Origin of the sequence: Yinghuangia seranimata (assembly GCF_029953285.1) — a bacterium.
GTDB classification, from domain to species: domain Bacteria; phylum Actinomycetota; class Actinomycetes; order Streptomycetales; family Streptomycetaceae; genus Yinghuangia; species Yinghuangia seranimata.
The window spans coordinates 1-56,869 of record NZ_JASAOI010000049.1; the positions used below are offsets into that span (position 1 = coordinate 1).

Annotated in this window: 53 protein-coding genes; 23 read left to right on the forward strand and 30 right to left on the reverse strand. The window is 71.7% G+C overall.

Annotated features, from left to right (window positions below; all coding sequences use genetic code 11):
- Positions 1 to 151: 151 nt before the first annotated feature.
- Positions 152 to 976, reverse strand: coding sequence for an MBL fold metallo-hydrolase (locus QI554_RS29620; RefSeq protein ID WP_281474126.1), 825 nt, complete (start codon positions 974 to 976; stop codon positions 152 to 154).
- Between the two features lie 141 nt (positions 977 to 1,117).
- Between QI554_RS29620 and QI554_RS29625 the strand changes: the two genes are divergently transcribed.
- A complete protein-coding gene (locus QI554_RS29625) occupies positions 1,118 to 1,762 on the forward strand; it encodes a TetR/AcrR family transcriptional regulator (RefSeq protein WP_281474128.1) in 645 nt (214 codons plus the stop codon).
- Between the two features lie 29 nt (positions 1,763 to 1,791).
- Positions 1,792 to 2,607, forward strand: coding sequence for an MBL fold metallo-hydrolase (locus QI554_RS29630; protein ID WP_281474130.1), 816 nt, complete (start codon positions 1,792 to 1,794; stop codon positions 2,605 to 2,607).
- 16 nt (positions 2,608 to 2,623) lie between these two features.
- Here the strand turns inward: QI554_RS29630 and QI554_RS29635 are convergent, their stop codons facing one another.
- From QI554_RS29635 to QI554_RS29650, 4 genes are all read right to left on the reverse strand, one after another.
- Positions 2,624 to 4,357 carry a caspase, EACC1-associated type gene (locus QI554_RS29635; RefSeq protein WP_281474132.1) on the reverse strand — a complete coding sequence of 578 codons (1,734 nt, stop codon included), beginning with the start codon at positions 4,355 to 4,357 and terminating at the stop codon, positions 2,624 to 2,626.
- Entirely contained in the window at positions 4,345 to 6,141 is a 1,797-nt protein-coding gene (locus QI554_RS29640) for a caspase, EACC1-associated type (protein ID WP_281474134.1), read from the reverse strand. Before QI554_RS29640 ends, QI554_RS29635 begins: the two co-directional genes overlap by 13 nt.
- Positions 6,138 to 7,922 carry a caspase, EACC1-associated type gene (locus QI554_RS29645; protein WP_281474136.1) on the reverse strand — a complete coding sequence of 595 codons (1,785 nt, stop codon included), beginning with the start codon at positions 7,920 to 7,922 and terminating at the stop codon, positions 6,138 to 6,140. The genes QI554_RS29640 and QI554_RS29645 overlap by 4 nt, the downstream gene beginning before the upstream one ends.
- Positions 7,923 to 8,017: 95 nt before the next feature.
- The gene (locus QI554_RS29650; protein ID WP_281474137.1) at positions 8,018 to 9,175 is read right to left on the reverse strand and encodes an acyl-CoA dehydrogenase family protein; all 1,158 of its coding nucleotides are present in this window, start codon (positions 9,173 to 9,175) and stop codon (positions 8,018 to 8,020) included.
- Between the two features lie 192 nt (positions 9,176 to 9,367).
- On the opposite strand from QI554_RS29650, the gene QI554_RS29655 reads away from it, so the two are divergent.
- The 5 genes from QI554_RS29655 to QI554_RS29675 all read left to right on the forward strand — a co-directional run bounded on the left by QI554_RS29655 (position 9,368) and on the right by QI554_RS29675 (position 16,140).
- Entirely contained in the window at positions 9,368 to 10,900 is a 1,533-nt protein-coding gene (locus tag QI554_RS29655) for a class I adenylate-forming enzyme family protein (RefSeq protein ID WP_281474139.1), read from the forward strand.
- 297 nt (positions 10,901 to 11,197) lie between these two features.
- Complete coding sequence (locus QI554_RS29660; protein WP_281474141.1) at positions 11,198 to 13,348, forward strand: acetate--CoA ligase family protein; 2,151 nt, start codon at positions 11,198 to 11,200, stop codon at positions 13,346 to 13,348.
- A gap of 75 nt (positions 13,349 to 13,423) precedes the next feature.
- A complete protein-coding gene (locus QI554_RS29665; RefSeq protein ID WP_281474144.1) occupies positions 13,424 to 14,296 on the forward strand; it encodes an enoyl-CoA hydratase/isomerase family protein in 873 nt (290 codons plus the stop codon).
- Positions 14,297 to 14,596: 300 nt separating this feature from the next.
- Positions 14,597 to 15,106, forward strand: coding sequence for a flavin reductase family protein (locus QI554_RS29670; RefSeq protein ID WP_281474145.1), 510 nt, complete (start codon positions 14,597 to 14,599; stop codon positions 15,104 to 15,106).
- Positions 15,107 to 15,219: 113 nt separating this feature from the next.
- Complete coding sequence (locus QI554_RS29675) at positions 15,220 to 16,140, forward strand: SCO4651 family lipoprotein (protein WP_281474147.1); 921 nt, start codon at positions 15,220 to 15,222, stop codon at positions 16,138 to 16,140.
- Between the two features lie 60 nt (positions 16,141 to 16,200).
- On the opposite strand, the gene QI554_RS29680 is transcribed toward QI554_RS29675, so the two are convergent.
- On the reverse strand, positions 16,201 to 17,235 hold the full coding sequence (locus QI554_RS29680) for an SPFH domain-containing protein (protein ID WP_281474148.1): 1,035 nt from the start codon (positions 17,233 to 17,235) through the stop codon (positions 16,201 to 16,203).
- Between the two features lie 272 nt (positions 17,236 to 17,507).
- On the opposite strand from QI554_RS29680, the gene QI554_RS29685 reads away from it, so the two are divergent.
- Positions 17,508 to 18,437: an SCO4651 family lipoprotein gene (locus QI554_RS29685; protein WP_281474150.1), complete on the forward strand. Its 930-nt coding sequence runs from the start codon at positions 17,508 to 17,510 to the stop codon at positions 18,435 to 18,437.
- Between the two features lie 37 nt (positions 18,438 to 18,474).
- Here the strand turns inward: QI554_RS29685 and QI554_RS29690 are convergent, their stop codons facing one another.
- The 7 genes from QI554_RS29690 to QI554_RS29720 form a co-directional block, all read right to left on the reverse strand.
- Positions 18,475 to 18,930 (reverse strand): VOC family protein, encoded by a 456-nt coding sequence (locus QI554_RS29690; RefSeq protein WP_281474151.1) that lies wholly within the window; start codon positions 18,928 to 18,930, stop codon positions 18,475 to 18,477.
- Positions 18,931 to 19,032: 102 nt separating this feature from the next.
- Positions 19,033 to 20,100 (reverse strand): Zn-dependent alcohol dehydrogenase, encoded by a 1,068-nt coding sequence (locus tag QI554_RS29695; RefSeq protein ID WP_281474153.1) that lies wholly within the window; start codon positions 20,098 to 20,100, stop codon positions 19,033 to 19,035.
- A 121-nt stretch (positions 20,101 to 20,221) separates the two neighbouring features.
- Positions 20,222 to 20,740, reverse strand: coding sequence for a hypothetical protein (locus tag QI554_RS29700; RefSeq protein ID WP_281474154.1), 519 nt, complete (start codon positions 20,738 to 20,740; stop codon positions 20,222 to 20,224).
- Entirely contained in the window at positions 20,737 to 21,243 is a 507-nt protein-coding gene (locus tag QI554_RS29705; protein ID WP_281474155.1) for a hypothetical protein, read from the reverse strand. The genes QI554_RS29700 and QI554_RS29705 overlap by 4 nt, the downstream gene beginning before the upstream one ends.
- Before the next feature lie 90 nt (positions 21,244 to 21,333).
- Entirely contained in the window at positions 21,334 to 22,110 is a 777-nt protein-coding gene (locus QI554_RS29710) for an SDR family oxidoreductase (RefSeq protein WP_281474156.1), read from the reverse strand.
- Positions 22,107 to 23,291, reverse strand: coding sequence for an acyl-CoA dehydrogenase family protein (locus QI554_RS29715; protein WP_281474157.1), 1,185 nt, complete (start codon positions 23,289 to 23,291; stop codon positions 22,107 to 22,109). Before QI554_RS29715 ends, QI554_RS29710 begins: the two co-directional genes overlap by 4 nt.
- Before the next feature lie 147 nt (positions 23,292 to 23,438).
- Positions 23,439 to 24,362 carry an SDR family oxidoreductase gene (locus tag QI554_RS29720; RefSeq protein ID WP_281474159.1) on the reverse strand — a complete coding sequence of 308 codons (924 nt, stop codon included), beginning with the start codon at positions 24,360 to 24,362 and terminating at the stop codon, positions 23,439 to 23,441.
- Between the two features lie 251 nt (positions 24,363 to 24,613).
- On the opposite strand from QI554_RS29720, the gene QI554_RS29725 reads away from it, so the two are divergent.
- Positions 24,614 to 25,540 (forward strand): cyclase family protein, encoded by a 927-nt coding sequence (locus tag QI554_RS29725; RefSeq protein WP_281474160.1) that lies wholly within the window; start codon positions 24,614 to 24,616, stop codon positions 25,538 to 25,540.
- 203 nt (positions 25,541 to 25,743) lie between these two features.
- On the opposite strand, the gene QI554_RS29730 is transcribed toward QI554_RS29725, so the two are convergent.
- Both QI554_RS29730 and QI554_RS29735 read right to left on the reverse strand, forming a co-directional pair.
- The gene (locus QI554_RS29730) at positions 25,744 to 26,427 is read right to left on the reverse strand and encodes a PDDEXK nuclease domain-containing protein (RefSeq protein WP_281474162.1); all 684 of its coding nucleotides are present in this window, start codon (positions 26,425 to 26,427) and stop codon (positions 25,744 to 25,746) included.
- Positions 26,424 to 27,029: a DUF1016 N-terminal domain-containing protein gene (locus QI554_RS29735; protein ID WP_343230823.1), complete on the reverse strand. Its 606-nt coding sequence runs from the start codon at positions 27,027 to 27,029 to the stop codon at positions 26,424 to 26,426. Before QI554_RS29735 ends, QI554_RS29730 begins: the two co-directional genes overlap by 4 nt.
- Positions 27,030 to 27,295: 266 nt before the next feature.
- On the opposite strand from QI554_RS29735, the gene QI554_RS29740 reads away from it, so the two are divergent.
- From QI554_RS29740 to QI554_RS29760, 5 genes are read left to right on the forward strand one after another with little or no spacing between them, the layout of a single operon-like run.
- The gene (locus QI554_RS29740) at positions 27,296 to 28,483 is read left to right on the forward strand and encodes an acyl-CoA dehydrogenase family protein (protein WP_281474165.1); all 1,188 of its coding nucleotides are present in this window, start codon (positions 27,296 to 27,298) and stop codon (positions 28,481 to 28,483) included.
- A gap of 36 nt (positions 28,484 to 28,519) precedes the next feature.
- Positions 28,520 to 29,692: a CaiB/BaiF CoA transferase family protein gene (locus tag QI554_RS29745; protein ID WP_281474166.1), complete on the forward strand. Its 1,173-nt coding sequence runs from the start codon at positions 28,520 to 28,522 to the stop codon at positions 29,690 to 29,692.
- Entirely contained in the window at positions 29,689 to 30,225 is a 537-nt protein-coding gene (locus QI554_RS29750) for an FAS1-like dehydratase domain-containing protein (protein ID WP_281474168.1), read from the forward strand. Before QI554_RS29745 ends, QI554_RS29750 begins: the two co-directional genes overlap by 4 nt.
- Positions 30,222 to 30,707 carry a hotdog family protein gene (locus QI554_RS29755; RefSeq protein WP_281474170.1) on the forward strand — a complete coding sequence of 162 codons (486 nt, stop codon included), beginning with the start codon at positions 30,222 to 30,224 and terminating at the stop codon, positions 30,705 to 30,707. The genes QI554_RS29750 and QI554_RS29755 overlap by 4 nt, the downstream gene beginning before the upstream one ends.
- A 16-nt stretch (positions 30,708 to 30,723) precedes the next feature.
- Positions 30,724 to 31,851 carry an acyl-CoA dehydrogenase family protein gene (locus tag QI554_RS29760; RefSeq protein ID WP_281474172.1) on the forward strand — a complete coding sequence of 376 codons (1,128 nt, stop codon included), beginning with the start codon at positions 30,724 to 30,726 and terminating at the stop codon, positions 31,849 to 31,851.
- A 103-nt stretch (positions 31,852 to 31,954) separates the two neighbouring features.
- Here the strand turns inward: QI554_RS29760 and QI554_RS29765 are convergent, their stop codons facing one another.
- From QI554_RS29765 to QI554_RS29795, 7 genes are all read right to left on the reverse strand, one after another.
- Complete coding sequence (locus tag QI554_RS29765; RefSeq protein ID WP_425528076.1) at positions 31,955 to 33,163, reverse strand: nitric oxide synthase oxygenase; 1,209 nt, start codon at positions 33,161 to 33,163, stop codon at positions 31,955 to 31,957.
- 55 nt (positions 33,164 to 33,218) lie between these two features.
- Entirely contained in the window at positions 33,219 to 34,406 is a 1,188-nt protein-coding gene (locus tag QI554_RS29770) for a globin domain-containing protein (protein WP_281474173.1), read from the reverse strand.
- A gap of 236 nt (positions 34,407 to 34,642) precedes the next feature.
- On the reverse strand, positions 34,643 to 35,281 hold the full coding sequence (locus tag QI554_RS29775; protein WP_281474175.1) for a Pr6Pr family membrane protein: 639 nt from the start codon (positions 35,279 to 35,281) through the stop codon (positions 34,643 to 34,645).
- A 178-nt stretch (positions 35,282 to 35,459) separates the two neighbouring features.
- Positions 35,460 to 36,446: an acyl-CoA dehydrogenase family protein gene (locus QI554_RS29780; RefSeq protein WP_281474176.1), complete on the reverse strand. Its 987-nt coding sequence runs from the start codon at positions 36,444 to 36,446 to the stop codon at positions 35,460 to 35,462.
- Positions 36,446 to 37,633: an acyl-CoA dehydrogenase gene (locus QI554_RS29785; RefSeq protein WP_281474178.1), complete on the reverse strand. Its 1,188-nt coding sequence runs from the start codon at positions 37,631 to 37,633 to the stop codon at positions 36,446 to 36,448. Before QI554_RS29785 ends, QI554_RS29780 begins: the two co-directional genes overlap by 1 nt.
- Positions 37,634 to 37,664: 31 nt before the next feature.
- Positions 37,665 to 38,570, reverse strand: a complete 906-nt coding sequence (locus QI554_RS29790) for an SDR family oxidoreductase (protein ID WP_281474180.1) — start codon at positions 38,568 to 38,570, stop codon at positions 37,665 to 37,667.
- A gap of 147 nt (positions 38,571 to 38,717) precedes the next feature.
- Positions 38,718 to 39,959, reverse strand: a complete 1,242-nt coding sequence (locus tag QI554_RS29795) for an amidohydrolase family protein (protein WP_281474182.1) — start codon at positions 39,957 to 39,959, stop codon at positions 38,718 to 38,720.
- 96 nt (positions 39,960 to 40,055) lie between these two features.
- Here QI554_RS29795 and QI554_RS29800 point away from each other — a divergent pair, with 96 nt between their 5' ends.
- A complete protein-coding gene (locus QI554_RS29800) occupies positions 40,056 to 40,673 on the forward strand; it encodes an isochorismatase family protein (protein ID WP_281474184.1) in 618 nt (205 codons plus the stop codon).
- An 81-nt stretch (positions 40,674 to 40,754) separates the two neighbouring features.
- Here the strand turns inward: QI554_RS29800 and QI554_RS29805 are convergent, their stop codons facing one another.
- Entirely contained in the window at positions 40,755 to 42,317 is a 1,563-nt protein-coding gene (locus QI554_RS29805) for a class I adenylate-forming enzyme family protein (RefSeq protein ID WP_281474185.1), read from the reverse strand.
- A gap of 222 nt (positions 42,318 to 42,539) precedes the next feature.
- Between QI554_RS29805 and QI554_RS29810 the strand changes: the two genes are divergently transcribed.
- From QI554_RS29810 to QI554_RS29830, 5 genes are all read left to right on the forward strand, one after another.
- Complete coding sequence (locus QI554_RS29810; RefSeq protein WP_281474187.1) at positions 42,540 to 42,947, forward strand: Rieske (2Fe-2S) protein; 408 nt, start codon at positions 42,540 to 42,542, stop codon at positions 42,945 to 42,947.
- A 181-nt stretch (positions 42,948 to 43,128) separates the two neighbouring features.
- Entirely contained in the window at positions 43,129 to 43,413 is a 285-nt protein-coding gene (locus QI554_RS29815) for a type II toxin-antitoxin system Phd/YefM family antitoxin (RefSeq protein ID WP_281474189.1), read from the forward strand.
- Positions 43,414 to 43,492: 79 nt separating this feature from the next.
- The gene (locus QI554_RS29820; RefSeq protein ID WP_281474191.1) at positions 43,493 to 43,693 is read left to right on the forward strand and encodes a type II toxin-antitoxin system RelE family toxin; all 201 of its coding nucleotides are present in this window, start codon (positions 43,493 to 43,495) and stop codon (positions 43,691 to 43,693) included.
- A 101-nt stretch (positions 43,694 to 43,794) separates the two neighbouring features.
- Positions 43,795 to 45,021, forward strand: a complete 1,227-nt coding sequence (locus QI554_RS29825) for a DUF2786 domain-containing protein (RefSeq protein ID WP_281474193.1) — start codon at positions 43,795 to 43,797, stop codon at positions 45,019 to 45,021.
- Positions 45,022 to 45,094: 73 nt separating this feature from the next.
- On the forward strand, positions 45,095 to 45,760 hold the full coding sequence (locus QI554_RS29830) for a hypothetical protein (RefSeq protein WP_281474195.1): 666 nt from the start codon (positions 45,095 to 45,097) through the stop codon (positions 45,758 to 45,760).
- 12 nt (positions 45,761 to 45,772) lie between these two features.
- Here QI554_RS29830 and hemB read toward each other — a convergent pair whose 3' ends face one another.
- The 6 genes from hemB to QI554_RS29860 form a co-directional block, all read right to left on the reverse strand.
- The gene (gene hemB / locus QI554_RS29835; RefSeq protein ID WP_281474197.1) at positions 45,773 to 46,768 is read right to left on the reverse strand and encodes a porphobilinogen synthase; all 996 of its coding nucleotides are present in this window, start codon (positions 46,766 to 46,768) and stop codon (positions 45,773 to 45,775) included.
- Positions 46,769 to 46,770: 2 nt separating this feature from the next.
- Positions 46,771 to 48,381, reverse strand: coding sequence for a bifunctional uroporphyrinogen-III C-methyltransferase/uroporphyrinogen-III synthase (locus tag QI554_RS29840; protein WP_281474199.1), 1,611 nt, complete (start codon positions 48,379 to 48,381; stop codon positions 46,771 to 46,773).
- A complete protein-coding gene (hemC, locus tag QI554_RS29845; protein WP_281474201.1) occupies positions 48,378 to 49,340 on the reverse strand; it encodes a hydroxymethylbilane synthase in 963 nt (320 codons plus the stop codon). The genes QI554_RS29840 and hemC overlap by 4 nt, the downstream gene beginning before the upstream one ends.
- A complete protein-coding gene (locus QI554_RS29850) occupies positions 49,333 to 50,685 on the reverse strand; it encodes a glutamyl-tRNA reductase (protein ID WP_281474202.1) in 1,353 nt (450 codons plus the stop codon). The genes hemC and QI554_RS29850 overlap by 8 nt, the downstream gene beginning before the upstream one ends.
- A 46-nt stretch (positions 50,686 to 50,731) precedes the next feature.
- On the reverse strand, positions 50,732 to 51,493 hold the full coding sequence (locus tag QI554_RS29855) for a redox-sensing transcriptional repressor Rex (RefSeq protein ID WP_281474203.1): 762 nt from the start codon (positions 51,491 to 51,493) through the stop codon (positions 50,732 to 50,734).
- A gap of 222 nt (positions 51,494 to 51,715) precedes the next feature.
- Positions 51,716 to 51,988 (reverse strand): glutaredoxin family protein, encoded by a 273-nt coding sequence (locus tag QI554_RS29860; protein WP_281474205.1) that lies wholly within the window; start codon positions 51,986 to 51,988, stop codon positions 51,716 to 51,718.
- A gap of 181 nt (positions 51,989 to 52,169) precedes the next feature.
- On the opposite strand from QI554_RS29860, the gene QI554_RS29865 reads away from it, so the two are divergent.
- The 3 genes from QI554_RS29865 to QI554_RS29875 all read left to right on the forward strand — a co-directional run bounded on the left by QI554_RS29865 (position 52,170) and on the right by QI554_RS29875 (position 55,629).
- Positions 52,170 to 53,117, forward strand: coding sequence for an HAD family hydrolase (locus QI554_RS29865; RefSeq protein ID WP_281474207.1), 948 nt, complete (start codon positions 52,170 to 52,172; stop codon positions 53,115 to 53,117).
- A gap of 318 nt (positions 53,118 to 53,435) precedes the next feature.
- Entirely contained in the window at positions 53,436 to 54,218 is a 783-nt protein-coding gene (locus QI554_RS29870) for an ECF subfamily RNA polymerase sigma factor, BldN family (protein ID WP_281474208.1), read from the forward strand.
- 145 nt (positions 54,219 to 54,363) lie between these two features.
- The gene (locus QI554_RS29875; protein WP_281474210.1) at positions 54,364 to 55,629 is read left to right on the forward strand and encodes a DUF5667 domain-containing protein; all 1,266 of its coding nucleotides are present in this window, start codon (positions 54,364 to 54,366) and stop codon (positions 55,627 to 55,629) included.
- 116 nt (positions 55,630 to 55,745) lie between these two features.
- Here the strand turns inward: QI554_RS29875 and QI554_RS29880 are convergent.
- On the reverse strand, positions 55,746 to 56,869 hold a 1,124-nt coding region (locus QI554_RS29880; RefSeq protein WP_425528077.1), incomplete at its 5' end, for a lysophospholipid acyltransferase family protein.

Consider the following 56,869-nt stretch of genomic DNA (forward strand, 5'->3'; position numbering starts at 1 on the left):
ATGGCCGCCGCCCCCGCCCGCGGGGGGCGGGGCGGGGGGGTGCCGGCGCGGTCGACGTCGACGGCACACGGTGACCGAAGCCCCGCGCGGCCGCTGACACGAACCGCCCGCCCCACTCCTCACTCGTGGCGCGACCGACTCCGCCGTACCGCTACTCCGCGACGCGGACCGTGGTGGCCTCGCCGGGCGCGAGCAGCGTGACGCGGTCGGTCAGGCCGGCCGCGGCGAAGGCGTCGCGCAGGTCGTCGATGCCCTCGGTGAAGTGCGCCCAGCTGTTGAAGTGCAGCGGGACGACGTGCGCCGCCCCGAGGATCTCCGCGGCCTCGGCGGTCTGCGCGCTGGTCAGCGTCAGGTGGCCTTCGGGGATCAGCGGGGTCTTCGCCGCACCGGCGAACAGCAGGGCGATGTCGATGCGTTCGAACCGGTCGGCGATCTCGCGGACGAGGTCGAGCGACGCGTTGTCCCCGCTGACGTACACCGTCGGCAGCCCCTCGCCGGACAGCACGAACCCGGCGACCTCGCCGACCAGGTGCTCGGTGCCCTCCGGGCCGTGCAGCGCGGGAACGCGGGTCACGCGCAACACGCCGCCGTCGGGACGGACGAGCTCGGCGTGCTCCCACAGCGGGAGTTCGCGCACCACGCCGCCGATGCGCCCGGCCGCGGCACCGGTGCTGAAGACCACGGGCACGTCCGCGATGAACGCGCGCCCGCTCTCGTCGAGGTTGTCCACGTGGTGGTCGTGCGACAGCAGGACGGCGTCGACCGTCCCGACCCGGTCCGCCCCGAACGCCGACGGCTCGGTCTTGGTCAGCACCCGCTCGGGGGTTATCGGATAGTCGCGCGGCGCGTCGAACGTCGGGTCGGTGACGATCCGCAGCCCGGCGAACTCGAGCACGGCGGTGGGCCCGCCGACGGCGGTGATGTGCAGGTCGCGGGCGGTGTGGGGGACGCGGCGCTGGTCGGCGACGGCGGTCATGGGCGTTCCTCTCGGAGTGCACGGCAGGTCGGCTGTACCCGGTACCGCGACTCTCACATGAACACCCCCCTTTACGCAAAGAAATTCGCGTTTAGCCGCGCAGGGTGGATTTACTAGACCGGTCTACATATTATCTGGGCCATGGGTCGGAAGAACGACACGCGTCAGCGCATCCTCGACACCGCCGCCGGGCTCTACCAGCGGCAGGGCTACCTCGGCACCGGGCTCAACCAGATCCTCGCCGAGGCCGAGGCGCCGAAGGGCTCGCTGTACTTCCACTTCCCGGGCGGCAAGACGCAGCTCACGACCGAGGCGGTCGGGCTGTCCGGGAGCCGGTACGCGTCGCGGATGGCCGAGGTCGTGGCCGCCGCGACCGGGGCACGCGACGGACTCGCGGGCCTCGCCGGGCTGTTCGCGGAATCGCTGACCTCGTCGGACTACACCACCGGCTGCCCGGTCGCGGTCGTCGCCCTGGAGGCGGGAACGGACGAACCCGTCCGTGCGCAATGCGACCAGGTCTTCGACGGCTGGCTGGCCGGCCTCCGCCTCGCCCTCGTCCGGTGGGGAGTCGCCGAATCGGCGGCGCCCGCACTGGCAACACTCGTCCTGTCGTCGATCCAGGGCGCGATCCTGCTCGCCAAGGTTCGGCAGGACACCGCGCCGCTGCACAGCGTCGCCGCCCAACTCGCCGACCTCGTCGAGAGTTCCGTCGCGCCGCCCACCGACGAACCCGCCGACAAACCCACTGACAAACCCGTCGACACCTCCGTCGACGCGTCACGCTGATCCGCCACCCGGAAAGGGACCGGTCCCCGATGCGCGTGCACCACCTGAACTGCGGCTCCATGGTCGAGATCGACCACGCCGACGGCCCCGACAGCCCGCTGGCGCCCGCCCGCGCCGTATGCCACTGCCTGCTCGTCGAAACCGACTCGGACGGCCTCGTGCTGGTCGAGACCGGCCTCGGCACGAACGACGTCGCCCGTCCCGCCGAAACCCTCGGCGCCGACTGGGTCGCGGTCGCCGGACCCGTCCTCGACCTCGAGGAGACCGCCCTGCACCAGGTGCGGCGGCTCGGCTACGACCCGTCCGACGTCCGGCACATCGTGCTCACCCACCTCGACCGCGACCACGCCGGCGGGCTGCCCGACTTCCCCGACGCGACGGTCCACCTCCACAAGGCCGAGCACGAGGCCGGGCTCACCTCCGGCCTCGACCGCTACCGGGCCGCGCAGATCGCGCACGGCCCGAAGTGGGCGACGTACGTGGAGGACCAGGGCGACGCGTGGTTCGGCTTCGACGCGGTACGGCAGTTGGACGGCCTGACCGACGACATCCTGCTGATCCCGCTCGGCGGGCACACCGAGGGCCACACCGCGGTCGCGGTCCGGGACGGCGCGACGTGGCTCCTGCACTGCGGCGACGCGTACTTCTACCACGGCGAGGTCGACCCCGATCAGCCCCGCTCGCACCCCCTTCTCGACCTCGTGCAGGTCGGTGGCGAGGTCGACCGGCCACTGCGCCTGGCCAACCACGCGCGGCTGCGCGAACTGGTGCGGCTGCACAACGGGGAGGTCGAGGTCTTCTCGTCCCACGACCCCTGGGAGATCGCGCGCTACGCCGGGAACTGACCGGCACCGGCCGGGATCACGGGCCGACCCCGAGGACGCGGACCAGGCCGTCGACGCAACCCGCCGCCACCTGACGGCCGTTCGACGCGAACGCGACGGAGGTGACGGCATGGCCGCACTCTGCCTTGCCGCTGGTGAAACGGCGGCCGAGCTCCGGGTCCCACAGCCTGACCATCCCGTCGGTGCCGCCGCTGGCCACGGCGGTACCGTCAGGGCTGAAGGCGAGGGCACGGATCGTCCCGGCGACCGGCCCCCAGTGTGGGCCCAGTTCGAGGTTGGCGCCGAGGTCGGTCATCCGGATCCGGCGCCGGTCCCCGCCCACGACGAGACGGCCGGTCGCGTCGTGGGCGGCCAGGGCGTTCGACACTCCGTCCCGGGTCTGCCACATGTGGTGGACGTCCTGCTCCCTGATACGCCAGGTGTGGACGCGGCCGCCCGAGCCCGTGGCGGCGACGACACTGCCTCCGGCGGTGAAGGCCACCGCTTCGAGCGGATCGCCGCCGGGGGCGGACAGCACGCGGTGCGTTCCGTCACGCCAGTCCGCCAGCCGCACCGTGCCGTCGTCGCCGGCACTCGCGAGCAGCACGCCGTCCGGGCTGAACGCGAGCGAACGCACCACGGACTGACGGTGCCTGACGGGCCGTCGCGCGGCGCCGTCGTCGACGGCCCACATCCACAGGAAGCGCTCGCCGCCGACGGCCAGCATCACGCCGTCAGGCGAGAACGCCACCGCGTTCACGGGCCTGGACGTGTGCGCGGTCCACGCCCCGCGCAGGCTGCCGTGCTCGTTCCACACGCGCACCGAGCCGTCCTGGTAGGTCGCCACCAACTCGTTCGAGCCGGGCCGGTAGGCGACCGCCAGGACGTCGGGGAAGCGCGGCTCCTGATCCTGTGCGGGGAGCGTGCGCAGCAAGGTCAGCCGCCGACGGCGGGGACGGGCTTGCCGAGCAGGCGGTTCCGGCGGCGGATCCGACACCCTCGCACGCGGGTTGCGCGACAGCCGGATCCTGCCCTCGGCGCCGAACACCCACCGCTGCGGCGTCTGCTTCGCGCCTCGTGCGCGCATGCGGGCGAACGCGTAATCGTAGGCGTCGTCGACCGTGATGACGCCGTCGTTGTCGGCATCGGCACCGCCGGACCTGATCCCCTCGACCAGCGCCGCCGTGAACACCGACCGCACCCCGTCGCCGGCCATCGCCTCGCCCTCGAACGAGTACTCGCTCGCCCGCGACGCGGTCAGCACGACGCGTCCGCGCGCGGGGCCCATCAGGTGCTCACGCAGGTCGAGTTCGTCCCCGGCCTTGGCCCCGGCGGCGAACGCCCCGCTGAAGCAGCAGTCCAGGACGACGACCTGGGACCGGGCCGGGCACTCGTCCAACTGGTCCAGCAGCCACGGCGCTTCGACGGTTGTCGAGGCCAGACGCGCCTTTCGCGTGTCGGTCGCCGCGAAGTACAGCCGACCACGCGCGTCGCGAAGGCCGTGCGTCGTCAGGTAGACGACCACCAGTTCGTCGGCCTTGCGGGAGGCGAGGAACTCGTCGACGTCATGCTTGATCTCGTGATGCCGCCGGTCGACGAGACTCGTCACCGCGAACCCGCCCAACGCCGGATCGGCGAGCACCTCCGCGAACTCGGCGACGTCATGTGCGGGGGCACGCAGCCGGCTCAGGGCGGGGTCGTCGTAGGTCGCGGTGGCGATGACGAGCGCGGACCGGCGTCCGCCGGCCGGTGCGGCGGTCACGTCGACCACGCCGGCACCTGGTGGAAGTAGACGCTTCCGTCCAGGCAACCCACGGTCAGGCACCGCCCGTTGTCGCTGAACGCCAGGCTTGTGGGCTCCGCTGGGTAGATGACCTCCGGGATGGGAATCCAGGCATCGGGCGTCCGATGGAGAAGCCGCACGGACTTCCCGTGTCCGGCCGCGGCCACCGCTGTCGTCCCCCACACGGCGGCCGCAGTCGTGCCGTAGACGACCGAGATCCCGTATTCGGACAACGCCGGATCTACAGGGACGGCCAACGGTTCAAGGTCCGTCTCCTCGACCTCCACAGCGATGCCGTAACCGCCGAGAGGTCCAGCCACGGCCGCAATGCGGCGACCCTCGAGGCTCGGCCACTCCTGGACGCGCGCCCATGATCGGGTGTCGTGGACCGCGAGCCATCCGTCCTCCCCGCCGACGACCAGGGACCCCTCTCCGTACGGGCTGAACGACAACGCCGCCACCCGGCCGTCGGTCGGCACCGTGTGGAGACGCACCCCGTCCTTGAGCGAAAGCACGGAGACACCCGCGTCCCCGTCTGCAACCGCCAGGTGTTCGCCCGCCATCGACAAGGCGAGCGCGTGCACGCTTCGCCCCATGACTCTGAGGCTCCTGAGCGGCCGCTCTTCCACCACGCTCCACAACCGGATCAGGCCGTCATCCCCGTTGGCACTCGCCAGGGCGCGGCCCCGTCTGCTGAACGCGAGCGCTGTCACCGCGCTCTCCGACGCCTTGACGGACATGGGGCGCGGCGAGCCCGCGGGCGTGTCCGGCGCCGTCCCCAGCAGCGTCCGGGCGACCGAGGCCACGCGCGGTGCCTCGGTCTCGACGACCCTGCGCAGCTCGACGCCTGCCGTGATGCGCTCCCCGTGGTCGTCGCCGCGCAGCCAGACCCCGAGGGTGTTCACCGCGCCGATCCGCACCTCGGGGTAGGGGCTCTCCAGACTCATCCTCAAGCCGTCCGGCAGCGGTGTCGGCTCGACCCTGACCCCCGCCGCGCTCCTGGCCAGCACCAACCGGCCCTCACCGCCGAACACCCAGCGCTGCGGGGTCTGGCCGACGCCGACCCGCGTGCAGGCGTAGTCGTAGGCGTCCTCGACGGTGATCAGCCCGTCGTTGTCCGTGTCCGCCCAGCCGGTCCGCAGGCCCTCCACCAGTCCGGCGGTGAACGCCGAGGCACCGGTGCCGCCCGCCGACAGTGGCTTGCCCTCGAACGAGTACTCGCCGGCCCGCGAAGCCGTCAGCACGACCCGGCCCCGCCCTTGCCCGCCGAGCCGGCGTCCGAGGTCCAGCTCCGCGTCGGCCTTCGCACCGGCGACCGCGAACGCGCCGCTGAAGCAGCAGTCCAGGACCACCACCTGGCGTCCTGCCCGGCATTCGTCCAAGAGGTCCAGCAGCCACGCGGATTCGACGCCGGTCGAGGCGAGGTGCGACTTGCGAGTGTCCGTCGCGGCAAAGTAGAGCCGCCCGCGACCGTCCCTGACACCGTGGCAGCTCAGGTAGACGAAGATCAGTTCGTCCCCCTTGCGCGCGGCAAGGAAGTCCTCGACCGCGAACTTGAGTTCGTGGTGCGGCCGGTCGACGACACGAACCACGTCGAACCCGCCGATCCCGGGATCCGCGAGCACGCCGGCCAGCTCGGCGACGTCGTGCACGGGCGACCGGAGGCGGCTGAGCCCGGGATCCACGTACGCCGCCGTCGCCACCACGAGCGCCGACCGCCGGCCCGGCGGAAGGGCCGGGGCCGGGACGGTGACCGACGATTCCGAGGTCATCGCCGCACCGCCCAGATGCGGATCGTGCCGTCCGAGTGTCCAGACGCCAGGAGGCTGTCGTCGGCGGCGAACGCGACGCTCTGGACCTCGTGGAAGGCGTCCTTGACGGTGTGCAGCCGACGGCCCGCGCCGGCATCCCACAGCACCAGCTCCGCGGTGCGGAAGCCGGTCGCGACGAGCGTCCCGTCGTCGCTGTAGGCGACCGACGAGACCAGGTCGGACTCGTCGGTCCAGCGGGCCTGCCGCACCCGGCCCTCGTCGTCGCTGATGCGGTACATACGGCTGTCGGGCCCGACCACGACCGCCGCTGTTCCCTCCGGGTGCATCGCCGCGGTGCGCAGGGCCGTCACTCGGCCTGGGCACGGGAGCACAGTCCCGGTCGACGGCGACCACAGGTAGGCCGTGCCCGTTCGGCTGACGCCCAGCACGGCGTCCCCGGCGCTCGCGCGCGGGGCGGGGTACCGCACGCAGATGAGGGGAAAGGCGCCGAGAATCACCGTCCGCTGCGTTGGCGGTCCGGACTCGTGTGGCTCCCAGATCATGGCGGGTGTGTCGCGGAAGGCCGCGACGACGTCCCGGGTGGCCGGATGGAACGCGACGTCCACGGGGATGCCGCCCGCGTGCATCCAGTCGGTGATCCGGGCCCGCCCGGGCTCGATGAGCCGGAACCGGCCCGAGTCGGCGCAGACCAACGCCGAACCGTCGGACGAGTACACGATCTTCGAGGGGACCCCGACGCCCATGTCGTACTCGTCGACAGGAGCTCGTGTGTGCGTGTCGACGACCCGGACCGCGCCCTCGACGCCGCCGATCGCGAGGAGGCGCCCGTTCGGGCTCAAGGCGAACGGGAGCCCGTTCGTCCCCTTTCGCGGCGCCGGATGGACGTCGAGCAGCTCGAGCGTCGGCCTGCCGGGCGCGGGCGCCCTGGCCGGTGTCGGCGTCGGCGTCGGCGTCGGCGTCGGCGTCGGCGTCGGCGTCGGCACGGCGACGCGGGTCCGCGCGAGGTAGATCTTCCCCTCCGCGCCGTACAGCCAACGCTGCGGCGTCTGGCGCGCGCCGTTCTCCGCGACGTGCCGGCACGCGAACTCGTAGGCGTCCTCGACCGTGATGTAGCCGTCGTGGTCGAAGTCCGCCTCTCCGGAACGGAGTCCGGCGATCAAGCCCTCCGTGAACAGCGACCCCGGCTCGCCCGTGCCGTTCAAGGGTTCGCCTTCGAACGAGTACTCGCCCGCGCGCGAGGCGGTCAGTACGACGCGGCCTCGGCCGTGCCCCAACAACGCCGCCGCCAGGTCGAGTTCGCTGTCTCCCTTGGCGCCGCCGACCGCGAAGGCGCCGCTGAAGCAGCAGTCGAGAATCAGCACCTGGCGCCGGGCCGGGCAGTCGTCCAGGCGGTCGAGGAGCCAGGACGACTCGATGCCGGTGGAGACGAGCCGGTCCTTCTTCGTGTCCGTTCCCGTGAAGTGCAGGCGGCCGCGGTGGTCCTTCACGCCGTGGCACGTCAGGTAGAGCAGCACCAGCTCGTCGGGGCTCCGCGTGGCGAGGAACTCGTCGGTGTCGTGCTTGATCTCGTGGTGGGGGCGGTCCTTCAGGAGGGTGACGTCGAAGCCGCCGATCGCCGGGTCGCCCAGCACCGCGGCGAAGGTGTCGGCGTCCCGTCCGGGGGCGCGTAAGCGGCGGAGTGCCGGGTCGGTGTACTCCCCCGTGGCGACGACCAGGGCGGAACGCGGTCCCGGCGGCAGCGCGGGCGCGGGCATGTTCGGCACACCACCGGGCTGTGTCATCGACCCCCGACTCCCCCTCCTCGGAGTCGCAGGTTACCGCCAACGGGACGGGGCCGAGGGGCAATCGCCCGTCGGCCCCGCGCCGTTCGTGCCGGTCAGATGCCCGCGAGGGCCGCGATGCGTTCGCGCTGTGCCGTGCGGCGGCCGAAGAGCAGGGCCGAGGTGGTGGCGCGCTTGAGGTACAGGTGGGCGTCGTGCTCCCACGTGAACCCGACGCCGCCGTGGAGCTGGATGGTCTCCTCGGCGATGGCGCGGTACGCTGCGGTCGCGGTGGTCATGGCGAGCGGGGCCATGAGGGCGAGTTCGCCCGCGCCGGGGGCGGCGGGGTCGACGTCGAGGCCGACGGCCTCGGCCTCGGTGGCGGCCCAGGCGGCGTAGTAGAGGGCCGAGCGGGACGTCTCCAGCTGCACGTACATGTCGGCGCAGCGGTGCTTGATCGCCTGGAAGGACCCGATCGCACGGCCGAACTGCACGCGGATCTTGCTGTATTCGACGGTCATGTCGAGGCAGCGCGCGGCGCCGCCGACGGACTCGGCGGCGATGGCGATCTCGGTGAGCTGCCGGACGCGTTCGAGGGCGGCCTCGGCCTGGGCGCCGGGGGCACCGATCAGGCGGGCCGGGGTGTCGCTGAAGTCGAGGCGGGCCTGGCGGCGGGTCTGGTCGAGGACGGGGAGCGCCGCGCGCGTGAGGCCGGCGGCGTCGGCGGCGACCGCGAAGAGCGCGACCTCGCCGTCGAGGCGGGCGGCGACCAGGACCAGGTCGGCGAGGGCGCCGTCGATGACGTGCGTCTTCACGCCGTCGAGGCGGTACTCGCCGGTCGACGTCGCGGTCGCGGTGACCGAGACCTCGGTGACGTCGCGGGCGCCGGGCTCGGCGAGGGCGAGCGTGGCGATCGTGGCACCCTCGGCCATGCCCGGCAGGTACTCGGCGCGGGCGGCCTCGTCGCCGCCGTGGACGAGTGCGGACGCGGCGAGGACCGCGGAGCCGAGGAAGGGCGACGGGAACAGCGTGCGGCCCATCTCCTCGAGCGCGATGACGACCTCGGTGAAGGTGAAGCCGACGCCGCCGTACTCCTCGGGGATGCCGAGTCCGGCGAGGCCGGTCTGCTCGCAGAGGCGGCGCCAGACCTTGGGGTCGTAGCCGTGCTCGGTGGCCATGGCGGCGCGGACCGCCGGGGAGTCGGCGGCCTTGTCGAGTGCGTCGCGGAGAGCCCTGCGGATCTCCTGCTGTTCCTCGCTGAACTCGACGTCCATGCCGCTGCTCCCTGATCATCACCGGGCTGTGCGTTTCGGACCGGCCCCATTGCGCGATCCCGCGGCCCGCACCCCAGTATCTGACACACCGTCATATCATGCGAACATCGCCTTCATCACACCCTTGGACCGTGGTGCGCGGAGCCCCTTCCGTGCTGTGCTCAAAGGGGAAGCCTGGCAGGAGGAGTCCTGATGACCGTAGTGGCCGCAGTGTTGCGGGAGGCCGCGCGGCGCTTTCCCGAGCGCCGGGCGCTGGTCCAGGGCGGCACGGCGTTCACGTACGCGGGCCTGGACGCGGTGACCGACCAGGTCGCCGCCGGGCTGGCGAAGCGGGGGGTCCGTGCGGGCGACCTCGCGGCGCTCGTCCTGCCCACCGGCCCCGAGTACGTGGTGGCCTACCTTGCGCTCGCCCGGCTGGGAGCGGTCACCACCGGCGTCGGCCCGCGCTACACCGCCGACGAGCGCGCTCGGGTGCTGGCGCAGGCGAAGCCCGAGCTGGTGATCGCCACCGAGGAGCTGGCGGAGGGCGTCCCCGGCGGCGCCGAGCTGCTGCGCTGCGTGCCGGCGAAGACGGCCTACGAGGTGTGGGGCGACCTGCGCCTGGACGCGATCCCGCCGGCCCCGCAGGTCACCGGCGTGACCGACCCCGACCTGCCCGAGACGGTCGTGTTCACGTCGGGCACCACCGGCGTGCCCAAGGGCGCGCTGTTCACGTCGCGGCAGATCGCGGCGATCACCGAGATGGACACCGGCGGCCGGTGGGGCGAGGGCGGCCCGCAGCTGGTCGCGACCGGCCTGCCGCACGTCGGGTTCATGGCCAAGCTGGCGGGCTACCTCAAGCTCGGCGCCACCATGCACCTGCTGGGGCGGTGGCGGGCCGAGGACGCGCTGCGGATCGTGGCCCGCGAGCGCATCCCGTACATCGGCGGCGTCGCGGCGCAGATCTCGCTGCTGCTGCGCCGTCCCGAGTTCGACTCGTACGACTTCTCGTGCGTGAAGGGCCTGATCGTCGGCGCCGGCCCGTCCCCGGCGCCGACCGTCCGCGAGGCGCGCGAGCGCTTCGGGGCCGGGTACTCGATCCGCTACTCGATGACCGAGTCCGGCGGCCTCGGCACGCTCACGTCCTTCGACGCACCGGAGGACGAGGCCCTGCACACCGTCGGGCGCCCCCGCCCCGGCACCGAGCTGGAGATCCGCGATCCGGAGACCGGCAAGGCGCTGGCACAGGGCGAGGCCGGGCAGATCTGCCTGCGAGCCGCCTCGGTGATGGCCGGATACTGGCGCAACCCCGAGGACACCGCGAAGGCGCTCGACCCGCAGGGGTGGCTGCGCACGGGTGACCTCGGGCTGATCGACGGAACCGGCTGTCTGCGCATCACCGGCCGGATCTCCGACATGTACATCCGCGGTGGCTACAACGTCTTCCCGCTCGAGGTCGAGTCCGTCCTGCTGGCGCACCCGGGGGTGGCGTCGGTCGCGGTGGCGCCGCGGCCGAGTGCGGTGATGGGCGAGATCGGCGTCGCGGTCGTGGTGCCGAGGGCCGACGCCCCGACGCCCACGCTGGAGGACCTGAGGGCTTTCGCGGCACCGCGCCTGGCGGCGTACAAGCTGCCCGAGGCGCTGCGGATCGTGGACGAGTTGCCGCTCACCGGAATGGACAAGGTCGATCGCAAGGCGCTCGCTGACCGCGAGCGGCGGCTCGATGGAGAGACGCGAGCGCCGTAGCCCGGCGCCGCGAAAGACGATCCTCCGGTTTGGAACACCCTCCTGACCGGCGGCTTCATCGAAAAATATTGACCAAGTCACCAGAAATCCCCATGATCGGACAGATATGCGAGACCACGGGGGGATGAGACGGTAGACAGTCCTGACGTCCCATCAGCAAGCTAACTGACTGACCGTCAGGTCATGATTCACTGATGGATCGGAAGACGAGGGACGGGCCAGACGATGCTTCGTGACAGCAGGGAACAGCACGCTCCGGGACACGCCCGTACCGGTTCCGCGAGCGCATTGGGCTCCATGAGCCCGGTCAAGTCGGTCGACCCGGCACTGCCGGTCGACGTCACCGGCCGGCCGCTCATGCTGCGGCCCGCCGACCTGGACCGGTTCTTCCGGCCGCGCACCGTCGCCGTCATCGGCGCCTCCGACACCGAGGGCCGCCCCGGTGCCCGCATCACCGCGCAACTGCGGGCCTGGTCCGAGCGGGTCGGGGCGACGATGTTCCCGGTCAACCCCAAGCACGCGGTCATCGGCGGCCAGGTGTGCCACCCCGACATCGCCTCCGTACCGGAGGTCGTCGACCTCGCGGTGATCCTGGTGGGCGACCCGCAGGAGGTCCTCGCCGACCTCGCCGCGGCCGGGGTGTCCTTCGCGGTGGTGTTCGCGGCCGGGTTCGCCGAGTCGGGTGCGGCCGGAGCCGAAGCACAGGCGCGGCTCACGGAGTTGATCGACGGCGGACCGCTGCGGCTGCTCGGTCCCAACACCAACCTCAACGCCTTCGAGGAGTTCCGCACCGACCTCGACGGCAAGTCGATCGCGCTCATCACACAGAGCGGCCACCAGGGCCGCCCGGTGTTCGCGTCCCAGGAGATCGGCATCAAGGTCTCGCACTGGGCGCCGGTCGGGAACGAGGCGGACCTCGAAACCGCCGACTTCATCCGGTACTTCGCCGACCAGCCCGAAGTCGGCGTGATCGCCTGCTACATCGAGGGCTTCAAGGACGGGCGCACCTTCGCGCTCGCCGCCGACCACGCGGCGCAGCAGCGCAAGCCGATCGTGATGGTCAAGGTCGGACGCACCGAATCCGGCGCGAAGATGGCCGCGTCGCACACCGGAAAGCTCACCGGCCAGGACCGCGTCGCGTCGGCCGTGTTCCGGCAGTTCGGCGTCACCCGCGTCGACGGCCTGGACGAACTCATCGACACGTCCCAGATGTTCGCGCGCACCAGCCGCCCGAAGGCGGACGGCGTGTGCGTGTACTCCATCTCGGGCGGCACCGGCGCGCACATGGCCGACCTGGCCGCCGCCCAGGGCCTGTCGCTTCCGCAACTCGCGCCCGGCACACAGGAGTCGCTGCGCGAGTGGATCCCCGGTTACCTCACCATCTCGAACCCGGTCGACAACGGCGGACACCCCGCCGGCGACGAACGCGGCCGCAAGATCATCGACGCGATCCTCGCCGACCCGAACATCGGCGTGCTCGTCTGTCCCATCACCGGCGCGTTCCCGCCCATGAGCGACAAGCTCGCGCAGGACCTGGTCGACGCGGCGGAGGCGACGGACAAGGTCGTGTGCGTGATCTGGGGCTCGCCGGTCGGCGACGAGTCCGCGTACCGCGACATCCTGCTCAAGTCGAGCCGGATCGTGGTCTTCCGGACGTTCGGCAACTGCGTCACCGCGCTCCGGGCCTACTTCGACTACCACCGCTTCCGCGACAACTACACCCCGCCGTTCGACGACGTCGCGCGCACGGCCTCCCCGGCCGCCGCCAAGGCGCGCCGGCTGCTCACCACCGGCAAGCCGCTGTCGGAGCACTCCGCCAAGCAGCTGCTGCGCACGTACGGCATCCGCGTCCCGCGCGAGCAGCTGGTCACCTCGGCCGCCGCCGCGGTACGCGCCGCCGGCCTCATCGGCTACCCCGTGGTGATGAAGGCCTGCGCGCCGCAGCTGCCGCACAAGAGCGACCTCGGGCTGGTCAAGCTGGGCCTGCGCTCGGCGAGCCAGGTGCGCGACGCGTACCGCGAGATCGTCGACGCGGCGCGCGACAACGGCGCCGGGCGCCTCGAAGGCGTGCTGGTGTGCCAGCAGGTCGACAAGGGCGTCGAGATGGTCGTCGGGATCGCCCACGACGAGCTGTTCGGGCCCACCGTCACGGTCGGCCTCGGCGGCATCTTCGTGGAGGTCTTCGACGACATCGCCATCGGCGTGCCGCCGTTCGGCCCGTACGAGGTGCGCCGCATGCTCGGCGAGCTGCGCGGCCTCAAGTGCCTGCAGGGCCTGCGCGGGCAGCCCGCCGCCGACCTCGACGCCCTCGTCGACGTCGTGATGCGGGTCCAGCGCATGGCCCTCGAGCTCGGCGACGACCTGGCCGAACTCGACATCAACCCGCTGATGGTCATGCCGCGCGGCGGCGGAACCGTCGCCCTGGACGCGCTCGCGATACCCAAGTGACAGCAGGCACCACCCAGCGCTGATCCCGACGTCGGACAGCGACCGCAGCAACCCCCGAGAGGAACCACCCTCGTCATGAGCACCACCCCCGACACCGAGGCCGCCCCCGAGCCCGAGCTGCTCCACCGCATCGAGAACGGTGTGCTGTGGATCACCCTCAACCGCCCCAAGGCCAGCAACGCCATCACCTGGGACCAGCGCGAGACGATCATCGCGCTGCTCGGCGAGGCCTCGGCGAACGAGGCCGTGCGCGCGGTCGTCCTCGGTGCGGCGGGGGCCAAGCACTTCTGCACCGGCATGGACCTGCGCAGCTCGCCCGGCACCAAGTCGCTCCTCGCGGACGCCGCGCCCGCCGAGGACGGCGCGCCCAAGCCGCCGGAGCGGCCGACCGGCTACGCGTCGCGCATGATGAAGAACGGTGTGCTGCGCCTGACCACCGCGGTCCTGGAGTGCGAGAAGCCGGTCATCGCGGCGATCAACGGCACCACGGCCGGCTACGGCATGAGCCTCGCGCTGGCCTGCGACCTGGTGATCTCGGCGCAGAGCGCCCGGTTCATCCAGATCTTCACGCGCCGCGGCCTCATCCCGGACGGCGGCAGCGCGTACCTCCTGCCGCGCCTGGTCGGGCCACAGAAGGCCAAGGAGCTGATGTTCTTCGGCGACGACCTGCCCGCCGACGAGGCGTACCGGATCGGCGTCGTCAACAAGGTGGTCGCGGACGACGAGCTGCAGGCCACCGTCAAGGAGTGGGCCGAGCGCCTGGCCACCGGGCCGACGCGCGCGCTGGCCATCACCAAGCGCCTGGTCAACCGCTCGCTGGACAGCGACCGGGCGACGTCCTTCGGCGAGGAGGCGGACTCCGTCGAGCTGAACATGACCACGCGCGACGCCAACGAGGGCGTCGCGAGCCTGATCGAGCGCCGCAAGCCGGAGTACTACGGCTGGTGACGCACCTGCCCACCCGTCACCCCCCACCACCCATATTCGAGTCGCTTCGCTCCGCCCTTGATCGCGGCCCGGGGGATCTTCCCGAACTCCCCCGGGCCGCACGGCAATAGCGGTGTGTGCCAAGACAACTGACTGAGCGTCAGGTGTGACGCACGCCCCGTTCCGGATCGATTGACGCACCGTTTTCCCCTCCCATAGCGTCGGTCCACCGCCGAAAATCACGCTCCGGCGGCACCCTTTCTCCGGACATGCGGGATTTGCCCCGCTTGTCCGTACTTCCGATGATGTCTGCGAGGACCCATGGGCCAGCTCGACGCTCCCGCCGTCGACCCCGCCGCGTTCCGGCACGTGCTCGGGCACTTCTGCAGCGGCGTCACGATCATCACCGCCGTCGACGGCGACGACCCGGTGGGCTTCGCCTGCCAGTCCTTCTCGTCCCTGTCGCTCGACCCGCCGCTGGTGACCTTCTTCGTCGCCAAGACGTCGACGACCTGGCCGCGCATACAGCCGGGCGGCAAGTTCTGCGTCAACGTGCTGGCCGACGACCAGGAGCAGCTCTGCCGCGGCTTCGCGGTCAGCGGCGCCGACAAGTTCGCGGGCGTCGCCCACAAGCCCGCCCCGGTCACCGGCTCGCCGCTCCTCGAGGGGACGCTGGCGTACATCGACTGCACCCTGGAGCAGGTCGTGGACGGCGGCGACCACGAGATCGTCGTCGGCCGCGTGCAGGCCCTGGAAGCACCGCGTGACGACGCGGGCCCGCTGCTGTTCTACAAGGGCAAGTTCGGCCACCCCGCCCAGAACGCCGACTGACCCACCGGTTAGTCTCTCCCTCAATCCCGTAGGCCCCGGACGCGCACGACGCTCCGGGGTCTATGTGTCTCCGGGGATCGAGGGGGTTCTCAGTCATGCGTAGAAGACACACCGTGACGGCCGTGTACCTGGCGGCCGTCGTGCTCGGGGCGGGGGCATGCGGTGGGACGAACGACGCCGCGGGCAAGTCCAAGACGGGGACGGGCGACGCGAGCGCGGTACGGGCGCTGCGGGACGCCCGCGAAGCGGCGAACGCCAAGCAGACCGTCACGACGAAGGGGACCATCGCGCAGGGGTCGGACGGGAGCGTGTCCGTCACGGCGGACTCCTCCTTCCGGTACGGGCCCGCGCCCGTCGTGCACACCACGACGACGTTCAGCGGCCTCGCGGAGCCGGGCAACGCCGCGGAGGCGCCGAAGATCGAGCTCATCGCCACCGAGACCCGGCTCTACTCGAAGGTGCTCGAGGGCGGCGGCATGATCCCCGCTGACGCGCTTTCGAAGCAGTGGACGCCACGCCCCGCGCCGTCCGCCGTGCCCGGCACCTCGGACCGTCCCAGGCCACCCTCACCCACGGCGGACGCACACCCGGCCCTCCAGGACCCGGTGGTCGCGCTCGCCGTACTGGCGGCGGCTCCCGATGTGCACAAGGCCGGCGACGAGCCGCTCGACGGTGTCCAGACCGCGCACTACCAGGGCGCCTACCCAGCGTCCGCACTCAAGACCGCGACCGCGAAGTCGCTCGGCCTGACCGAGGGCCAGTACCAGCGTCTGGCGGTCGACTTCCTCGACAACCGCCAGACCTCGGTCCGGTTCGACATCTGGCTCGGCGCCGATCGGCTGCCGGTGCAGATGAGCGCGAAGAGCGTCTACAACCGCACCGAGGACCCGGTCTTCACGACCGAAGCCCCCGATCCGGCCTACGAGGACGCGGTACCGGAGCCGCTGGCCTTCACCGTGCAGATCAGGCTCACCGGCTGGGGCTCTCCCGTCGACGCCGCGGAACCGCCCGCTGACCAGGTCCGTACGCGATAGCCGCCGGACACGGCGAAGCCCCCGGGAGCAGTGCGCTCCCGGGGGCTTTCTCGTCGGTCGTTACGGCTTTCCGGCCGGGGCCGTGATCGAGAAGCCCTGGCCCGGGGCGAACGTGGTCACGTTCGGCGGGATGGACTTCATGATGTCGATCTGCGCGCACGCCGGGCACGCGTTGTAGCCCTGCTGCCGGGCCGCGTTCGCCTTCGCCTCGGCCTCGGCCTGGGCGACGAGGGCCTGCGACTGGGCGGCCTTGGCCTGCATCTCGGAGACCTTCGCGTAGGCCGCCTGGGCCTGGTTCACCGCGTCCTGGACGCTCTGCGGCATCGTGATCCGGACCAGGTTGAAGCGCAGGTTGACGATGAACTCGTCGCCCAGCGTGGCCTTCAGGTCGGCGGCCAGCGAGGTGTTGATGGCGTCCTGGATCTTGGAGATGTTGTTGTTGCTGGCGGCGCCGGAGACCGGCGCGGGCGCCGTCGGCTGGCCCGGCGCCGAGGCGTTCTGCACGAGGGCGCAGCTGCTCACCAGGTCCGCGCAGCGGAAGTTGCCGATCTGGACGCGCAGGTCGTTGTCGATCACCGGGCGGATGATCTGGTCGAGGAACGCCGACCAGCCCTTGTCGCCGTCCCACGGGTAGTAGGCGTCCTTGCCCAGCGAGAACTTGCGGGTGCCGAACTTGTCGTCGAACCGCTTGATGACGGAGTGGTCGAGGTTGAGGCTGAAGTACAGCGTGCCCTCGATGCCCATGTCGACGCCGTCGCTGGACGGCACGTGCACGATGTCGACGCCGCCCTTGTCGCCCGCGTTGGCCTGCGCGGTGATCGTGTAGAACCGCTGCTGCGCCGGGTACTTGTGGACGGTCGAGTAGAAGCCGGTCCACGTCATGCCGGACGACGGGTCCATGACCTGGCGGATGTTGTTGTTGTCGAACGGCCCGCCGTTGCGGACCACTCCGATCTCGCCCGCGTTGGTCCGCTCCAGGCCGCCGAAGATGGCGTTCAGCATGCGGATGAGGATGATCAGGACGAGGATCCCGACGGCGAGGAAGACCCATGCCTTGCGGCCGCGCAGGATGTTCGGAACTGAGAAGGAAGACATCGTCGCTCCCGTTGATCGTCTTCTCGATCACATTGTTTGTGCCGCCAGGATGCTGGACCGGAAGCCCGGCGGTACGGGGCATTTCCCTCAGGTTCGCGGAGGTCGCGCGGCCGGTCGCCCGTCGGACAGTGGCGGTTGCCCCTCGCATGGTGAGGCCGTGCGGCGCCGTCCTGGCGCCGCGGGCCGTTGTTGGCTGGCCCCGTAGGAAACCGGCCGCCGCCGCGCACCGTGCGCGCTCCCGGACGCCGGTTCGCTTCGGGGAGCCCCACACCATGCGCAAGCTCGCGTTCGGTGCCGTCGTCGGCGCCGTGTGCCTGTCGTTCACCGTCACCGGCTGCGACTTCGGCACGTCCGACGGGAAGTCCGACGGCAAGGCCGATGCGAAGTCGGCGGCGTCGGCCCCGGCATCGCCGGGCCCGTCGGGCGGGACGCCCGGGACCTCGGCGGCCGGCGGTGCCGGGTCCCCGCTGGCGGCCAAGCTGGAGACCGCGAAGACGAAGACGTCCGCGACCACCTCGGTGCACCAGTCGACGGTCACCACGGTCGACGGCGTCAAGAAGACGACGGTCGAGACGGACGTCCGCATCCGGCCGGACCAGGCCACGCACTCGGTCTCGACGACCATGATCAAGCTGCTCGACGAGACCTCGACCGTGACCACGGAGACGGTCGGCACCGCGCAGGCCTTCTACGCCAAGCTGCAACCCGAGGAGGCCGCGAAGAACGGCGGCAAGCAGTGGGAGAGGAAGGACCTCGCGGCCGCGGCGCAGACCACGCCCGCGGGGCAGGGCGCCCAGTCCCCCCTGGATCCCACGCAGCACCTCGCCCTGCTTCAGAAGTCCGGCGACATCCGCGAGGTCGGCACCGAGACCGTCAACGGCGTCCAGGCCACGCACTACTCGGGCACCGTCGACCTCAAGCAGCTGCGGGCGAACAACCCGCAGACCAAGAACGAGTCGCCCGAGGACGCGAAGCTGATGGACGCCGTGGCCAAGGCCTGGGGCGACACTCCGCTGAAGATCGAACTGTGGATCGGCGCGGACCAGTTGCCGGTCAAACAGGTGACGGGGCAGGACATCACGGTAGCGGACAAGAAGCAGCACCTCGAGACGACCGTGACGTTCACCAAGTGGAACTCCCCGGTGAACATCACGACGCCGCCCGCGAACCAGACGATCGCGTCGGCCGATGTGAAGCGGTAGCCGTCCCTCCCGCTGCCCGCGGCCGGCCGGCGAACGCCTAGACGACGCAGAACTCGTTGCCCTCCGGGTCTGCCAGCGTGACGCCGTACTGGCCGGCCTCGGGCTCGTCCGAGACCCGGAGCACGCGGGCGCCGACCGCGACCAGTCGCTCGACGGTGTCGGCGACCCGCCGCGTCCGGACCTCCAACGGCACGTCGCGGCCGCCGCCGACCTTCAGGTCGAAGTGCATCCGGTTCTTGGCGGTCTTGGCCTCGGGGACCTCCTGGAACCACACCCGCGGGCCCCGCCCGGTGGGATCGACGATCGACTCGGCGGTCTCCCCCACGCCGTCCGGCAGTTCCTCCTCGGGCACACCCGCGGCCAGCCAGTACTCCCGCCACGTGCCGTGGCCGCCCGGCGGCGGTTCGGGAATGTAGCCGAGGGCCTCGCTCCAGAACGCCACGAGCGTGGGTGCGTCGGCGCAGTCGATGGTCACTTGCAGCGTCATCTCCATGGCGGGGGCCTGTCAGACCCCTCCGCCGTCAGGCGCACGCGAACGGGGCCGGTACGCGCGGAAGATCCGTGCGTACCGGCCCCGTTCGGGGTGTCCTGCGGGTCAGAAGACGAACACGCCGCGGGCGACCTTGCCGGCCTCCGCGTCCTCCACCGCGTGGTGGAAGTCGTCCAGCGCGTAGGTCTGGGTCACCAGCTCGTCGAGCTTGAGGGCGCCGGTGCCGTACAGGTCGGCGTAGCGCGCGATGTCGTACTGCGGGCGGGAGGAGCCGTAGCGGCAGCCCATGATGCTCTTGTCGAGGAACATCGACGAGACGTGGAAGGACGCCTCCGCGTCGGACGGGGCGACGCCGAGAATGACGGCCTGGCCGGCGCGGCCGAGCATGTCGATGGCGTTGCGGATGACCGCGACGTGGCCGACGCACTCGAAGGCGTGGTCGACGCCGCCGGGGACGAGCTCCTGGACGGCCTTGACCGAGCTCTCGACGGCCTTGGCGTCCACGAAGTCGGTGGCGCCGAACTCGCGGGCCACGGCCTCCTTCGCCGGGTTGGCGTCGACGGCGACGATCTTGACGGCGCCGGCCAGCTTGGCGGCCTGGATGACGTTGAGGCCGATGCCGCCGGTGCCGATGACCGCGACGGTGTCGCCCGGCTGCACCTTGGCCCGGTTGAGGACGGCGCCGACGCCGGTGAGGACGCCGCAGCCGATGAGCGCCGCGGACGCCATCGGGATGGACTTGGGGATCTTGACCGCCTGGACGCCCTTGACGACGATCCGCTCGGCGAAGACCGACAGGCCCGCGAAGTTGTAGACCGGCTTGCCGTCACGCGTGAACGGCTGGTTGAGCTGCCCGAAGCTCTTGACGCACATGGTCGGACGCCCGCGGTCGCACTCGCGGCACGCGCCGCACGCGGCGAGCGTAGACAGCGCGACGTGGTCGCCCGGCTTGACGTGCGTGACCAGCTCGCCGACGGCCTCGACGACGCCCGCGCCCTCGTGCCCGAGCACGACCGGCGGCGGGAACGGGATGGTGCCGTTGATGACGCTGATGTCGGAGTGGCACAGGCCGGCCGCGCCGATCTTGACGAGGACTTCGTTCGGCCCGGGGTCGCGGACCTCGAGGTCGTCGACTACGAGGGCTTCCTTGCCGTCGAACAGAACGCCTTTCACCGGGGTCTCCTCCGTGGTGGGTCGGTCACCTCGTGCGGACCGGTGCTGTCGACGGCGGTCCGGCAGTGTCATGCCCAACCTAGCGCGCGTCTGACGATGAGTCAGCCTGTTGTGACAGTGCTCATGGTCGGGTTTTCGGGTCGCCGCGGAGATCGCCACCCGGGAGGCGGCTCACCGCGTCCGCGATGCCCACTCCGAGTTCGGGGGCCACCTCGCGGGCGGGGCAGTCGGCGAACGTCACGTCCGGCCGCACCGCCGTGAACTCCCTGGCCCCGCCCAGTGTGCCGGACACCCGCAGGCTCCGCGCCGGGGCCTCCCCCGGTGCCGCGCCGGGTCTCGCGCCGGGCTCCGGCCCGAGGACGAACTCCACGGTGAACGGCGGGTCGTCGCGCCACTCGAGCTCGTCCCACTCGACCGCGGACCGTTCGGCGGTCAGGCCGAACGCGCACCATATGTCGAGCACTTCGAGCACCGTCGGCCCGGTGGCCCGCCACCGGAACCCGACCACCTCGACGCCGCCGACCGCGGTCGTCCACTCCGTCCAGCCCATGCCGTTGCCCAGGAACGCCAGCTCGATACGCCGCGTAGCCGACGCATCGAACGGCACGCCCCGCCAGAGCCCGACGAGCGGATCAGTCATGTCCCGTCTCCTCCCGGTGTCCACCCCCCACGATCCCCAGCTTGGCGCAAGAGATCGGCTGGGGAGGGCGCGATGAGCAAGGAGTACGCGGGACAGTCCGCGGCGCCGACATCACGCCTCCGGAGGGCGTACCCGCGGGAGAACGCGATGTGCTCGCGCAGGGCCAACGCAGTGAACCGCCCGTTCCAGCCGGGGATCCGCGCGGCGGGATTCACGGAGTACGCGTTGGCCTCCGGCGGCCGGTCCAGGAATGCGAACTTCTCCCACCGCGTGGGCCCGTCGTTCGACCAGTACCCGTGTGCGTACCAGACCTCCTGGACGACCAGCCGGCCCGGCGTCGGGCAGTCCCAGCGCAGTCCGACGACCTCGGTGGAGCCGCCGAAGCCGCTCCACTCCGTCCAGCCGCCACCGTCCGGGAGGAAGGCCGCCTCGGAGGTCTCCATGGCGCCCAGGTCGTAGGGGCCGGTGTGCCAGAGGCCGATCAGGTCCGGGTCGTACGCCATGACCGCATTCTCGCCGCGCCCGTCGGCCGGAACGCGGCGGGGGCGCACGGACGGATGTCCGTACGCCCCCGAGGCGTCGCGGGTTCCGCGTCAGGCGCGCTGGCTGCTGACGGAGACGACCTCACCGGTCATGTACGACGAGTAGTCCGAGGCGAGGAAGATCATCACGTTGGCGACCTCCCACGGTTCGGCGGCGCGGCCGAAGGCCTCGGCGCCGGCGAGGGCCGAAAGCAGCTCCTCCGACGAGGCCTTCGCCAGGAAGGCGTGCATCGCGATGCTCGGGGCGACCGCGTTGATCCGCACGCCGAACTCGGCGGCCTCGACGGCCGAGCAGCGGGTCAGGGCCATGACGCCGGCCTTGGCGGCGGCGTAGTGGGCCTGGCCCTTCTGCGCGCGCCAGCCGAGCACGGAGGCGTTGTTGACGATGACGCCCTTGCCGCGCGGCTGCATGTGGCGCAGCGCGGCGCGGGTCATGCGGAAGGTGCCGTTGAGCGTGACGTCCAGGACGAGGTTCCACTGGTCGTCGGTCATGTCGACGAGGTCGACCTGGCCGCCGAGGCCCGCGTTGTTGATCAGGACGTCGATGCCGCCGAGTTCGGCCGCCGCGGTGTCGACGAGGCGCTGCACGTCCTCCTCGACGGTGACGTCGCACGGCACCGCGAGCGGCCGCGCGCCGGTGAGCTTGGCGAGTTCGTCGGCGGCCTCGCCGAGCCGACGCTCGTGCTTGTCGCTGATCGCGATGACGGCGCCCTCCTCGGCGGCCTTCTTCGCGGCGGCGAAGCCGATGCCGGTGCCGGCCGCGGCGGTGATCAGCACGGTCTTGCCGGCCAGCAGGCCGTGGCCGGGGACGTACTCGGGCGCGGTCACTTGGCTTCTCCCTTGGGTTCGCGGGGCATGCCGAGGACGCGCTCGGCGATGATGTTGCGCTGGACCTCGTTCGACCCGCCGTAGATGGTGTCGGACTTGGTGAACAGGAACAGCCGCTGGGCTTCGGTGAGTTCGTACGGGAACTCGGCGGCGAGCGTCGAGTCCACGCCGCCGACGTCCATGGCCAGCGTGCCGAGCCGCTGGTGCCAGGTCCCCCACACCAGCTTGGCGACGGACGGCGCGCCCGGGTCCGGCGAACCGAGGGTGCGCAGCGCGTTGCAGCGCAGCACCTTGAGGTCGATCCAGGCCTGGAGCAGCCGTTCGCGCAGGATCGGGTCGTCGATCGCGCCGTTGTCCTTGGCGCGGTCGATGACGGCCTGGAGCTCGAGTTCGAAGCCGATCTGCTGGGCGAGCGTCGAGACGCCGCGCTCGAACGCCAGCAGGCCCATCGCGACGCCCCAGCCCTGTCCGAGCTGTCCGACGACGTGCTCCGGCCTGGCCCGGGCCCCGTCGAAGAACACCTCGTTGAACTCGCTGGTGCCGGTGAGCTGGACGATCGGCCGCACCTCGATGCCGGGCTGGTCCATCGGCGCGAGGAAGAACGTGATGCCCTTGTGCCGGGTGGACCCGGCCTCGGTGCGGGCCAGCACGAAGATCCAGTCGGCCTCGTGGGCGAGCGACGTCCACACCTTCTGGCCGCTGATCAGCCAGTCGCCGGTCTCGTCGTCGCGCACCGCGGTGCTGCGCAGCCCGGCGAGGTCGGAGCCGGCGCCCGGCTCCGAGTAGCCCTGGCACCACAGCTCCTCGCCGCGCGCGATGGGCGGCAGGAAGCGGGCCTTCTGCTCGTCGGTGCCGAACGCCAGCACGGTCGGGCCGAGCAGGTTCTCGCCCATGTGGTTGACCCGGCCGGGGGCCTTGGCGCGGGCGTACTCCTCGCCGAAGATGACCTGCTGCATCAGCGTGGCCTCGCGGCCGCCGTACTCCTTGGGCCAGTCGAGGCCGATCCAGCCGCCCTCGCCGAGCCGCCGCTCCCATTCCCGGCGGATCTCGAAGTGCTCGTGCTCGCTGCCGGGGCCGCCGGTGCCGACGGCGGCGGCGAACTCGCCTGCGAGGTTCTCGCGGAGCCATTCGCGGACTTCCGTCCGGAACTCCTCATCCTCGTCGCTGTAGCGAAAGTCCACGGCTCGTCACTTTCTCGGAGGGATGGAGGGATGGGATGGGTGGAATGCGTGGGGTGCGTGCGCCGGGAGGGGACGGCGGGACGGGCCGGCCGCCCCCTCGCGCGGAGGGTGCGGCCGACCCGGCGGAGCCGGCGGTACGGGTGGGGCTCAGCCCTGCGCCGCGGCCGCCTCGGCGGCCTTCTTCGCCGCGGCGGCCGCGGCGTACTCCTTGAGCTGGGCGAGGACCGGCATCGGGTCCTGGCCGATGGCGCCCGGCAGGGTGGCCGCGATGCGCTCGGCGGTCCACTTGTCGTCGCTGTACATCGCCTTGATCTCGTGCGGCTGGTCCCACAGCGCGATCTTCGGGCCGGCGGTCGTGTAGACCTGGCCGGTGATCTCCTTGGCGTGGTCGGAGAGCAGGAAGACGACCAGCTCCGCGACGTCCTCGGGGTCGCCGATCTCCTTGAGGGTCATCGGGACGTTCTCGGACATGCGGGTGCGGGCGACCGGCGCGACACAGTTCGCGTTGACGCCGTACTTGTTGAGGCCCAGCGCCGCCGAGCGGATGAACGACACGATGCCGCCCTTGGCCGCCGCGTAGTTGGCCTGCGCGACCGAGCCGAGCGCGTACACGCCCGAGGTGAAGCCGACGATCGAGCCGAAGCCCTGCGTCTTCATGACCTTGGACGCCGCCTGCACGACGGTGAAGGTGCCCTTGAGGTGGGTCGCGATGACGCTGTCCCACTCGTCCTCGGACATGTTGAACAGCATGCGCTCACGCAGGTTGCCGGCCACGGTCACGACGCCGTCGATGCGGCCCCAGTTCTCGACCGCGGCGTTGACGATGCGCGCGCCGCCCTCCATCGAGGCGACCGAGTCCGCCACCGCGACGGCCTCGCCGCCGAGCGCCTCGATCTCCTTGACGACGGCGTCGGCGACCTCGCTGGTCGGCTCGGAGCCGTCCATCGCGACGCCGTAGTCGTTCACGACGACCTTCGCCCCGTGGGCGGCGGCGGCGAGCGCCACGGCACGGCCGATACCCCGGCCCGCGCCGGTCACCGCGACGACCTTGCCGGTCAGGAAGTCACCCATGTTCTGCCCCTTCGGATCGGCCTGCGACATGCCCGCGCGGACACTGTCCAACGGCCCTGTTGGTCCCTAGCATGGTCGCCGTACCGGGCGCGTGCCCGAGCCCGAGGCCCGGCCGTAGCCAAGCCCGCGGCCGGTCCGCCGCCAAGATCGACGCCATGTGAGAACTGCCTCTCCCGACAGTATCTGACGGTACGTTAGTTTCTACGGGTAGAGTGCCGCACCCCACAGCCAGGCTTGCCAGGAGGTCCGCGATGCCCATGCCCGCCGAGTTCACAGAACTGGCCAAGCGCGTCAACAACTGGGGGCGCTGGGGCAAGGACGACCAGATCGGGACGATGAACCTCGTCACCGACGACGTCGTCAAGGCCGCCGCCGCGTGCGTCAAGACCGGCAAGCGCTTCTCGCTGGCCGTCGAGCTGCGCGAGGACGGCATCCAGAACGGCATGATCCCGGGCCGCGACAACCCCAAGCTCACCACCTTCCTGGTCAACCACGAGGTGTTCGGCCCCGGCACCGTCGCCACCAGCGACGACGCGGTCACGATGGGCATCCAGGCCGGCACCCACTGGGACGGCTTCACGCACGCCACGTACGAGGACCGCCTCTACAACGGCTTCTCCGCCAAGGAGACCGTCACCGCCGAGAACGGTGCGGTCAACCTCGGCATCGAGCGCATCAAGACGCTGGTGACACGTGGCGTCCTGCTCGACGTCGCGGGCGCCAAGGGCGTCGAGCGCCTCGAGCCGATGTACGCCGTGACCCCGGAGGACCTGGAGGCCGCCGAGGAGTTCGGCAACGTCAAGGTCCGCGCCGGCGACATCGTCCTGGTCCGCACCGGCCAGATCACCGTCTACTTCGGCGGCGACCGCGACAACTACTTCTTCAGCCCCGGCCTGTCGGTGCGCTGCCCCGAGTGGTTCCACGCCCGCGACGTCGCCGCGGTCGCGAACGACACGGTGACCTTCGAGGTCTTCCCGCCCGAGATCGAGGACTGCTTCATGGCCGTCCACGCGCTCCACCTCGTCGAGATGGGCATGCTCCAGGGCCAGAACTGGAACCTCGAGGAACTCGCCGCCGACTGCAAGGCCGACGGCGTCTACGAGTTCCTCCTCGACGCCTCCCCGCAGCCGTTCGTCGGCGGCGTCGGCTCGCCGGTCAACCCGATCGCGATCAAGTAGCACCTCAAGCAACCGCCGGATGACGGCGTTTCGGCCACACCACAGGCTGAAACGCCGTCATCCTGCTTTATGGCGACCCGACTTCGTCAAGGTGCCCGCCGGACGCCTCGTCGTCCCCTCGCGAAGGACCGCCACACCCAGAGTGATCACCGCTCGACGAACGGTCAACACCTCCGACCGCCCACAGACCGGATTCGCCCACCTCACCACCGCCGCCCACGATGCGGCCCGGGCAACACCCCCCTGGCGTCCTGCCCGTCCAGCACCGCATGCGCCACCCGCGTCAGATCCTCGGCACTCGGCAGCAATGCCTGCATCTGAGGGGGCAACCCGCCGTATGTGGATACGGCCATGGGCTGGTTCGAGTTGTTGAGTGCGTACTGCACGACGGCCGCGTTCCGCTCCGCGGCGATGAGGATGCCAACGGTCCGCTCATCGTGGTCCGGGTCGCGCACAAGGTCGTCAACCACCGCCACGTAGAAGTCCCGCTCGGAGCGGGTGTCGAGGCTGCCCAGCAGCATCGCGATGTGGCCCCAAGGCAATTGTCCAACAGGCTGTTGGACAATTGGCTCCGGCCACGCTTCGGCGAACTGCCGCATGTAGTGGAGGTTCGCTCGGGAGAACCCCTTCCGGCCGGGGTACTCGGCACGCAGGTCCACCGCGAGCCGGTTGACGACCTTGGCACCCCAGCCCTCGTTCTGCTGCCTGGCAAGGATGATCTTCCCGATGCGCCAGTAGTGGCCGATCAGCTCGGTGTTGACCGCGCGGATGAGGCGTACTTGCGATGTGGCGATCTCCGCCTTGATCTCGCCGAGCATGGCGTCGTAGCTCGGCGGGAGTTCCGCAGGGCAGCTCGTGCCGGGGGCGGGGTTCTTGTCGGGTGTCACTGTTCTCCTCCGGAGATCGCGTACAGGTTGAAGTGCCCCGTGCCCGGCGGCGGGCCCGGGGCGGAGTCGCCGTGTCGGAGGTGGAGGTCGATGTCGATCATGTGGACCAGGACGCTGTTGGACCAGCCGTACTCGAGGGCCCGGAGGGCGTAGAAGTCGCGTTCGGGGCGGGCGTCCAGGGCGTTGATCAGGGTGACGACGTGGCGCCAGGGGAGGCGGGAGACCGGGAGGAGGTCGACGCCGTCCGGCCAGGCGTCGGCGAAGCGGCGCATGGTCCACAGGTTGGGGCCGGAGAGGCCCTTGTGCTGGGGGAACGCGGCGTGGAGGTCCTTGGAGAGGCGTGTGCACAGGCGGGTGCCCACGGCGTCGCGGTAGCGCGGGTGGGCGAGGACGGAGCCGACGCGCCAGTAGTGGCGGATGGTGGCGACGTCCGCCGCCCGGGTCGTGCGCAGTGGCGCGTTCGCCACCTCCGCGTTGATTTCGCCAAGCAGTTCGCCATACGTAGGGGGCGGTTCCGGATCGCTCGGCGCACCGGAATTGCGCGAGTCATGCGTCATGGCGACCAAGCTCGGCCATGTGTTCCCCGTTTGGCGGGCGAACATTCGAAGATCACCCGGACCTCCGCGGTGCGCCCGGGGCGCGCCACCCGCGCGGGCGCGCACGCCCTCCGGACCTGCGGGGCACGCGCCGGCGAGAGGTTTCCGACGGGGCGTCAGATATTTTCGATCTTTCCCCGAGATCGCGGCCGGGCCGCTCGATTTGATCTTGACCCGGTGCTACGTTGATCTGACTGTCCGTCAGGTTTCTGTGGTGACCGGCGCACGTGCACCATCCGTCGGTCCCTGCACGCGCGCCCCCAGGAGCGGCCGTGGACTTCGAACTGACTCCCGATCAGCGCACTTTCGCCGACAAGGTGAAGCGCTTCCTCGACGAAAACGACGATCCCGAGGTGTTCGACGTCACCCGGGAGAACATGGCCCAGATCGTCGACACCCCCGCCCGCCGCGCCTTCATGCGCAAGATCGCCGACCAGGGCTGGCTCGGCATCACCTGGCCCGAGAAATGGGGCGGCCAGGACGGCGACGGAATCTACGAGTACATCCTCAACGAGGCCCTCGCCGGCCGCGGCGGCCCGCAGATCGGCAAGGGCGTCGGCATCATCGGCAAGACGCTGCTCGCCGTCGGCAGCGAGAAGCTCAAGGCCGAGTTCCTGCCCAAGATCCTCAACAACGAGGTCGAGTTCGCGGTCGGCTACAGCGAACCGGAGGCCGGCTCCGACGCCGCCTCCATGAAGCTGCGCGCCACCCGTGACGACGAGCGCGGCGGCTGGGTGCTCAACGGCCAGAAGACCTGGACCACGTCGGCGCACTTCGCCGAGTGGTACTGGGTCGGCGCCCGGACCGACCCCGACGCCCCCAAGCACTACGGCATCACGCTGTTCCTCGTCCCACTCGACCACCCGGACGTCACCGTCCGGGGCATCTGGACGATGGGCGACGAGCGCACCAACGACGTGTTCTTCGACGACGTCTTCGTCCCGGACGACTACGTGGTCGGCGAGCTCAACAAGGGCTTCCAGTACATCTCGCAGGCGCTCGACCTCGAGCGCTTCACGATGTTCTCGTTCGCCCCCATCGAGCAGCGCCTCAACCTGCTGACCGACTACGTGAAGACCGCGACGCGCGACGACGAGCCGCTCGCCGCCGACCCTGTGGTCCGCCAGAAGATGGCCACGCTGGCCACCGAGGCCGAGGTCGCCCGGCTGCTCGGGCTGCGCGTCGTCGCGGCCGCCGAGAAGGGCGGCGCGCCGCCCACCACCGAGGCGTCCGAGTACAAGCTGTACGCGACCGAGTTGTCCAAGCGGCTGGCCAACGCCTCCATGGACCTCGGCGGCGCCGGCACCCAGCTCAAGGTCGGCACCGACGAGGCGCCGATGAAGGGCCGTGCCGAGTCGACGTACCGCTACACCGTGCTCGACACGATCGGCGGCGGCACCTCCGAGGTGCAGAAGAACATCATCTCCCGGCGCAAACTCGGCCTCCCGAAGAACTTCTGACGGGCCGTCGAGGAAACCGAGAGAAGAACCCCGACGATGGGCACTGAGCTCCTCGAAGGCGTCACCGTGCTGGATCTGGCGAGCGTGGGCCCCGCGGCCCGCGCCTCGCGCTGGCTCGCCGACTACGGCGCGGACGTGGTGAAGGTCGGCCCCGTCCCCGCCAAGAGCGGCGTGCAGATCGCTCCTCCCTTCTTCTCGTACAGCGCACACCGCCGCATGAAGCGGGTCCTGCTCGACATCAAGGCGCCGGAAGGCCGCGACGCGTTCCTCGCGCTCGCCGCCGAGGCCGACGTCGTGATCGAGAGCTTCCGGCCCGGCGTGGTGGACCGGCTCGGCATCGGGTACGCGGCGGTCTCCGCCGCCAACCCGGGCATCGTGTACTGCTCGACGTCCGGGTTCGGCCAGTCCGGCCCGAAGTCGCAGCAGGCCGGGCACGACCTGAACTACCTGGCCAGCGGCGGGTTCCTGCACCTGACCGGGGCCGGCCCGGACGGCGGGCCGCCGATCCCGGGCGCGACCGTCGCGGACAGCGCCGGCGGCGGCATGCACGCCGTCATCGCGATCCTCGCGGCGCTGCACCACCGCGCCGCGTCCGGCGACGGCCTCGGCCGCCACCTGGACGTGTCGGTCGCGGACGGCGTCCTGGCGCTGATGGCGCTGTCCGTCGACGAGTTCCTGGCCACCGGCCAGGACGTCGAGGTCGGCTCCAACCTGCTGCTCGGCCGCTACGCCTGCTACGACACGTACCAGGCGGGCGACGGCAAGTGGCTCGCCGTCGCGGCCATCGAACCGCGGTTCTGGGCCAACCTGTGCGGCCTGCTCGGCCTCGACAAGTGGACCCGGCACCAGAACGACGACGCGGTGCAGGACGACATACGCCGCGACATGGCCGAGGTGTTCCGCACCAAGGACCGCGACACGTGGGTCGCCGAGCTCGCGCCGGCCGACACCTGCGTGTCCGGCGTGCTGTCGGTGCCCGAGCTGGTCGAGGACGAACAGTTCGCCGCACGCGGCGCGTTCGTCACCGCGAAGCACCCCGCGCACGGCACCTTCCGGCAGATCGGCCCGGTGCTGGCGGGCATGGTTCCGGCCGACGAGCCGTACGTGTGCCGGGAGTCCGACGCGACCGACACCGACGAGCTGCTGGCCCGCGCCGGTCTCGCGGCCGACCGGATCAGCGCACTACGCGATCAAGGAGTGGTGGCGTGACAGAGCCGACCCCGCTGGACGACACCCTCCCCGAGGACGTCGCCGCGCTCATCGGGCAGTACCAGTACGAGAAGACCGGCGACTTCCCGGTCGAACAGGGCTACGTGTGGACCAGCTGCGCGTCGGTCTTCAACGGCAACCCGGTCTACTGGGACGCCAAAGTCGCCGAAGAGGTGACCGGCGGGCCGATCTCGCCGCCGAGCCTGCTGTCCGCGTACGCCCGCCCGCACTACTGGGCGCCCGGCGCGGAGGGCGAACAGCTTTCCCTCCAGGTGCACTTCGACCTCAAGAAGCGCTTCGGCCTGCCCGAGGCGATCATGACCGACAACACCAACGTGTTCTACGAGCCGGTGCGGATGGGCGACCTGATCCGCTCGCGCCAGGTGCTCAAGTCGGTCAGCGGCGAGAAGCGCACCAAGCTCGGCATCGGCCGGTTCTGGGTGATCGACGTGGAGTACCACAACCAGAACGGCGAGCTGCTGGGCACCGAGTCGTACACCGGCTATGGCTACCGCAGGGAGGCGTCGGCATGACGACCACCGCATCGGCGCTGACGCTCGACCAGGTGAAGGTCGGCGACACGCTGCCCGAACTGGCCCACGACGTCACCGCGACGACCGTCATCCTCGGCGCGCTCGCGTCGCGCGACTGGCGGCCCATGCACCACGACTCCAAGTTCGCCGTGGAACGCCAGGGCGTGCAGGACATCTTCCTCAACACCCCCAACCAGGGCGCCTGGTTCGAGCGGTACCTCACCGACTGGACCGGCCCCAAGGGCCGCATCGGCCGCGTCGTGTTCCGCATGACGTCGCCGGTGTTCCCCGGCGACCGCATGGTCTACAACGCGACCGTCAAGGACGTCTCCACCGACGGGTCCGGCTGCGGCTGGGTCACCCTCGACGTGTCCCTGACGGTGGACGGCAAGCCCAAGACCACGTGCGAGGCCCGGGTCGCCGTCCCGGTGTCCGACGACGACAACCCGTGGGACCGGCGCGGCGAGCGCTGGACCCCGTGACGCGGAAGGAGCTTCGATGGACCTCGAATTCAGCGACGAGCAGGAAGTCCTCCGCGAGACCGTGCGCGGCCTCGCCGCACGGCACGCCGACCTCGGCGTCGTGCGCGCGATGGAGGACGACGAGAAGGGCTACCCGGCCGACTTCTGGGCCAAGCTCGGCGAGAGCGGCCTGACCGGGCTCACCATCCCGGAGAAGTGGGGCGGCTCGGAGATGTCGTTCCTGGACGCGGTCGTCGTCTACGACGAACTCGGCCGCGCCCTGTCCCCGTCCCCGCACTTCGTCAGCTCGGTCGTCGCGGGCGGCGTGCTGACGGCCGCGGGCAGCGACGAGCAGCGCCAGGAGTGGCTGCCCAAGATCGCCTCCGGCGAGGCCGTGGTGACCACCGGGTGGCTCGAGCCCGACCGTGGCTTCGGGCCCAAGGGCGTCGCGCTGGCCGCCACGCCGGACGGCGACGGGTGGCTGCTCACCGGCACCAAGCGGCATGTGCCGTACGCCGATTCGGCCGACCGCGTGCTGGTGCTCGCGCGCACCGGCGGCGAGCCGACCGACGTCACGCTGTTCCTGGTCGACCCGGCCGCGGACGGCGTCACGCTCACCGCGCAGCGCACGGTCGCGTCCGACGTGCAGCACCGCCTCGACCTGGCCGGCGTCCGCGTCGGCCCGGACGACGTCGTGGGCACCGTCGGCGGCGGCTGGCCGGTGTGGTCGGACGTCCTGCACGACGGCGTCATCCTGCTGGCCGCCCAGGCCGTCGGCGGCGCCCGGCGGGTGCTGGAGATCACCGTCGAGTACGCCAAGACCCGCAAGCAGTTCGACAAGCCGCTGGGCGCCTTCCAGGCGATCGCCCACGACCTGTCGGACGCGGTCACCGCCGTCGACGGCGCCGAGACCCTCGTGTGGGAGGCGGCGTGGGCGCGCGACACAGGGCGCGGCGTCGAGAAGCTCGCGCCGATGGCCAAGCTGTTCGCGTGCAAGACCTACCGTGAGGTCAGCGACCTCGCGGTGCACGTGCACGGCGGCATGGGCTTCACCGTCGAGTGCGACGTCCAGCTGTTCTTCCGGCGCGCCAAGTCCCTTCAGCTGAACTGGTGGGACGACCGCTACCTGGAGGAACTCGTGGCGGCGCAGCTCCTGGACGCCTGACGACACTCCTCTCATGGTGGCCGCGCACCGGATTCGGTGCGCGGCCACCGCGCTGTTTCACGGGCCTTCGCGTGACGGAAGGCGGATCACCCGCGGGCGGGCCTCACCCCTCGCGGACCGGGGTCTCCCCTCGCGCGCGCTGCACCGCTTCGTCGTCGAGGACGAACGCCGGCCGCAACTCCGCCTCGTCGTAGGCGTCGTAGTAGCGGTGGTACACCGGCGTCAGCCCGCCCGACACCGGCGGAACGATCCAGCTCCAGTCCGCGGGGCACCCCCGGCCCGCGTCCTCCTCACGGCCGAGGTGGCGCAGGAACCGCTCGGACTCCGTGTGGTGGTCGGTGATCGCCGCGCCGGCGGTGTCGAACGAGTGCAGGACCGCACGGTTCAGCTCGACCAGTGCGCGGTCGCGCCACAGCGTGCGTTCGCTGGAGGTGTCCAGGCCCAGCAGCCGCGCGAGGTCCGGCAGGACGTCGTACCGGTCGGCGTCGACGAGGTTCCGGGCGCCGATCTCCGTCTGCATGTACCAGCCGTTGAACGGCGCCGCGCCGTACGTGACTCCGCCGATCTCCAGGCGCATGTTCGCGATCGCGGGCACCGCGTGCCAGCGCAGGTCAAGTTCGGCGACCTGCGGGTACTCGGGGTGGGTGATGGGCACTTCGTGCACCGCGTTGCGCGGCAGCGGGAACCACCGCACGCCGTCCCGCTCGTGCTCCACGATCAGCGGCAGGACGTCGAACCGGCCGCCGGGACCGCGCCAGCCCAGGCTGCGGGCGTACGTGGTGATGCCGCTGGTGCGGCCGTCGCCGACGCGCGTGCCGTCCGGCATGACGTACCCGGCGTACCGGACGAGCTGTTCGTTCCAGATCCGCGGCCCGGCCTGGTCCGGGGTGTCCGGCGCGAAGACGGTGATGGTCGGGCGTATGCGGCCGCCGCGCCAGGTGGAGCGGAGGTGCTCGACGCACTCGGCGGCGACGTCCCCGACCCGGAACATGCCGCGCCGGTCGCGTATGTGCAGGCTGTTCCAGTAGAGGCGGCCTATGCAGCGCGCCGAGTTGCGCCAGGCGACCCGTGCGCCCCACGTCAGTTCGTCGAGGGTGTGGGTGTACGTGCCGGACCTGTCGATCTGTGTGCGCACCTCGCGCCAGCGCGCCTCGAACGCCTCCTCGCCCCGGCCCGCGGCGGCCGTCTCGCGGTGGAAGCCGGCGAGGAACTCACGGGCCTCGTCGGGGTCGGCGACGCCGCGCTTCGCGGCGGGAGCGGGGGCCGGCGACGGGATGGCGGTCGCGGCGGCGTGGTCGGTGTCGGTGCTCACGGTCGTCCTCAGCGGGGCCAGGTCTCGGGCGGGGCAACCCGTAGGGCGGGCGGGGTCAGTACGCATTGGCGCGCTCACGGGAGTCGCGGCCGCGCGGTGCCTCGGCGGCCGCGGACGGCGGCACCCCGAACCCGAGGGTCACCGGGTCGTGGTGGATCTGCTCGGCGGGCAGGCCGAGCCTCCGCAGCACCCGGGAGCTCTCCAGCACCATTTCGGGCGGACCGCTCAGGTACGCGTCGCAGCCGTAGAACGGCCCGTACTCGGCCAGTACGTCGGCGATGGCGCCGCTGATGCCGGCCAGCGCCACGTCGTCGACGGCGGGGCGGACCTTCAGCCACGACACGCGCTGCGCGAGTCGCAGCAGGTCGTCGAGGCCGTACAGCCCGCTGTGCGTGCTCGCGCCGTAGAACACGTCGACGAAGCGGTCGGACCCGACGTAGGCGATCTCCTCGACGATCGCCCTCAGCGGTGCGAGGCCCGTGCCGCCGGCCACACACAGGACCGGGTGGACCTGGCGGTGGTCGACGACCATCTCGCCCTGCGCGGGCCCGAGTTTGACGCGGTCGCCGACACGGGCCTTGCGCACAAGGGCGTTGCTCACCCAGCCGGCCGGGACGGCGCGGACGTGGAACGTCAACAGGCCGTTCCCGTCAGGTGCGTTGGCGATCGAGTAGGCCCGCCAGACGCGTGGCCACCAGGGCGTCTCGACGGTCGCGTACTGGCCGGCCCGGTAGGGGTAGTGCGCGTCGGGCCGTACGGTCACCACCGCGATGTCGTCGGCGGGGCGCTCGTGCGCCACGATCTCGCCCGCCCAGTGCGCGGGGTTGACGGCGGCGTCCAGGTCGGCGGCCCCGGTCATGAGCCCGGCGGCCGCGGTGTAGGCACGGCCCCAGGCGTCGGCGACGGCCTGGTTCCAGGTGTCGCCCGAGTAGCGGGCGAGCGCCGCGACCAGGCACTCGCCGACGAGGGTGTAGTGCTCGGCGAGCACGTCGAACTTGCGGTGGTCGCGTCCGAGTCGGCCGAGGTATCCGGAGAGCGCCTCGGCGTTCTCCAGGTCCCCGACGATACGGACGAGCGCTTGGACGAGGCGGTCGCGTTGGGTGTCCATCGCGGGCGGGAAGAGCTCGCGCAGGCTCGGTTCCCGGAGGAACAGCAGCGCGTAGAAGTGTGATGTCAGCTCGCCCGCCCGCGGGGCGACCACCTCCAGGTTGGCACGTATGAGTTCGGCGTCGTTCTCAGACAATTTCGCCCCATTGCTCCACCCCCAACGGCAAGCGGCGATGCGCATCGGCAGCCCGCCACGAGGTCGTCGCTTTGGGCTACTGATCAACCACCCTCCATGTGTTCGGCGGGGCGGCGCAAGTCTCGGGACCGGTTCTTCACGGCGTGCGGGGGAAGTCGGCTAAGTCGCGGATCTCCGGGTTACGCGCGTCATGACAAATCCATACGTATGCGTATGTTACGCCGAACGGGTGGGGGTCAGACCGCCTCGGCGGTCGGGCCCGGGCGGGTGGCCAGCGTGCTGCCGAGCTGGCGGACCAGCGACCCCACCGCGACGAAGAGCACCAGCAGCAGGAAGACCGCCCCGGTCACCCGTCCGTAGCCGCCGTTGCCCACGGCCGGGTCGAGGAACGGGTACGGGTAGTCGCCCGTCGCCGCCCCGCGGATCAGGGCGTACGCCGTGTAGGCGAGCGGGAACACCAGCCAGCCCGCGGCGTCCTGGTAGCTCACGGGGCGGCTCGGCGGGGTCAGGAGCCAGTCCGCCGCGAGGACGAGCGGGAGGACGCCGTCCATCACCGTGGTGGCCCAGGGCACGGCCAGTGTGCTCGGCTGGGTGACCGGCAGGAGGCCGAAGACGATGCCGGGGACCGCCAGGTAAAGGACGACCGCCCCGCGCACGTTGTCCAGGAGCCGGCTGGGCGCCCCGTCGGGCGGCTCCCGCAGGCCCTGCACGCCGAGGTACAGCAGCAGGGCGCACGACGCGGCCGCCGCGAGGACGGTGAAGTCACTGACGAAAGCGCCGGCCGTGGGTGCCTCCACGGCGGCGGCGCCGAGGGCGGCGGCCGCGAGCAGGCCGAAGACGACACGCAGCACGTTGACCCACATGCGTCCGGTCATGCCAGCACTTCCTCAGGGCCCGTCGGGTGTCGTCCCCACCACGATGCCCGTCGGCGGGCGAGTCGGCGACACGGGCGGCCGCGGCGCCCGGCCCGAACCGTCCCCGGACACGGCTGTGCGCGGGGCCGGCCGGAGCCGGTCCCGCGCACAGTCCGCAGTGGTACCGCGGCCGCGTCACCTACAGCGTCGCCGCCAGTGCTTCCTCGTTCTCCTCGGCGCCGCCGAACTGGGTGGCGTGCACCCAGGCGCGCTTGAGGTACAGGTGGACGTCGACCTCCCAGGTGAAGCCCATGCCGCCGTGCACCTGGGTGGCGTCCTTGCCGTTGCGGGTGGCCGCGTCGTCCGCCATCAGCTTGGCGGCGGGGACGGCCACGGCGAGGTCGCCGACGACCGGGTCGTCCAGCGTGACCGCCGCGGAGTACACGGCCGCACGCGCGATCTCGGTGCGCACCAGCATCTCGGCGCACAGGTGCTTGACCGCCTGGAAGCCGCCGATGACGCGCCCGAACTGCTCGCGCTCCTTGGCGTACTGGGTCGCCAGCTCGGTCAGCCGGCCCGCGATGCCGAGCTGCACCGCCGCGGTCAGCACGGCGCCCTCGCGGCGGAAGCGGGCGGCGGTGTCGGCGTCGCCGACGCGGGTGCCCTCCGGCAGCGCCTCGACGTGGTGCAGCGGTGTGAACGGGTCGACGGGGTTCTTGACCGCCGTGCCGGACACGGACGACGGCGCAACCCGGCGGATGCCGTCCTCGTCCAGGACGAGCAGGACGTCGAGGACGTCGAGGTGCTCGACCAGGATCGGGCTGTCCTCCGCGTCCACGACGCCGACGATCAGCTCACCGGACGCGGCCCCCGCGCCCAGGTCGCCGCCGAGCGACGCGGCCAGGTGCGTGGCCACCAGGGGCCCGGGCAGCAGCACGCGCCCGGCCTCCTCGTACACCAGCACCGCCTCGGCGCTGCCGAGCCCCACGCCGCCCTCGGCCTCGGGTACGCGCAGGCTGAAGAAGCCCGTCTCGGCGAGCTCGGTCCACAGCGCGCGGTCGACCATGCCGGGCACGCGGTTCTTGTCGACCAGGTCGCGCATGCGGTCGCGGTCGAACCGGCCCTCGCAGAACTCGCGGACGCCGGTGGCCAGGTCGCGCTGGTCTTCACTGAGCTGAAAGTCCATCAGCGTTCCTTCGGCAGGCCGAGGATGCGCTCCCCGACGATGTTGCGCTGGATCTGCGAGGTGCCCGCGGCGATCGTGTACGACAGCGACGAGAGCCGCTCGTCCATGAGGTGGCCGCTGGGCAGGCCCGCGACGTCCTCGACGCACAGCGCGGCGCGGTCGAGCAGCCGGTGCGCGAGGTCGTAGACCTTCTGCTTGGTCTCGGAGAACCGCAGCTTGAACACGGACCCGCCGATGCCCGGCACGCCGGAGCGCGAGGCCTCGGAGACGTTCCACTTGGTGAGCGCCCACAGCGCCTCGAACTCGGCGGTGAGGTGCCCGAGTTCGCGGCGCAGCGCGACGTCGTCCCACGCGGTGGCCTGGCGCCGGGTGACCTTCTTGGCCAGTTCCGCCAGGTCGTGCAGCAGCTTCTGGCACGCGACGACCTCGCTGACGAACGCGGTGCCGCGCTCGAAGGACAGCGTGACCATGGTGACGCGCCAGCCGTCGTTCTCCTCGCCGACCCGGTTGCCGACCGGGACACGCACGTCGTCGAAGAACACCTCGGCGAACTCGGAGGTCCCCATCACGGTCTCGAGCGGCCGGATGGTGATGCCGGGGGTGTCCATCGGGACGATCAGCCAGGTGATGCCCTTGTGCTTGGGCGCGTCCGGGTCGGTGCGCACGAGCATCTCGCAGTAGTCCGCGACCTCGGCGTGCGACGTCCAGATCTTCGACCCGTTGATGACGTACTCGTCGCCGTCACGCACCGCGCGGCAGCGCAGCGACGCCAGGTCGGAACCGGCGCCCGGCTCGGAGAAGCCCTGGCACCACACGTCCTCGCCGGACAGGATGCCCGGCAGGTACTTGCGGCGCTGCTCGTCGCTGCCCGCGGCGTTGATCGTCGGGCCGGCGTGCAGCAGACCGACGAAGTTGGCGCCGACGTACGGCGCGCCCGCGCGCTCGCTCTCCTCGAGGTAGATCAGGTGCTCGGTCGGGGTGGCGCCCTTGCCGCCCGCCTCGACCGGCCAGTGCAGGCCCGCGTAGCCGGCGTCGAAGAGCATGCGCTGCCACGTGGTGTCGTACGCGCGGCGGCCCGGCCAGTCGTTGCGGTCCGGCTTCGGCGGCAGCTTGGGCAGCGCCTCGTCGAGCCAGGCGCGCAGTTCGGCGCGGAAGCGCTCTTCCGCCTCGGTGTACCTGAGGTCCATGTCTGCCAGGTCCCTTCGGGTCGTCCGCGGCTCAGGCGCCGTAGACCGGCGTCGGGGTCGGCGCCTCGTCAATGAGCTTGGCGACGACGGGGCCCAGCTCGGCCGGGTTCCAGCGGCGCCCCGCGGTGGCCTCGGGGCCGTGCTGCCAGCCGATCGCGACGGAGACCTTGTCGCCCTCGACCTCGAAGCAGCGGCCGGTGACGTCCTTGGACTCGGCGGAGCCGAGCCACACGACGAGCGGCGAGACGTTCGCCGGGTCGTAGAAGTCGAAGGAGCCGTCGGTGGGCGCGGCGACCATGTCGGGCATGGCCTCCTCGGTCATGCGGGTGCGCGCGGCGGGGGCGATCGCGTTGACGGTGACGCCGTAGCGGCCGAACTCGACGGCGGCGATCTGGGTCAGCGTGAGGATGCCGCCCTTGGCGGAGGCGTAGTTGCCCTGGCCGACCGAGCCCATGAGGCCGGCGCCGGAGCTGGTGTTGATGACGCGGCCGTCGATCGGGTTGCCGGCCTTGGCCTGCTCGCGCCAGTACGCGCCGGCGTGGCGCATGGTCGCGAAGTGGCCCTTGAGGTGCACGCGGATGACGGCGTCCCACTCGGCCTCGCTGAGCGAGACGAGCATGCGGTCGCGCAGGAAGCCCGCGTTGTTGACCAGGACGTCCAGGCGGCCGAAGGTGTCGATCGCGGTCTGGACGAGGCGGCCGGCGCCCTCCCAGTCGGCGACGTCGTCGGAGTTGATGACGGCCTTGCCGCCCATTGCGACGATCTCGTCGACGACCTGCTGGGCCGGGCCGGGCGAGCGGCCGTCGCCCTGCCGCGACGCGCCGATGTCGTTGACGACCACGTGCGCGCCTTCGCGCGCGAACGCCAGCGCGTGCTCGCGCCCGATGCCGCCGCCGGCACCGGTGACGATGACGACGCGTCCCTCGCAGATACCCATGTCGGCTCTACCGGTCCCCTCTGGAAGTACCCCTGGCCTGTGTGCAGCGCCCTGGAGTCTAGATCTGACGACTAGTCAAATACCCGGGAACGGCCTGCCGGACGCGTCACATCGCATCGGCAGGCCGTCCCCGTGGACGTTCGGGTCCTACTTGTCGAAGTCCAGGTTGAGCATCCGGATCGCGTTGCCGCGGATGATCTTGTAGACGGTCTCCTTGTCGAGGCCCGCCAGGTGCTCCTCGGCGATCTTCTTGGTGTGCGGCCAGGTCGAGTCGACGTGCGGGTAGTCGGTCTCGAAGGTCACGTTGTCCACGCCGATGGCGTCGAGCGAGTTGACGCCGTGCTGGTCGCGGAAGAAGCACGCGTACATGTTCTGCCGGAAGTAGAACGACGGGCGCTCGGCCAGGCCGTCGCCGACACCGGCCCAGGCGCGGTGCTCCTCCCACACGTCGTCCATGCGCTCGAGCGCGTAGGGGATCCAGCCCATCTGGCCCTCGGAGTAGGCCAGCTTGAGCTTCGGGAAGCGCGCGGGGATGCCGGCGAAGATGAAGTCCGCCATCGACGCCATCGCGTTGTTGAAGCTCAGCGACGCCTGGACGGCCGCGGGCGCGTCGGGGGACGCGGCGGGCATCGTCGACGAGGAGCCGATGTGCATGTTGATGGTGACGCCGCGCTCCTCGCAGATGCGGAAGAACGGGTCCCAGTAGCCGGTGTGGATGCTCGGCAGGCCCAGGAACGCCGGGATCTCCGAGAAGCACACGGCGGTGACGCCGCGGTCCGCGTTGCGGATGATCTCGGCGACCGCGAGGTCGACGTCCCAGAGCGGGATGATGATCAGCGGGATCAGACGGCCGCCCGAGTCACCGCACCACTCCTCGACCATCCAGTCGTTGTAGGCGCGGACGCACGCGAGCGCGACCTCCTTGTCCTTCGCCTCGGAGAAGGTCTGGCCGCAGAAGCGCGGGAAGGTCGGGAAGCAGAGGGAGGCCTCGACATGGTTGATGTCCATGTCCTTCAGGCGCTCCTTCGGGTCGTACAGACCCGGGCGCATCTCCTCGCGGGTGATGCCCTCCAGCGTCATCTGGTCGCGGCTGAAGCCGACGGCCGCGATGTTCCGCTTGTACGGGAAGCGCAGGTCCTCGTAGAACCACCAGTCCGCGAGCGGCCCGTCCGGGTCGGTCGTGATCTTGTAGCTGGCGCCGGTGTACTCCAGCTGCCCGATACCGGTCTGGACGTGCTTGGGACCCCGGTCGTGGTACTTGGCCGGCAGCCAACGCTCGAACAGGTGCGCCGGTTCGATGACGTGGTCATCGACACTGATGATCTTCGGGAGTTCCCCGAAGCTGTTGCCGGACTCGGTGGCGTCCTGCTCGTGCAGGTTGGCGCTCATCGGCCCCTCCTACGGACTGAATCTGATGGACCGTCAGATTTAGCGTAATCTCTCCCCGCAGGCAACAGCAAGCCGACGGTCCGTCAGGAGGCTCACATGGCACTCGATATGGGTACGTTGCTCGCACCGCGCACGACCGCCCTGGTCACCCAGGAATGCCAGAACGGCGTGATCGGGAAGGACGCCGTCTTCCCCGCCCTCGCCGAGCAGACCCAGGGTCTGATTCCGGCCATCGACGGGCTGTGTCGCGCCGCACGCTCCGCCGGCGTCCCCGTCCTGCACTGCCTCGCCCTGCGGCGCGCCGACGGCCAGGGCGCGAACCGCAACGCCCGCATGTTCGGCGCCGCCGCCAAGGCGCCCGTGCAGCTGCTGCCCGGCTCCGTGGCGGCCGAGGTCGCCGAAGGCATCGAAGTGGCCGAATCCGACCTCGTCCTGACGAGGTATCACGGACTGGGACCGATGGCCGATACCGGGCTCGCGGCGGTCCTGCGCAACCTCGGCGTCACCACGGTCGTCGGCGTCGGGGTGTCGCTCAACGTCGGGATGCTCAACTTCGCGATGGACGCCGTCAACGCCGGCTTCCAGTTCGTCGTACCGCGCGAGGCGGTGGCCGGCTTCCCCGCCGAGTACGCCGAGGCGGTGCTCGCCAACACCCTCGGCGCTGTGGCGACGATCACCACCGCGGCCGAGGTGACGGCGGCCTGGACCCGCTGACCGAGCACACGACGACGGGCGGCCCCGGGGACTCCCCCGAGGCCGCCCGTTCGCGTGTGTCAGACCGTCAGCTCAGCCGCGTCAGCGCTGCGGCGCCCACGGCTTCGCGTTGTACTCGTCGCGGATCTTGAACTTCAGCACCTTGCGCAGCGTCTCGTTGCGCGGCAGCGCGTCCACGACCTCGAGCTGCTCCGGGATCTTCTGCACCATCAGGCTCGCGTCCTTCAGGTACCGCACCATCTCGTCGAACTCCAGGTCGGGCTGCCCCGGCTGACGCTCCACCACCGCGCACACGCGCTCGCCCCGCTCGCGGTCGGTCAGGCCGACCACGGCGACGTCGGCGACCTTCGGGTGCGCGAACAGCAGGTCCTCGATCTCGCGCGCGGAGATGTTCTCGCCCTTGCGGATGATGACGTCCTTCAGGCGGCCGGTCAGCGACAGGTGGCCGTCCGTGCGCAGCTTGCCCAGGTCGCCGGTGCGGTAGAAGCCGTCCTCGTCGAACGCCTCCTTGGTCAGCTCCGGGTCCGTGTAGCCCTTGAAGACCATCGGGCCGCGCAGCCGGACCTCGCCCTCCTCGTCGGGGCCGGCCACCGTGCCGTCCGCGCGCACGATGCGCACCTCGATGCCGTGCACCGGCTTGCCCTCGGAGAACTTCAGCTGGTCCGGGGTGTCGTTCGGGCCGCCCTGCGCGATCATCGGCGACTCGGTCATGCCGTAGCCGTGGCACAGCACGGCCTGCATCTCGTCGACGACCTCGTGGTACAGCTCCGGCGGCTTGGGCGCGCCGCCGCCGGACACGATGCGCAGCGACGGGATGATCTTCTCGCCGGGCTGCTTGCGCTGCTCGTTGAGGAACGCGACGTAGAACGCCGGGCCGCCGCCGACCATCGTGACGCCCAGGCGCGCGTACACCGGGATGACGCCTGCCGGGTCGAACGTCTCGATGATGACCGCCGGGAAGCCGGTGATCAGCAGCGTGTTCACGTAGTCCGGGCCGGCGATGTGCGCGTACGGGAAGGCGATCGAGCCGATGTCGGTCTCGGCCATGTCCAGCGCCTTCGCCAGGCCCAGGCCGCCCGCGATCAGCGTGCCGTCGGTGTGCTGCACACCCTTCGGGTCGGACGTCGTGCCGGACGTGTAGTACAGCCACCGCACCTCGTCGCCGTCGGTCGGCGCCGGCGGCAGCGTCGCCGGGTCACCCTCGGGCAAGCTGTCGTACGCGCTCAACACGGTGAGCCCGCCGGGCAGTTCCTTGCCCAGCGCCTCGCCCATGGCGACGAAGTCGAAGCCCTTCCAGGTGCCGGGCGTCAGGTAGAACTCGGCGCCGGTCTGGCGCAGGCAGAACCCGACCTCCTTCTCCCGGTAGAACGGGATGATCGGGTTCTGGACCGCGCCCAGGCGGGCCAGCGCGGTCGCCGCGACGATCGACTCGATCCGCGTCGGCAGCTGCCACGTCACGCGCGTGCCGGCCGTGATGCCCAGCGCGTGGTACCCGGCCGCGACCCGCTCCGCCCACGCCTTGAACTCCCCGAACGTGACCCTGCGGTCCTCCGGGTCGAGCAGCATCGGGGTGTCGGGCGAGGCCGCGGCCCGGCGCTCGACCAGCTCCCAGAGCGTCGCGGCGTCGTAGATCGGATCAGACACGTGCCCTCCACGTGAGGATGTTTCGCCCGGACCGGCGGCCGCGCCGGCGCACCGCGGGGAACCGCCGGGGCGCGCGCACGACATGCCGACCTGACGGTACGTCAGAATCCTGGTCCGCCGAAAGGGCCGCCGTGGGGTGGCTGAGGTCACGCCCGCACAGCGGGGTGAATTCGATCACCGAAGCGCTGTCCTTCCCACGCAGGTATGCCTACCCTGCCCCGTATGAAGGTGCCGTTCCGCCGGGACCGCCGGACGCCCCCGCCGGCCGTCCCCGAGGGCGCCGTACGTGTGGGGCCGCTGGCCGACGTCCCTGAAGGCGCCGTCCAGCGGATCTGCCAGAACCCCCCGATCGCCGTGCTCCGGCACGGCGCGACGGTCCACGCCTTCGAAGACCGCTGCCCCCACGCCGGCGCCCTCCTCTCCCGCGGGACCGCGCGCGGCGACGAGGTCACCTGCCCGTCCCACAAGGGCGTCTTCCGCGCCGACACGGGGAAGTCGATCGGCGAACAGTCCTGCAGGGCGCTGCGGACCTACGAACCGGTGGTCGTCGACGGCGTCCTGTACGTGAACCCGGCACCGCGCGAGGCCCGCGAGGCCAGGCGCGACGTGTGCGACCGAATCAGCGCGTGACGCCGGGGCCCGGCTCCGGCCGACCCGGAGCGGGCCGGTCGGACGCGGGCCGTGTAGCCGGGACCCGCGTACGCCGGGAACGTGTAGCTACCCGAGACGTCCTTCCCGGCCGAGAGCCGGTCCCGCCTCCGAGCTCCGGGCCCGATTGACCAGAATTCTGATCCAGCCTAGAATTCTGGTCATGAAGACGCTCTCGCTGGCCAACGCCAAGACGCAGCTCTCGTCGGTCGTCGACGAGGTGGTTCGCACGCACGAGCAGGTGACCGTCACCCGCAACGGTGAGCCGGCCGTCGTGATACTGGCCGTCGAGGACTTCGAGGCCATACAAGAGACCATCGAGCTGTTGGCCGACGGCCCCGCCCGCGCCCGTATCGAGCAGGCGCGCAGCGACATCGCCGTGGGCGAGTTCAGCACAGCGGACGAGCTGGCCGACCTGATGGCCGAGCGGCGGCGCCGCGGTGAGTAACCCTCCGGGCCCTGCCCTATACGCGCTCCGCATTGCGCCCGTCGCCCGGCGCGCGCTCACGGACCGCCTTCCCTCTGCGGTGGCCTTCGCCGCGTTCGAGTTCATCAACGGTCCGCTGCGCAACGACCCGCATCGCGTCGGCAAGCCGCTCCACGAGCCGTTCGAGGGGCTGTGGTCGGCACGCCGCGGCACGTACCGGATCCGCTACGCGATCGACGACAAGACACTCACGGTCGACGTCCTCGACATCGCGCCGCGCGCTGACGCCTACCGCACCTGAATTCGGCACGTCCGGCGGCACCGTACGCCGTGATCCGGGCTCCGCGGCCGCTCGCGACACGGCGATCCGGGTTCCGTGGCCGATGCCGGACAATGGGACGCATGCCCGCAGCCCAGCTCGACGAGATCCTGCACGCCGTCCTCGGTTCCCCTGACGACGACGCGGCGCAGGTCGCCGTCGATTCCGGGGCGTCCCGGTTGGCCGATCCCGCGGAGCGGTGGCCCGAGGTGAGCCGGGCGTTCCTGGCGCTGGCCGAGCGGGTCGCGGACGGGTGCTGGTCGCGCGGCTGGCAGCCAGCCGACGTCGTCCGGATGGTGGGGCGCGGGCTGAGCGAGCGGCATGTGCGGCTGGCCGTCGACGTCGTGGCCGCCGCCGCGCGCCGCGACCCCGCGTCGGGGCGGGGGTCGCGCTGGGCCGCGCAGATACGCGAGCTCGGGGCGGACACGCCGTGGTGGGGCGGCGACGAGCACTACCTGCCGGAGTTCGCGCGGCGCGAGCAGCTGACCCGGTTCGAGACGGCGGGGTACGCGCTGGAGGTGCTGCGCCTGCTGGGCCGGCTGCCCGGCATCACGCCGCTGGCCGCGGAGGCGGCGGAGGCCGCCCCGGTGGCGGACGGTACCGAGCCGCGCGTGCTCGGGCGGATCCGCGGTCTGCTGGCCAAGGCCGAGTCGACGGAGTTCCCCGAGGAGGCCGAGGCGCTGACCGCCAAGGCCCAGGAGCTGATGGCGCGGTACAGCATCGACGCGGCGCTGGTCGACCGGAGCGGCGGCGGTCCGGGGGTGGGGCCCGGTGCGATCCGGATCGGCGTCGACGCGCCGTACGACGGGGCGAAGGCCCTGCTACTGAACGCCGTCGCGGAGGCGAACCGCTGCCGCACGGTGTGGTCGCGCGACTTCGGGTTCTCGACGGTGATCGGCTTCGACCCGGACCTGGACGCGGTCGAACTGCTGTACACCTCACTGCTCGTGCAGGCGACGGCGGCGATGGGCCGGGCCGGCAGCCGTGGCCGGTCGCGGTCGCGCTCGTTCCGGCAGTCGTTCCTCGTCGCGTACGCCGGCCGCATCGGCGACCGCCTGGCCGCCGCCACCAAGCAGGCCGAGGCGACCCACGAGGCCGCCCACCCCGGCGCCGACGGCATCCCGGCCGCCGCCTCCGACCTGCTCCCCGTCCTCGCCGCCCGCGACGTCGCCGTCCAGGCCACGACCGACCGGCTCTTCCCGGAGCTGACCACCCACCGCGTCAAGATCCGCGACGAGGAGGGCTGGGCGCACGGCAAGGCCGCCGCCGACCGCGCGACCCTCCACCCCCGCGCCGTCACAGGCCGCTAAAACACCCTCATACGCAACACGTAGTGACAAACTGAAAGCAAGCCTTCACCGTCGTCCCACCAGGAGGCTTGCCATGCGTACCGGACCGTTGACCGGCGTCGCCGCCGTGGGTCTCAGTGTCGCCTCGTTCCTCATGACGATGGGCACCCCCGACATCGACAAGTCCGCCCAGCAGATCAGGAGCTATTACGTCGTCCACGAGAACCGGCAGTGGGGTGCCATCTGGCTGCTGATGCTGGCCGGCGTCGCACTCGTGTTCTTCTCGGCCTACCTGTTCAGCGTGCTGCGTGCGCGCAACGGCGGGTCGGGCTGGCTGCCGCACACCGTGCTGGTCGGCGGGGTGGCGACCGGGGTCGGCTACTTCGTCGCGGCCGCGAGCAGCGCCGCGCTCGTCGACGCCGCGAACGAGCGGCGGTTCACCTCGGACTCGATCGTCGCGCTCAACGCGGTGTCGAACGACGCTTTCTTCATCGCGTTCTTCGGCATGGCGGTGCTCATGCTCGCCGCGGGCCTCGCGGTCGTCCGCGCCGCGACGCCGCTCCCCCGCTGGATGGGGTGGGCGGGCGTCGTCATCGGCGTAGGCGGCCTCGTTCCGTGGGTGACGTGGATCGCGTTCCCGCTCGGCGGGATCTGGATCCTGGTCGCCAGCGTGCTCCTGTGGTTCAGGGACACGACGGACACCCGTGCGGAGACGTGGGCCAGCGACCACAGCGGCGACCAGGCGTCCACCGCGATCTGAGCCGGTCGCGGCTCAGCGCAGCTTGCGCGCCGCCTCGACGGCCCAGTAGGTCAGGATCGACGACGCGCCCGCGCGGCGGATCGACGTCAGGGTCTCCATGATCACCCGGTCCCGGTCGATCCAGCCGTGTGCGGCCGCCGCCTCGACCATCGCGTACTCGCCGCTGACCTGGTACGCCGCCACCGGCACGTGCACCAGGTCGGCGATGCGCCGCACGATGTCCAGGTACGCCATGGCCGGCTTCACCATGACCATGTCCGCGCCCTCCTCGATGTCGAGGAGGACCTCGCGGATCGACTCGTCCGCGTTCGCCGGGTCCTGCTGGTACGTCATGCGGTCGCCCTGCAGCGTCGACTCGACCGCCTCGCGGAACGGGCCGTAGAAACCGCTCGCGTACTTCGCGCTGTACGCCAGGATCGCCGTGTCCTGGTAGCCCGCGGCGTCCAACGCCCGCCGCACGTAGCCGACCTGACCGTCCATCATGCCGCTGGGGCCGAGCATGTCAGCGCCCGCCTCGGCCTGCGCCAGCGCCATCTCCGCGTACCGCTCGAGCGTCGCGTCGTTGTCGACGCTGCCGTCCTCGCGCAGCACACCGCAGTGACCGTGGTCGGTGAACTCGTCCAGGCACAGGTCGGACATGATCACCGCGTCGCCGCCCACCTCGGCGGCGACGTCGCGCAGCGCGACCTGCAGGATCCCGTCCGGGTCGGTGCCGGCCGTCCCGCACGCGTCCTTGACCGCCGGGATGCCGAACAGCATCAGGCCGCCCACGCCCGCCGCGACCGCGTCGTGCGCGGCCTTCCGCAGCGTGTCGCGGGTGTGCTGGACGACGCCTGGCATCGACGACACCGGGATCGGCTCCGCCGCGCCCTCCCGCACGAACAGCGGCAGGATCAGCTCGGCCGGGTGCAGTCGCGTCTCCGCGACAAGGCGGCGCACCGCCGGGGTCCGGCGCAGCCTCCTCGGTCGGACCAAGGGGAAACCGGACCCTGACGGTGCGTCAGCCATCACTACTTCGCCTTCCTCCGCGACCCGGGACGGCGCTCACTGGGCTTCGTCACCGGTTCGCCCGCTTCGATGAGAGACGTGCGCCGCGCGGCCCCGAACTCGGCCAGCGCCTCCGCCAAGGCTGCCACAGACGGCTCCGGCGCCATGACGTCAACGCGCAATCCGTGCTCCTCGGCGGTCTTCGCGGTCGCCGACCCGATGCACGCGATCACCGTCACCGCGTGCGGCTTCCCGGCGATGCCGACCAGGTTGCGGACCGTCGACGAGGACGTGAAGAGCACCGCGTCGAAGCCGCCGCCCTTGATCGCCTCGCGGGTGTCGGCCGGCGGCGGCGCCGCGCGCACCGTGCGGTACGCCGTGACGTCGTCGACCTCCCAGCCCAGCTCGACCAGGCCCGCGACCAGCGTCTCGGTCGCGATGTCGGCGCGCGGCAGGAACACCCGGTCGATCGGGTCGAACACCGGGTCGTACGGCGGCCAGTCCTCGAGCAGCCCGGCGGCGGACTGCTCGCCCGACGGCACCAGGTCCGGCTTCACGCCGAACTCCACCAGCGCACGGGCAGTCTGCTCGCCGACCGCGGCCACCTTGATGCCCGCGAACGCGCGCGCGTCCAGGCCGTACTCCTCGAAGCGCTCGCGCACCGCCTTGACGGCGTTCGTCGAGGTGAAGGCCACCCACTCGTAGCGGCCGGTGACCAGGCCCTTGATGGCCCGCTCCATCTGCTGCGGAGTGCGCGGCGGCTCGACCGCGATGGTCGGCACCTCGTGCGGCACCGCGCCGTACGAGCGCAGCTGCTCGGACAGCGAGGCCGACTGCTCTTTGGTGCGCGGCACCAGCACGCGCCAGCCGAACAACGGCTTGGTTTCGAACCACGACAGGGTGTCGCGCTGCGCGACCACGTCGCCCACCACGATCACCGCCGGCAGCGCGACCCGCGCCGCCTTCAGGTCCGCCGCCACGTTCGCCAGCGTCGACACGATGGTGCGCTGCTCGGTCGTGGTGCCCTGCGTCGTCACCGACACCGGCGTGGCCGGCTTGCGGCCGCCCGCGACCAGCTCCTGCGCGATCTCCGCGATCTGGTCGACCGCGCCGCGCAGCACGAGCGTGCCGTCGGTCGCGCCGACCGTCGCCCAGTCGGTCGACGGCTCGGCGATGTCGAGGACCCGCACGCCCCCCGCACCACTTCGCGCGCTGTGCAGCGGCACACCCGCGTACGCCGGCACCGCGGTGCACGCCGGAACGCCCGGCACGACCTCGAACGGCACCTTGGCCTTCGCGACCGTCGCGATCTCCTCGACCGCGCCCTGGTCCACGACCGGGTCGCCGTCGACGGTACGCACGACCACGCGGCCCGCACGCGCGGCCGCGACGATCAGCTTGGCCCGGCCCGCGGCGGCCAGGGGCTCGCCGTCCTCACCGGCCGAGGGGTCGACCACCTCGACGTCGGGACGGCAGTGGAACAGCACCTGCGCCCTCGTCGCGGCATCGGCGACGACCACGTCGGCCTCGGCCAGCACCTCGACGGCACGCAGGGTCAGCAGACGGGGATCGCCGGGGCCCGCACCGACGAAGGTGACGGTTCCGCTGGGCTTCTTCTTCGCTCTGGGGCTCAAGGGACGCGCTCCCCCATAAGACCGGCGGCACCCCGGGCAAGCATCTCAGCGGCCAGCGATCGGCCGAGCGACGCCGCCTCGTCCAGGGGTCCGGTGGCGGACAACCGTACGTTCATGGTGCCGTCTTCGCTCGCGACTACGGCCCTGAGGTACAGCTCGGTGACCTCCACACCGCCGGACTCCCCCACGGACACGTCCGCGAGAGCGCCCACCGGGGCCGAGCAACCGGCCTCCAGTTCGGCGAGGAGCATGCGCTCGGCCAGCACGGCGGCCCGGGTGTCCGGGTCGTCGAGCACGGCGAGCAGTTCGGCGAGCGCGGCGTCCGACGACGCGCACTCGACGGCCAGCGCCCCTTGACCGGGGGCCGGCAGCATCTGGAGCGGATCGAGGACCTCGGTGGCCTCGTCCGCCCGGCCGAGACGGGCCAGGCCCGCCTTGGCGAGGACGACCGCGTCGATCTCGCCGGACGTGACATACCCGATCCGGGTGTCCACGTTCCCGCGGATCGGCACGATCTCGTGCCCGAGCCCGAGCGCGCGCAGCTGCGCGGCCCGGCGCGGCGATCCGGTGCCGATCCGGGAGCCCGGCGGCAGTTCGCCCAACGTCAGCCCGTCGCGCGCGATCAACGCGTCGCGCGGGTCCTGCCGCGGCGGCACCGCCGCCAGCACCAGGCCCTCGGGCTCGGCGGTCGGCAGGTCCTTCAGCGAGTGCACCGCGAAGTCGATCGACCCGTCGAGCAGCGCGTCGCGCAGCGCCGACACGAACACGCCCGTGCCGCCGATCTGCGCGAGGTGCTCGCGGGACGTGTCGCCGTACGTGGTGATCTCCACCAGCTCCACGGCACGCCCGGTCGCCTCGGTCAGCGCCTTCGCGACGTGCCCGGACTGGGCCATCGCCAGCGCGCTGCGCCGCGTGCCGAGCCGCAGCGGCTTGTCGCCGTCGGCTATGCGCTCACTCATGCGGCACCCCCTCGCCGGTCGCCTGGCTCGGCAGGTCCGCGCGGCTGACCGCCGCCATCGGGCCCGAACCGAGGTCGAACAGCGTGCGCAGCGCCTCCGCGTAGGAGGCCCCGCCCGGCTCGCCGGCCAGCTGCTTCACCCGCACGGTCGGCGCGTGAAGCAGCTTGTCGACGATGCGGCGGACCGTCTGCTCGAGCTCGCCGCGCGTCTTCGGGTCCAGGTCGGGGGTGCGTCCGCTGAGCCGTTCCAGCTCCGCCCGCACGACGTCCGCGGCCATCGCGCGCAGCGCGACGACCGTCGGCGTGACCACCTGCGCGCGCTGCGCGGCGGCGAACTCGGCGACCTCGGCGCCCACCAGCTGGCGCACCAGGTCGACGTCGGCGGTGCCCGAGGCACCGCTGCCGACGTCCGCGAGCAGCTCGAGGTCGACCAGGTGCAGGCCGTCCAGGCCGCGCACCGCGGGGTCGACGTCACGCGGCAGCGCCAGGTCGATCAGCACCAGCGGCCGCTCGGCGCCGCGCTCGCGGCGGGCCGCGAGCACCTGCTCGACGTCGGCCTTGGTGATGACCAGGCCGGTCGCGCCGGTGCACGAGATGACCACGTCCGCGGCGGACAGCGCGTCCGGCAGCGCGGTGATCGGCACCGCGCGCCCGCCGACCTGGTCGGCGAGGTGCTCGGCGCGCTCGTAGGTGCGGTTGGTGATGACGATGTTCGGCGCGACGTTGCTGTCGCCCTGGCGGGCCAGCGTCGTCGCGGCCAGCGCGCTCATCGAGCCCGCGCCGACGACCAGCGAACGGGCGCCGGCCACCGGGCCGAACACCAGCTCGGCCTGCTCGAGCGCGACGGTCACCAGCGACTGGCCCGCGCGGTCGATGCCGGTCTCGGAGTGCGCGCGCTTGCCGACCCGCAGCGCCTGCTGCGCCAGGTCGTTCAGCACCCGGCCCGCGGTGTCGTACTCCTGCGCGAGCGCCAGCGAGGTCTTCAGCTGGCCGAGGATCTGGCCCTCGCCGACCACCATCGAGTCGAGGCCGCACGCCACCGAGAACAGGTGGTGGACCGCCCGCTCCTCGTAGTGGACGTACAGGTGCGGGGTCAGCTCCTCCAGCGTCACGCCGGTGTGCCGGGACAGCAGCCCGGACAGGCCGTCGACGCCGCCGTGGAACCGGTCCACGTCGGCGTACAGCTCGACGCGGTTGCACGTCGAGAGCAGCATCGCCTCGGCGACCGGCTCGGCGGCCGCCATGTCCTGCAGCAGCTTGGCCTGGGCGTCACCGGCCACCGCCACCCGCTCCAGCAGGCTCACGGGAGCGGTGCGGTGGCTCAGCCCGACCACGAGGACGCTCATGCGTCCCCCCGGTGGTCAGGCGTAAAGGCGTATGCGGTCCGGACGTTCACGCCGGCATCACCTCGGGCAGGTCGCCGCCCCGGTCGCCGCGCGCGGCGGTGCCGGCCGGCGGAGGAGCGGTCGGGGGAAGAGTGGGGCCGGCGTCGGTCGCCGACTTGCGCTGCTCGTGGAAGGCGAGGATCTGCAGCTCTATCGACAGGTCCACCTTGCGCACGTCGACGCCCTCGGGAACGGCGAGGACCGTCGGCGCGAAGTTCAGGATGCTGGTGATGCCGGCCGCGACGAGCCGGTCGCACACACCCTGCGCGGCGGGCGCGGGGGTGGTGATGACCCCGATCGACACGCGGTCGTCGCGCACGATCTGCTCGAGGTCGTCCATGTGCCGCACGACCATCCCGGCTATCCGCTGCCCGGCCACCGCGCGGTCGGCGTCCAGCAGCGCCGCGACGCGGAAGCCGCGGGAAGCGAAGCCGCCGTAGTTGGCGAGCGCGTGGCCCAGGTTGCCGATGCCGATGATGGCGACCGGCCAGTCCTGCGTGAGGCCCAGCTCGCGGGAGATCTGGTAGACGAGGTACTCGACGTCGTACCCGACGCCGCGGGTGCCGTACGACCCGAGGTACGACAGGTCCTTGCGCAGCTTGGCGGAGTTGACCCCGGCGGCGGCCGCGAGCTCCTCGGAGGACACGGTCGGCACGCCGCGCTCCGACAGCGCGCTCAGCGCTCGGAGGTACAGCGGGAGCCTCGCCACCGTCGCCTCGGGAATACCGCGTCCCCGGTGCGCCGGTCGCTCGGTACGGCCTGTAGCCACGGTGCTCCTGTGGGTGGGACCTGCGGTTTCGAATGCCAGGTTAGGCTTTTGTGAACGTGTGCACAAAGCTGATGTCCGTTTTGCGCACCTGCCGTGACATGCATCACGCGACGGTTCCCGGTCGACCCTGTGAGCTCGACCACAGTTGGTGACCCGGAGGTGAGCGCTCCGTGACCCACCGGACCCGCCGGACCTGGCACTTCGCTCGCGCACCGGTCCCCCTCAGCCCAGCGCGGCCCGCAGCCGACGCTCGTCCACCCGCCAGAAGTCGTGCTGGCGCCCGTCGATGAGCGTCACCGGGATCTGCTCGCGGTACTCCTCCTCGAGCTTCGGATCCGTCGTGATGTCCACCTCCTCGACCCGCACCCCCAGTTCGGCGGCTACCCGCTCGACGACGGCTCGCGCGTCGTCGCACAGATGACAGCCCGGACGGGTCAGGAGCGTCACGAGCTCGGCGCGCGGTACGGCGGCGTCCCGCCGGCGGAAGATGCCCATACCCCCGATTGTCCCCCTCCCGAGGGTCCCCCTCGGACCACCGCGACACGCCCGGGCCGTCGAGGACCCGACCTGCTCGATCAGCTTCGATCAGCGGCGTATCCGGACCGAACACCTCCACATCACACAAGCGCAAGCAGACCGCCACACAGACGCAACGCGAGGCCGTTACGCTCGCGGTATGGCCCTGCTGCGCCGGAGTCTCCGCAATGTCCCGGGCGGCGCGCTCACCCGCGCCGTGACCGCCGGTGAGGCCGCCGCCGAGGCGGCCCACGCGTCAGCGCACCCCGACATACTCCCGGACGCGGACGCCGCGCCCGGCGAGGCCGCGGAGGCGCCGCCCTCCGACGAACAGCGCCCGCTCGGCGCGGCGTTCTTCGACCTCGACAACACCGTCATGCGCGGCGCGTCTATCTTCCACATGGCCCGCGGCCTGCACGCCCGCCGCTTCTTCGACACGCGCGACATCCTGCGCTTCGGCTGGCAGCAGGTCCGCTTCCGGCTCGGCGGCGAACACATGGGCCACGTCGGCGACGCGCAGGAGACCGCGCTGTCGTTCGTGAAGGGCTACACCGTCGAGGAGATCACCGCGCTCGGCGAGGAGATCTTCGACGAGTACATGGCCGACAAGATCTGGCCGGGCACCCGCGCGCTGGCCCAGCTCCACCTCGACGCCGACCGGCAGGTCTGGCTCGTCACCGCGGCGCCCATCGAGATCGCGTCCACCATCGCCGGCCGGCTCGGCCTGACCGGCGCGCTCGCCACCGTCTCCGAGACCCGCGACGGCGTCTACACCGGCCGCCTGGTCGGCGAACTCCTGCACGGCGAGGCCAAGGCCGAGGCGGTGCGCGGGCTCGCGGTGCGCGAAGGCCTCGACCTCGCGGACTGCTCGGCGTACAGCGACTCGTCGAACGACATCCCCATGCTGTCGCTCGTCGGCGACGCGTGCGCGGTCAACCCCGACGCCAAGCTGCGCCGACACGCGCGCGAACACGGCTGGCGCGTCAAGGACTACCGGACCGGACGCAAGGCCGCCCGGATCGGCATCCCGGCCGCCGCGGGAATCGGCGCGGTCGCGGGGGCGCTCGCCGCCGGCACCGCCGTGCGCCGGCGTGCGGCGCTCGTCTGACCACCCCGCCTGCACCCGTCTAGTCGCACCCATCCGCGCGATCCGCCCCATGGCGTCCGAACACGCCCAACACGCGCGGAATCGCGGCTTGTAGCACCACACGGTCGCGGTGTCCCAGGAATGGCTCAAACAGCACACTTCCGCTGGCCATCCGGGTAGCTTCGCTACGCCGATGAGCACACTTGGTATTCCTTCCTTTACTACGCGTTATTCTCGATCGGCGCACGGCAGTCCCCGTTGTCCCTACGATGGGTGACCGTCCCCGCACATTGAGTCATGAAGCCGAATGATGATGACGCCGACGCGACAGGGAGTCCCGTGCACCGAATCGTCCGGGTTGACGTGACCGGGCTGGCGACGCTGCGAGCGGCGGTGGTCGCCTCGCTCGACCCCTGGCCCACCGACCTTGTTCTGGCCGCCGTCACGGACGCCGGACCGACCCGCGAAGGCGTGTTCGCCGGAGCGGTCAGCCGCGCCGCCCGTACCGGAACCACCGACCAGGGCCGTCCCGCACGCGGCTCCGGGTACACCCGGGGCACCGCACCGGACGGCGAGGCCGGGCGCATCATGGCGCTGGTCGAACTCGCCCAGGACGGCGACGGCGACGCGTTCGCCCAGCTGTACGACAACTACCTCGACACGGTGTACCGCTACATCTACTACCGGGTCGGGGGCCGGGCGATCGCCGAGGACCTCACCAGCGAGACCTTCCTGCGCGCGTTACGCCGCATCGGCACGTTCACCTGGCAGGGCCGCGACTTCGGGGCGTGGCTCGTGACCATCGCGCGCAACCTGGTGGCCGACCACTTCAAGTCCAGCCGGTTCCGGCTCGAGGTCACCACCGGCGAGATGCTCGACGCCAACGAGGTGGAGAGCAGCCCCGAGGACTGCGTCCTCGAGTCGCTGTCCAACGCCGCGCTGCTCGACGCGGTGCGGCGGCTCAACCCGCAGCAGCAGGAATGCGTCACGCTGCGTTTCCTGCAAGGGCTTTCCGTGGCCGAGACGGCCCGGATCATGGGCAAGAACGAGGGTGCCATCAAGACACTGCAGTACCGCGCCGTCCGGACGCTGGCCCGCCTGCTTCCGGAGGACGTGCGGTGAATCACACCTCCGTAACCCCCGAGGGCATCGGCTCGTTCTCCCAGATAGCGGCCCCCTCGGGGGCGCCACGCGGCGGGGAGCCGACTCACGGCCCCCGACCCGTAGACGTCCCTGGACGGGCTTCCGGGGAGAGGAGGTGCGGCCCGTGAGCATCGCGGTTGTGGACCGGCGGCGCGCGTTGGCCTTCGCGCAGGCCGTCGACGAGATGGAATCCGGCCCCGCGCCCAGCCGGGGGGAGACCCACGGGGGCGACCAGGGGGATGTGGAGACCTCGGCGGCCTTGGCCACCGTGGCCCTGTTGCGCGAGGAGGGGGCGGCAGGCCCCGCTCCGTCGGCGGACTTCCGGGCGGCGTTGCGCAGCCGCCTCCTGGAGGAAGCGTCCGCACTGCCCGCCGCGGGCGCCGCGGTGCCCGCCCCGCGCGGCGCGCACCGGCGGCCCGCCGCCATCCCCCGCCAGCGCTCCGTGCGTTGGCGGCGGCGGTGGGCGGTGGCCGGCTCGCTGGTGGTCATCACCGCGGGCGGCCTGGGCGGTGTCGCCTATGCGAGCACCGACGCGGTGCCGGGCGACATGACCTACGGCGTCAAGCGCGGCCTGGAGGACCTGCGGGTCTCGATGGCCGACTCGGACCGCGAGCGCGGCGAGGAGTACCTGAGCCAGGCACGCACCCGGCTGGCCGAGGCCGAGACGCTCCTCGACCGGTCCGGCGACGGCACGGTCGGCAAGGGCACCATCGGGCACCTCAAGGAGGTCCTCGACGACATGCGCGACGAGACGGCCCACGGCCGCGCGCTGCTCACCGAGACCTACCACGAGAACGGCAAGGTCGGGCCGATGCGCGACCTCGCCGACTTCGCCCGCACCGGCACCGAGCGCATGAACCTCATCAACGACCGGCTGCCCGGCGAGGTCGCCGAGCAGCGCGACCTGGTGTGGAACCTGCTGTACGACATCCACCGGCAGGTCGCGCCGATCCCCGGCGCGGTCAACGCGCAGGACGTGGCACGGACCGGGGGCACGCTCCCCGGCCCGGCCGGGCGGGGCGGCGCCCCGGTCGGCGGCGCCCCGGCGGCGCCCGGCGGCCAACCGCAGTCCCCGGCCGGCGGCCTCACCGGCGCCGTGCCACCGCTGCTCGGGGCCGTCCCGGGCACCGGCCAAGGCGGCGAACCCTCGCCGTCGGCGAGTTCGGGGGCACTGCCGAACGTCAACGTGCCGCTGCTCGAGCCGAGCCCGTCCGGGTCCGGCTCGCCGTCGGGTTCGCCCGCGCCCCTCGGCGTGGACGTCCCCGCGCCCGCGCTGCCGCCGGTGAACCTCAACGTGCCGCCGCTGCTGCCGGGCCTGCCCGGCATCGGCATCACGATCGGCGGGGCGCCGCAGTCGGCGCCGCCGGAGGGCGGCGCGCAGCAGCCCTGAGCCCGTCTCGGGAGTACCGAACGACGGCGCCGCCGCGGACCAGTGGTCCGCGGCGGCGCCGTTTCACGTGCGGTGCCCGGCCGGGTGCCCAGTGGCGCGCCCGGCCGGAAGCCGGCTCAGAAGAAGACCGACCTGCGCTGCATCAGCACCCGGTAGATGGTGTGCTGGATCGTCTCGCGGACCTCGTCGGTCAGGTTGAACACCACCATCGGGTCGTCGGCGGTGTGCGCCGGGTACCGGTCGGTGCGGATCGGCGCGCCGAACTCGATGCGCCAGCGGGTCGGCAGCGGCAGCAGCCCGACCGGGCCGAGCAGCGGGAACGTCGGCGTCACCGGGAAGTACGGCAGCCCCAGCAGCCGCGCGAGGGTCCGCGCGTTGCCGATCATGGGGTATATCTCCTCGGCCCCGACGATCGAGCACGGGACGATCGGCACGCCGGTGCGCAGCGCCGACGACACGAACCCGCCCCGCCCGAACCGCTGCAGCTTGTAGCGGTCCTTGAACGGCTTGCCGAGCCCCTTGTAGCCCTCCGGCCACACGCCGACCAGTTCGCCCTGCGACAGCAGCCGTTCGGCGTCCGCGGGGTGCGCGAGCGTGTGCCCGCTCTTGCGCGCCAGCTGCCCGATCAGCGGCAGCTGGAACACCAGGTCGGCGCCGAGCAGCCGCAGGTTGCGGCTGTCGGGGTGGTGGTCGTGCACCGCGACCTGCGTCATCAGCGCGTCCAGCGGCAGCGTCCCGGAGTGGTTCGCGACGATCAGCGCGCCGCCCTTGCCCGGGATGTTCTCCAGGCCCTTGACCTCGACCCGGAAGTACGTGTCGTAGAACGGCCGGAGCAGCGACATGATCAGCTGGTCGGTCAGCTCCTGGTCGAAGCCGAACTCGTCGACCTCGTAGTCGCCGGTGATCCGGCGGCGCAGGAACGCCAGCCCGTCGGCGGCCTTGTCCTCCCAGCCGGGCCCCGCGAGGCCGTCGGCGAGGCCGCGCACGGCGCCGCCGGCCAGGCCGCCGAGGGCGCCCGCGAGCAGGCCGAGCCCCGGCGTCCCCGAACGCCCGCGGGAGCCGCCGGGTGTCTCGCCGGCCTCCGGCGCGGCGCCCAGCGCCCGCACCCGGGCAGGGCGCTCACGCACCGGGACGGCGTCCTCGGGGCCCGCGTCCGTACCGTCGGACGCCCCGTCGACCCCGTCGGCGACCTGGCTCACCGCCGCCTGCGCCGACCGCGCGCCGCGCCCGGCGCGCCGCG

Coding starts and splice junctions, on each gene's coding strand:
- QI554_RS29620 (WP_281474126.1), bottom strand. CDS start 976: ATGACCGCCGTCGCCGACCAGCGCCGCGTCCCCCACACCGCCCGCGAC.
- QI554_RS29625 (WP_281474128.1), top strand. CDS start 1,118: ATGGGTCGGAAGAACGACACGCGTCAGCGCATCCTCGACACCGCCGCC.
- QI554_RS29630 (WP_281474130.1), top strand. CDS start 1,792: ATGCGCGTGCACCACCTGAACTGCGGCTCCATGGTCGAGATCGACCAC.
- QI554_RS29640 (WP_281474134.1), bottom strand. CDS start 6,141: ATGACCTCGGAATCGTCGGTCACCGTCCCGGCCCCGGCCCTTCCGCCG.
- QI554_RS29645 (WP_281474136.1), bottom strand. CDS start 7,922: ATGACACAGCCCGGTGGTGTGCCGAACATGCCCGCGCCCGCGCTGCCG.
- QI554_RS29650 (WP_281474137.1), bottom strand. CDS start 9,175: ATGGACGTCGAGTTCAGCGAGGAACAGCAGGAGATCCGCAGGGCTCTC.
- QI554_RS29655 (WP_281474139.1), top strand. CDS start 9,368: ATGACCGTAGTGGCCGCAGTGTTGCGGGAGGCCGCGCGGCGCTTTCCC.
- QI554_RS29660 (WP_281474141.1), top strand. CDS start 11,198: ATGAGCCCGGTCAAGTCGGTCGACCCGGCACTGCCGGTCGACGTCACC.
- QI554_RS29665 (WP_281474144.1), top strand. CDS start 13,424: ATGAGCACCACCCCCGACACCGAGGCCGCCCCCGAGCCCGAGCTGCTC.
- QI554_RS29670 (WP_281474145.1), top strand. CDS start 14,597: ATGGGCCAGCTCGACGCTCCCGCCGTCGACCCCGCCGCGTTCCGGCAC.
- QI554_RS29680 (WP_281474148.1), bottom strand. CDS start 17,235: ATGTCTTCCTTCTCAGTTCCGAACATCCTGCGCGGCCGCAAGGCATGG.
- QI554_RS29685 (WP_281474150.1), top strand. CDS start 17,508: ATGCGCAAGCTCGCGTTCGGTGCCGTCGTCGGCGCCGTGTGCCTGTCG.
- QI554_RS29690 (WP_281474151.1), bottom strand. CDS start 18,930: ATGGAGATGACGCTGCAAGTGACCATCGACTGCGCCGACGCACCCACG.
- QI554_RS29700 (WP_281474154.1), bottom strand. CDS start 20,740: ATGACTGATCCGCTCGTCGGGCTCTGGCGGGGCGTGCCGTTCGATGCG.
- QI554_RS29705 (WP_281474155.1), bottom strand. CDS start 21,243: ATGGCGTACGACCCGGACCTGATCGGCCTCTGGCACACCGGCCCCTAC.
- QI554_RS29720 (WP_281474159.1), bottom strand. CDS start 24,362: ATGGGTGACTTCCTGACCGGCAAGGTCGTCGCGGTGACCGGCGCGGGC.
- QI554_RS29725 (WP_281474160.1), top strand. CDS start 24,614: ATGCCCATGCCCGCCGAGTTCACAGAACTGGCCAAGCGCGTCAACAAC.
- QI554_RS29735 (WP_343230823.1), bottom strand. CDS start 27,029: ATGTTCGCCCGCCAAACGGGGAACACATGGCCGAGCTTGGTCGCCATG.
- QI554_RS29745 (WP_281474166.1), top strand. CDS start 28,520: ATGGGCACTGAGCTCCTCGAAGGCGTCACCGTGCTGGATCTGGCGAGC.
- QI554_RS29755 (WP_281474170.1), top strand. CDS start 30,222: ATGACGACCACCGCATCGGCGCTGACGCTCGACCAGGTGAAGGTCGGC.
- QI554_RS29760 (WP_281474172.1), top strand. CDS start 30,724: ATGGACCTCGAATTCAGCGACGAGCAGGAAGTCCTCCGCGAGACCGTG.
- QI554_RS29775 (WP_281474175.1), bottom strand. CDS start 35,281: ATGACCGGACGCATGTGGGTCAACGTGCTGCGTGTCGTCTTCGGCCTG.
- QI554_RS29780 (WP_281474176.1), bottom strand. CDS start 36,446: ATGGACTTTCAGCTCAGTGAAGACCAGCGCGACCTGGCCACCGGCGTC.
- QI554_RS29785 (WP_281474178.1), bottom strand. CDS start 37,633: ATGGACCTCAGGTACACCGAGGCGGAAGAGCGCTTCCGCGCCGAACTG.
- QI554_RS29790 (WP_281474180.1), bottom strand. CDS start 38,570: ATGGGTATCTGCGAGGGACGCGTCGTCATCGTCACCGGTGCCGGCGGC.
- QI554_RS29795 (WP_281474182.1), bottom strand. CDS start 39,959: ATGAGCGCCAACCTGCACGAGCAGGACGCCACCGAGTCCGGCAACAGC.
- QI554_RS29800 (WP_281474184.1), top strand. CDS start 40,056: ATGGCACTCGATATGGGTACGTTGCTCGCACCGCGCACGACCGCCCTG.
- QI554_RS29810 (WP_281474187.1), top strand. CDS start 42,540: ATGAAGGTGCCGTTCCGCCGGGACCGCCGGACGCCCCCGCCGGCCGTC.
- QI554_RS29815 (WP_281474189.1), top strand. CDS start 43,129: ATGAAGACGCTCTCGCTGGCCAACGCCAAGACGCAGCTCTCGTCGGTC.
- QI554_RS29825 (WP_281474193.1), top strand. CDS start 43,795: ATGCCCGCAGCCCAGCTCGACGAGATCCTGCACGCCGTCCTCGGTTCC.
- QI554_RS29830 (WP_281474195.1), top strand. CDS start 45,095: ATGCGTACCGGACCGTTGACCGGCGTCGCCGCCGTGGGTCTCAGTGTC.
- hemB (WP_281474197.1), bottom strand. CDS start 46,768: ATGGCTGACGCACCGTCAGGGTCCGGTTTCCCCTTGGTCCGACCGAGG.
- hemC (WP_281474201.1), bottom strand. CDS start 49,340: ATGAGTGAGCGCATAGCCGACGGCGACAAGCCGCTGCGGCTCGGCACG.
- QI554_RS29850 (WP_281474202.1), bottom strand. CDS start 50,685: ATGAGCGTCCTCGTGGTCGGGCTGAGCCACCGCACCGCTCCCGTGAGC.
- QI554_RS29860 (WP_281474205.1), bottom strand. CDS start 51,988: ATGGGCATCTTCCGCCGGCGGGACGCCGCCGTACCGCGCGCCGAGCTC.
- QI554_RS29865 (WP_281474207.1), top strand. CDS start 52,170: ATGGCCCTGCTGCGCCGGAGTCTCCGCAATGTCCCGGGCGGCGCGCTC.